The sequence below is a fragment of the Hoylesella nanceiensis DSM 19126 = JCM 15639 genome (assembly GCF_000379965.1).
In the GTDB taxonomy this organism is placed as follows: Bacteria; Bacteroidota; Bacteroidia; order Bacteroidales; family Bacteroidaceae; genus Prevotella; species Prevotella nanceiensis.
Map to the genome: position 1 here is coordinate 115343 of NZ_KB904327.1, position 57671 is coordinate 173013.

Below are 57671 nucleotides of genomic sequence, written 5' to 3' on the forward strand. Positions count from 1 at the left end.
TGAAAGCTAAGAACTCTGACGTTGGAACATCGACAACCATGATTTTCTCTGTGGTTGGTTTGGTTACATCTTTAGCAACTTTAGTGGTTAGTATATTGAGAAAATAAATAATAGAGCTAAGAAGCACGTTCGCTTCTTGGCTCTAACTTTTTAACATTATGAATTAACTCTCTTTTAATTGCATTTAGAATAAAAACGGAGATAGATAGAAATGGAACAACTAAAACACGAATGTGGAATCGCAATGGTGCGACTCTTAAAGCCTTTAGAGTATTATCAGCAAAAGTATGGAACATGGATGTATGGCTTAAATAAACTATACTTGCTGATGGAAAAGCAACATAATCGTGGACAAGAAGGGGCAGGTTTGGCTTGTGTTAAGCTTGATGGAGAGCCTGGAACCGAATATATGTTTAGAGAAAGAGCAGAAGGCTCTAATGCAATTACAGAAATTTTCGCAAATGTTCATGCAAACTTTAAGAACATAGATAATAGCTTGTTATCTGATGTTGCGTATGCAAAAGAGCATCTTCCCTTTGCAGGAGAAATGTATATGGGACACTTGCGTTATTCAACAACAGGTAAAAAAGGATTGAAGTATGTTCATCCTTTTATGAGAAGAAACAACTGGAGAGCTAAGAATCTATGTCTTTGTGGTAACTTCAACATGACAAACATTGATGAAGTGTTTGAATACCTAACTCTACAAGGACAGTTCCCACGCATCTATAGCGATAGTTATATTATGCTAGAGTTGCTTGGTCATCGATTAGATCGTGAGGTAGAACGTAATTTCATCGCTGCTAAAGCAATGGAAATGGAAAACAAAGAAATTACGTCTTACATCGAAGACAACATTAAGATTAGTAATGTTCTCAAGACATCGATGGACAATTTTGATGGAGGATATGTCGTTTGTGGTTTAACAGGTAGTGGAGAATCGTTTGCAATGCGTGATCCTTGGGGAATACGTCCAGCCTTTTACTATAAGGATGATGAGATTGTTGCAGTGGCAAGTGAACGCCCTGTGCTTCAAACAACATTCGACTTGGCAGTTGAAGATATTCAAGAATTAGAGCCAGGTACAGCCCTTATGGTAAAGAAAGATGGCAAATGCACCATCAAACGTATCTTGGAACAATGTGGAGATTCTAAATGTTCATTCGAAAGAATATACTTTAGCCGTGGTTCAGACAGAGATATTTATAACGAAAGAAAGAAGTTAGGTGAGCAATTAACAAAGCCCATCTTGAAAGCTATCGATGGTGATGTGGCTAAAACAGTATTCTCTTTCATTCCTAATACAGCTGAAGTGGCTTTCTTTGGGATGTTAGATGGATTTAAATATTATGTTGATGACCAGAAAATTAAACAAATAGAAGCTTTAGATCACAAGCCAACTCACGAAGAGTTATGTGCAATTATTCATAATTATGTACGCAGTGAAAAGGTCGCAATCAAAGATATTAAACTTCGAACCTTTATTGCAGAGGGTAATTCTCGTAATGATTTGGCTTCGCACGTCTATGACATTACTTATGGAAGTATAAAAGCTTACGAAGATAATCTTGTGGTGATAGATGATAGTATCGTTCGAGGAACAACGCTAAAGAAAAGTATTTTCCGAATATTAGACCGCTTGCATCCAAAGAAAATCGTAATAGTAAGTAGCGCACCTCAAATCCGTTATCCTGATTATTACGGTATAGATATGCCTTGTTTAGAGGAGTTTTGTGTGTTCCAAGCAACTATAGAATTGTTGGAAGAGCGTGGAATGACGGACTTGATAGAAACCGTTTACAATGATTGTGTAAACGAGTTGCGCAAGAGTAAAGAAGAAATGCAGAATTGTGTTCGTGCTATTTACGAGCCATTTACTGTTGAAGAAATCAATAATAAAATTGTAGAAATGCTTCGTCCTGAAGGAGTTACTACTCCAATAGATATCGTATTCCAGTCTATTGAAGGGCTTCGAGCTGCAATTCCAAATCATAAAGGAGATTGGTATTTCACTGGTTATTATCCAACTCCTGGTGGCACAAAGCTTTGTAATCAAGCTTTTGTGAATTTTGTAAATAATAAGTATAAGACTAATAACAACAAACAATCATAGAAAGTAATGAAAAATGTGACGTTATTGTTGAGTGATGGAACTCAATTTCATGGTAAGAGTTTTGGCTATGAAGCGCCTATTGCAGGAGAAGTAGTATTTAACACTGCAATGATGGGATATCCCGAAAGTCTTACCGACCCTTCTTATGCAGGTCAATTAATGGTTCTTACATATCCATTAGTTGGCAACTATGGTGTTCCACCGTTTACTTTTGAGGAGAATGGCTTGCCTACTTTCATGGAAAGTGACAAGATTCATGCTTCTGCAATAATTGTTTCTGATTATTGCGAAGAGTATTCTCACTGGAATGCTAAAGAGAGTTTAGCTGCTTGGTTGCAAAGAGAAAAGGTTCCAGGGATAACAGGAATTGACACAAGAGAGTTGACCAAAGTTTTAAGAAGTCATGGAGTGATGATGGGAAAGATTATCTTTGACGATGAACCCAATAATATTCCAGAAGCAGATTATGAAGGAGTTAACTTCGTAGACCGTGTTAGTTGCAAGGAAGTAATACGTTACAATGTTGGTGCAGGCAAAAAAGTTGTTTTAGTAGACTGTGGTGTTAAAGCCAATATTATTCGTTGCTTAATCAATAGAGGTGTAGAAGTTATAAGAGTTCCTTGGGACTACGACTATACAAGTATGCAGTTTGATGGTCTGTTTTTGGGTAATGGTCCTGGCGATCCAGATACATGTGAGAAAACAGTTGACATCTTAAAGCGTTTCATGAGCACAACAACTAAGCCAATATGTGGTATCTGTATGGGTAATCAATTATTGGCAAAGGCAGGTGGAGCCACAATTTATAAGTTGAAATACGGACATCGTTCGCACAACCAACCAGTTAGAATGGTAGGCACAGATAAATGTTTTATCACCAGTCAAAACCATGGTTATGCTGTAGATTCAAAGACATTAGGAAGCGATTGGGAAGAACTATTTGTTAATATGAATGATGGTTCAAACGAAGGAATCCGTCATAAACATAATCCTTGGTTCTCTTCTCAGTTTCACCCCGAAGCATGTTCAGGTCCTGTTGATACTGAATTTATTTTCGATGACTTCGTGAATTCACTCTAATATTCTATTATAAGCTAATAAAACGATTTACAATGAAATACGACAATATAAAGAAAGTTCTTCTATTAGGTTCGGGAGCATTAAAGATTGGCGAAGCAGGTGAGTTTGATTATTCAGGTTCACAAGCTTTAAAAGCATTGCGAGAAGAGGGAATTGAAACAATTCTTATCAATCCAAATATTGCAACTGTTCAAACATCTGAAGGTGTTGCAGACCATATTTATTTCTTACCTGTTCAGCCATACTTCGTAGAACGAGTAATAGAAAAAGAGCGTCCAGATGGTATTCTACTCTCTTTTGGTGGACAAACTGCCCTAAACTGTGGTGTAGAACTATTTAAATCAGGAGTATTAGAGAAGTACAATGTACAAGTTTTAGGAACTCCTGTACAAGCAATTATCGATACAGAAGACCGAGAAATATTCGTAAACAAGCTAAATGAAATTAATGTAAAGACCATTAAGAGCGAAGCTTGTGAAACTATAGAACACGCTCGTAAGGCAGCAAAAGAATTAGGCTATCCAGTTATTATTCGTGCAGCTTATGCTTTAGGAGGCCTTGGTAGTGGTTTCTGCGATAACGAAGAAGAACTCAATGCACTTGCAGAAAAAGCATTTTCGTTCTCTCCTCAAGTTCTAGTTGAAAAGAGTTTGAAAGGTTGGAAGGAAGTAGAATACGAAGTTGTACGTGACAGATACGACAATTGTATCACCGTTTGTAACATGGAAAACTTCGATCCACTTGGTATTCACACAGGAGAAAGTATCGTAGTTGCTCCTTCTCAAACCCTAACTAATAGCGAATATCATAAGCTAAGAGCTCTTTCTATAAAGATTATACGCCACATTGGCATTGTTGGAGAGTGTAACGTGCAGTATGCTTTCGACCCTGTTAGCGAAGATTATCGTGTAATTGAGGTGAATGCACGCTTGAGTCGTTCTTCTGCATTGGCTTCAAAAGCAACAGGATATCCACTTGCTTTCGTTGCTGCTAAATTAGGTATGGGTTATGGTTTGTTTGAGTTAAAGAACTCAGTAACCAAGACAACCAGCGCATTCTTTGAACCAGCTCTAGACTATGTAGTATGTAAAATACCACGTTGGGATTTAAGTAAGTTCCATGGAGTAGACAAAGAACTTGGCTCAAGTATGAAGTCTGTGGGCGAGGTAATGGCTATTGGCCGCAATTTCGAAGAAGCAATACAAAAGGGATTGCGTATGATTGGCCAAGGAATGCACGGCTTTGTTGAGAATAAAGAATTAGAAATCAAAGATATAGACAAGGCATTAAGAGAGCCAACAGATAAGCGAATTTTCATTATCTCAAAGGCTATGCACCGTGGTTACACCATCGATCAAATTCATGACCTTACAAAAATTGATCGTTGGTTCTTGTCTAAACTAAAGAATATCATTGATATTGATGAGCGTTTACGAGCTTGCACAAGTGTAAATGTAATTGACAAGGCTTTACTAAAAGAGGCTAAAGTTTATGGATTTACAGACTTCCAAATCGCAAGAGCCGTAGGACTTGAAAAAGAATTAGGGAGTATGCACAAAGCATCTCTTGCTGTAAGAAATCTCAGAAAGTCGTTTGGAATCTTGCCTGTTGTTAAGCAAATAGACACACTTGCAGCCGAATATCCAGCTCAAACCAACTATTTGTATCTTACATACGCAGGAGTTCAAAACGATATCGAATTTATTAACGATAAACGTTCGATAATTGTTTTAGGTTCAGGAGCATACAGAATTGGTAGTAGTGTTGAATTTGACTGGTGCGGAGTGCAAGCTCTTAACACCATTAGAAAAGAAGGTTATAGATCAATTATGATCAACTATAACCCTGAAACTGTTTCTACCGACTATGACATGTGCGACCGATTATACTTTGATGAATTGACTTTCGAACGTGTAATGGACATCATCGACTTAGAAGCACCACATGGAGTGGTTGTATCTACAGGTGGACAGATTCCTAACAACTTAGCAATTAAGCTCGACGAACAACACGTTCCAATTTTAGGAACAGCAGCTCATGATATTGATAATGCTGAAGACAGAGCTAAGTTCTCATCAATGTTAACACAAAATGGAATTAATCAGCCTGAATGGAGTGCTCTTACAACAATGGAAGATATCGACCAGTTTGTGAATAGAGTAGGATTCCCAGTGTTGGTTCGTCCTTCTTACGTGCTTTCAGGTGCTGCAATGAATGTATGTTCAAATAGAGATGAATTAGAAAAGTTCTTGAAACTTGCTGCAAACGTGTCGGAAGACCACCCTGTTGTGGTAAGTAAATTTATTGAATATGCTAAAGAAATAGAGATGGATGGTGTGGCTCGAAATGGTGAAGTGTTAGCTTATGCAATTTCAGAGCATATCGAATTTGCTGGAGTGCACTCAGGTGACGCAACAATTCAATTCCCACCACAAAAACTTTATGTTGAAACAATGAGACGAATTAAACGTATTAGTCGTCAAATTGCAGAAGCATTGCACATTAATGGTCCTTTCAACATTCAGTTTATGGCACGAGATAACGATATCCTTGTTATTGAGTGTAATCTAAGAGCATCTCGTTCATTCCCATTTGTAAGTAAGGTTTTGAAGATGAATCTTATTGATTTAGCAACAAAGGTGATGTTAGGATTACCAGTAGAGAAGCCAAATAAGAACCTATTTGATATCGACTACGTTGGAATAAAGGCATCTCAATTCTCATTTAACAGACTTCAAAAGGCAGACCCAGTGCTCGGTGTAGACATGGCTTCAACTGGAGAAGTTGGCTGTTTGGGTGATGATACCAACCAAGCACTTATGAAGAGTATGCTAAGTGTGGGTATGCGTATTCCTAAGAAAACAATTCTTATGTCGAACGGAGGAGCAAAACAAAAGGCAGAAATGCTTGATGCAGCTCGTATGCTTGTTCAAAAAGGATATGAAATTTATGCTACTTCGGGAACAAGTAAGTATCTTCTAGAAAATGGTGTTAACAATACACGAGTTTATTGGCCATCAGAAGAGGGACAAGCACCACAAGTTTTAGACCTTCTTCGTGAGAAACAAATAGACATGGTGATCAATATGCCAAAAGACTTAACGGTTCATGAGCTAACAAATGGTTATGCTATTCGTCGTGCGGCGATAGACCTTAACATTCCGCTTATCACTAACTCTCGTTTGGCAAGTGCATTTATTCACGCTTTCTGCACTCTTTCTTTATCGGATATAGATATTAAGAGTTGGGAAGAATATAAGTAAGTAAATTCTTCGCTTTAAGATTTATAATAGCAATTTGCTTCGAAGCACATCTATTTCAGTAATGAGATAGATGTGCTTTTATTTTATTGTAGAAGATAGTTTGAAGTATTTGAAGAGGGTATGTATGCTCTTTTTCTATATACCATCAATAATCTATCCTAAAGACTTGTTCTTATGTGATTGAAAAAGCTATGCTATTGTATTCTAAAAGTAATCTTTTTATATAGTAGAAGTAATCCTTTTATAAGATAATAACAATGCTTTTGTGATGTGGAGATAAAAAGAATAATAGCAGATGAAAAGGAGAGAATAGGGTATGTTGAATAAATGTCGAGCTTTATAACTTTGTATATCCGATAGATAGTACACTTATCTTGATGTCTTTTATTTTTCCTAATTCTCGTCCGCAAGCTGCAACTGTTGAACCAGTGGTGACGATATCGTCTACAATAAGAATGTGTTTTCCTTCGAGTTGGTCTGTGTTTTGAAGAATAAAAGCGTCTTCAACATTCATCATTCTTTCAAGTCTGTCGTTTTTTGTTTGACTGCTTGCAAACTTCTTGCGTGCTATTACATTGGTTCTTACAGGTATTGAGATTACTTTAGAAATACCTTTGGCAATCATCTCACTTTGATTATAACCACGCTTTTTCAATCTTTCTTTCGTTAGTGGAATAGGAATGATATACGAAATACCTTCAAAGAATTCTTTTTCTTGGAACTCGTGTGCAACAAATCGTCCCAGTTCTTCTCCTAAGTCGGGGTGATTGAAATATTTTAAGAGCTGAATGGGTCTACTGACTTTAGAGCCTGTTTCATAGTGAAACAATGCTGCTGCTCGCTCAATAGGAAATCGTGCCCAAAATGTTTTAGCCATATTGTTATCGTAAGGATTAAGAATATGGTTGGTTCTGGGTAGAGTTAAATTACAAACCTCGCATATAAATGTATCGTTGTGATTTACTCTATTATCGCAGATGACACATGTCTTGGGCGCAATGAGATTAAAAAGGCAACTTATTAGGTGTAGCATATAAATAAAAAGAAGGGATATCTATCTTTCAATAGTTATCCCTTCTTACTCTAATTAAAATTATGTTTACTTATCTTTCGATATAAGTATTATTCATTGATTGCTGCAACTCCTGGAAGAATCTTGCCTTCGATAGCTTCAAGCATAGCACCACCACCTGTTGAAACGTAAGAAACTTTATCTGCAAGTCCGAACTTATTAACAGCAGCAACAGAGTCTCCACCACCAACTAGAGAGAAAGCACCGTTCTCTTGTGTTGCTTGTGCAACGTATTTAGCGATTTCGCCTGTTCCGTGTGCAAAGTTTTCAAATTCGAATACACCTACAGGACCATTCCAAAGGATAGTCTTAGAGTTAAGAATAATTTCTTTCCAGTGTACTAAAGACTCTTCAGAAGCGTCCATTCCTTCCCATCCTGCAGGAATATTAAAGATGTCTACAACCTTGCGATTAGCATCGTTTGAGAAGCTATCAGCAGCAACTGTAGCTGTAGAAAGTGAAAGGTTAACACCTTTTTCTTTAGCAGCCTTCATTACATTAAGTGCTTCTGGCATCAAATCATCTTCGTGAAGAGATTCACCAATGTTACCACCTTGTGCCTTAATGAATGTGTAACCCATTCCACCACCAATGATAAGGTTGTCTACTTTGTCTAACAGGTTCTTGATAACTGCAAGCTTAGAGCTTACTTTAGAACCACCAATAATAGCAGTGAAAGGATGTTGTGCGTTCTTTAAAACGTTGTCAATTGCTGTTACTTCTTTTTCCATTAGGAAACCTAACATCTTTGAATCTTTATCAAAGTAGTCTGCAATTACAGCAGTAGAAGCGTGTCTTCTGTGAGCAGTTCCGAAGGCATCATTAACATAAACGTCTGCATATGAAGCAAGAGTCTTAGCAAACTCCTTTTGACGTTCTTTCATTTCCTTCTTTGCTTCGTCGTATTTTGGGTCCTCTTTATCAATGCCTACAGGCTTACCTTCTTCCTCTGGATAGAAGCGAAGGTTCTCTAATAATAAAGCTTCTCCACACTTCAAGTCTGCAGCTTCTTGTGCAGCTTTACCACAATCGTTAGCAAATTTAACTTCAACACCAAGTGCATCAGAAACGTTTTTCACAATTTGGCTAAGAGAAAGTTCTGCTTTTACCTTTCCTTTTGGCTTGCCCATGTGGCTCATCATGATAAGGGCACCACCGTCATTTAATACCTTTTTAAGTGTAGGAAGTGCACCACGAATTCTTGTTTCATCTGTAACATGTCCTTCTTTATCAAGAGGTACGTTGAAATCTACACGCACAATTGCTTTTTTACCAGCAAAGTTGAAATCATTGATCTTCATTGTTTATATTTTTTATTTATTTGATAATACTAAAATTGAATACGCAAATATAGCAAAAAAAACTGAGAAAGAGGTCCTTTCACATATTATTTTGCTGTTTTTTGTCTTCTGTTGGCGTAAAAGAAAAATATCTTCTGTATTATAACTCTGTTCCTATTTATTTTGAAGATGAATTTTCAGAATAAATAGTAGTGTCTTTAATGCCAGCTTCTTGCAATGCTTCTTTGCGTTCAATACATGTTCCGCATACGCCACAATGGAGTTCTTCACCCTTATAACAGCTCCAAGTTTCTGCAAAATCGATGTTTAATTCCTTACCAATTTTTGCAATATCTCCTTTCGTAATGTGAGTGTAAGGTGCTTCAATAGAGACATTAACAAATGTACCTGCTTGTGCAGCTTGATCCATTGCTTTAATAAATTCATTTCTACAATCAGGATAAATGGTGTGATCTCCACCATGGTTGGCAATGAATACCTTTTTTAACCCGTTGCTTTCAGCTATTCCTATGGCAATAGAAAGCATAATACCATTTCTAAAAGGTACAACCGTTGATTTCATATTGTCGCTTGCGTAGTGACCTTCAGGTATCTTTTCGGCACCTTCTAACAAGCTGCTTTTAAAATACTGATGCATGAAATCTAAATCGATAGTAATGTGTTGAATACCTAAACGCTCGCAATGCATCTTTGCAAAGGGTATCTCTTTGTTGTTATGATTACTGCCATAGTTAAACGAAATACCCAAAGCTATCTCGTCTTTCTTATCATAGAGTAGAGTGATGGAATCCATTCCACCACTTACTATAATAATCGAATCCTTCATATTGATATATAAGTAAGTTATCCAAATAATATTCTTAAAGCCTCTTCTACTTTCTTTACAGGGTGAAGTTGTATGGAATATTTCTTCACATCGAACCCTTGTAGGTTGTTTTGAGGTATAATCATGTGGGTAAAGCCAAGTTTTTCAGCTTCAGAAATGCGTTGCTCTATTCTACTAACAGTACGCACTTCACCGCTAAGTCCAACTTCTCCAGCCATACACCAACCCACATCTATAGGTGTATCTACATTACTTGACAACACTGCAACTATGACACTAAGGTCCATTGCCAAATCGGTTACACGCAAACCACCAGCAATATTGAGGAAAACGTCTTTCTGCATGAGTTTAAATCCTACTCGCTTTTCGAGTACAGCCAATAGCATATTGAGTCTACGTTGCTCAAAACCTGTTGCAGAACGCTGTGGAGTTCCATAAGCAGCAGTAGACACTAACGCTTGAGTTTCAAGCATTAAAGGTCGTGCTCCCTCTATTGCACAACTGATTGCGACGCCAGATAAGCCACTAAGGTCTTGCGATAAAAGTAGCTCTGATGGGTTTTCTACTTGGCGAAGTCCTGTATCTCGCATTTCATAAATGCCCAATTCAGAAGTACTTCCGAATCTATTTTTAGTAGCTCTAAGTATTCTATATACGTGATGTTGGTCGCCTTCGAACATAATAACCGTATCAACTATATGCTCAAGTACCTTTGGACCAGCGAAAGTTCCTTCTTTATTGATGTGTCCAATGAGAAGAACTGGTGTGTTTGTTGTCTTTGCAAAGCGTAGAAGTTGTGACGAACATTCTCTCACTTGTGTGATACTTCCTGGGCTACTTTCTACTTGTTCTGTAGAAATAGTTTGGATAGAGTCTATAATGATCAATTCAGGTTGAATGTCAATGATCTGCTCAAAGATAGTCTCTAATGACGTTTCACATAATATAATAAGGTTATCATGGTCGATAGAAGTATCCTTTAAGCCTTTAGATAAACGTTCGGCACGCATCTTTAGTTGATATGCACTCTCTTCACCGCTTACATATAACACTTTAAGATGCGACAAAGATAAAAGTGTTTGCATTGTGAGCGTACTCTTTCCAATACCTGGCTCTCCGCCAAGTAGGGTGATCGAACCTCTAACAAGTCCACCTCCAAGAACACGATTTAGCTCTCCGTCGTTCATATTAATGCGTGGAGCTTCGGTTCCCGATATTTCATTTAAGCGCAAAGGCTTATTGTCTTGATTTGCAAGATGATGTGGGTTACTTGCTATTGTGGTTCTACTTGTGGTTTTCTTGCTATTACTTCCGAGTCTAAACTCTTTGAAAGTGTTCCATTCTCCACATGAAGGACACTTGCCAATCCACTTTGCTGAGTCGAAACCACAATTCGAACAAACATAAGCAATTTTATCTTTTGCCATCTAATTGTTTCTTATATTTTGTTGTTGTCAATTGTCTTTGTTTTGCACTAGATATGCTATATAAATAATGTTACATACGAAGTGCTAGACAAAAGTAGTAATAATTTCTTAGTTAGGAAAATAATTATTACTTTTGCAATACTGTGTTATAGTATGAAATGAATACAATTATATGAAAAATATTACCATCTTATTGTTTGCTTTTGTTGTTTTCTTAGGAGGATGTGCAAACAATAGCTCACGAGAACAAGAAAAACAAGAGAAAGAAAAGCAAAGAAAATTAGACTCTTTGGCGCTAAAGATAGCTGTAACTCCAACGTTAGACTGTCTACCTTTATTCATAGCGAAAGAGAGAGAGATGTTCTCTTCAAAAGAACTTGATGTTCGTTTGAAGAGATTTAAGGCAGATATGGATTGTGATACTGCTTTTGTTTCTGGGTCAGTTGATGGTATGTTCTCGGATCTTGCACGCACAATGCGTATCGAAAGCAAAGGTTTACCCGTTGAATATTTATCTGTAACCAATAAATCGTGGAAGTTAATTGCCAATAGAATTGCTCGTTTAAAGCACACTTATCAATTTAATGATAAGATGATTGCAATAACTCGTTATTCTGCAATCGACTATTTAACAACCAAAGTGTTCGAGAGTGTGAAGTTAAAAGACCCCTTCTACCGAATTCAAGTGAATGATGTTGCGATACGATTAAAGATGTTAACCAATAATGAATTGGATGCTGCATGGCTCCCAGAGCCACAAGCTGCGGTGGCATTGCATAGCAAGAACAATCAATTAAGCGATAGTAGAGACCTTAAAGTTTCGTTAGGTGTTTTGGCATTTAGAAAGAAATGCTTCTCAAATGAGCATAAAAAACAACAAATAAAGGCTTTAGCAGAGATTTATAATGCTGCTTGCGATTCGATAAATAAGAATGGATTATCTGCTTATTCTGCAATTATAAAGAAGTATTGTAACCAATCTGAAGACGTAGCAGCAAGCATAAAATACGACAAATATCAACACATTACTCCTGTAAGTAATGAGTCTAAAGCTCTAATGCAAAAGTATTTAGGTAACAATTGATAGGATATATAAATAAGAACTTATTATTGTGATACAATCGAAAACATTAAATGAGGTAAAACACCTTATTATTAAAGATAAAAATATTAGTAAAGCAATTGCTCTTCTTCATCAATATCTTTCAAAGAATGAGTGTTTCTCTCAGTTGGAGAGAGTCGAAGAAATAAAGAAAGAATATAATTTGATGAAGGAATACATGCTAAAAGGCTATGTAGACCAGCAACGCAACCAACTTTATTCCTCTCTTTTACAAAGGTTATACGTCATCACCATGAATGCATCTATTGATGTATTCAAAGATAAAAATCTAACTCCTGTAACTAAAGAACCCTCTTTAGGTGAGGATATTTTTACTTTTGAAGAGATAGAAAAGACGCTAACACAGTTTGTACAAGATGTTACAATGCTGTCGTTAGAGTTAGATTCGAACAAAGAAACCAAACAAAAGCAAATTTATTCAGACCATTATAACTATCTATCACGATTGTTTAATGTCATTGTTGTATCTCATCAATGGAGCGAATCTTTTGCCCTTTCATTCCAAAGTCTATTGCTTTCTCCGACGATAGAGACATCTGATGTTCAGCAAATCGTATCTGCAATAACGTTAGGAGCTATGCAAGTGTTTGATATCAATAAGTTCAAAACGCTTGTAACGCTATATTTAAATGCAGAAGATGAAGAGGTTAAGCAACGTGCATTGGTTGGATTTGCTTTTACTTTGCCATCGTTAGAAGACGAATTATACCCCGAAGTGAAAGAGATTGTAGATGAGGTAATTGCTAAAAAAGGTGCTAAGGAACTGTATGAATTGCAACTTCAAGTGTTCTATTGTAAGAATACTGATGCAGATAATGAAGAACTTCAGAAGAATATTCTACCCAATATCATGGAAAATGAGCATTTTTCTTTGAACTCTTCAGATATCATCGACTTGGAAAAAGATAACCTTAAAGACATCTTGGGGCAACATTCTAGCGAACAAGACATTGAAAAGTTAGAAGCAAGTATAGATAAAATGAAAGATATGCAGAAGGCAGGTGCCGATATTTATTTTGGTGGTTTTGCTCGAATGAAAAGCTTTTCTTTCTTTTATAGATTAAGTAATTGGTTCACTCCCTTTAGCTTTAATCACCCAGAGGTAGCGTCTTTGGTAGATAAAATAGGAGAGAGTAAGTTTATAAAAGAATTGATGAACAACGGACCTTTCTGCAATTCGGATAAATATTCCTTTGCTTTGTCTTTGTCGCAGGTCATCACTTCCTTACCAGCAAACATGAAAGAGATGTTTGAAAACAGCGGAATGTTGCCCGATAATATGATTGTAGGTGATTTAAATTCACCTTCTTACATTCGTCGAACCTATCTGCAAGATTTGTATAGGTTTTTCCGTTTGTCTACATTTAAAAATGTATTCTTCAACCCCTTCAATTATAGTCGCACAGAAAAGCAATCCTTTTTCTTTGTAAACTCATTGCTTTTAGACACTAATTTGAATGCTTTTGCACCTGAATTAGTGCGCTTTTTGATGAAGAAGAAAATGTATAACGAAATACCCGACATTCTTTCTGCTTATGAAAACGGAACGGATAGGGGATTAAAGCACCTTGCAGCGTTGTATTATTTGCAAAAAGGAAGTTATATTTCGGCCAAAGTTTACTACGAAATGCTCTATACTGAAGATACAAACGATCTAAAAGCGTTGCAAGGATTAGCACAAAGTGAACTGTATCTTGAACACCATAAAAAGGCGATTGAATATTATTCGATATTACTTCAACATGCTCCCGAAAAGTTCTCTTATCAGTTTAATAAGGCAATAGCTCTTCTTAATGAAGGCGAACTCAATGAAGGTATGAATATACTCTTTAAGTTAGATCTTGAAAAAGCTGATAACTTGGATATTAAGCGTGCAATTGCTTGGGGTTATTTGTTGCAGAAACGTGCAGAAGATTCGATCAAAATGTATCGTAGTTTGTTTGAATCTAACAACCAAATGGTTTCGGATTATTTAAACATGTCTTATGCTTTATGGGCAAATAGCGAAGTGGAAGAATCGGTGAAGATGTTTAAGCAATATATCGAATCGTTGAAGTTGGAAAAAGAAGAGGCTCGCATAAAATTGCAAAAAGATTTTGCTAACGATAGAATATTCTTTAAAACCTATCTTTATAGCGACGCCGAATGTAATATTATGCTTGATTTAATCTTCGAAGAATCTGCAAATTAATGACTTTACACTCATTCAATAATAATGAAACATCTCCATTTGGGGATGTTTTTTTATGCCGTAAAGGATACAAACAACGCTAAAAAAATACATAAAAGCAGTGCTATAACAAAATATTGAAGTATCTTTGTAATTTAAAAATATAGTAATAGAACAATGAATTTAACTAGCATTGTAGGTAAAGCTTTTAAAAGTCGTCAGAAAGAATTGCTCCTTCATCAGCAAGGTGCAGTGGCTTTACAGCATAATGTGTTGCGAAATATACTTCAACAAGGACAAAATACAGAGTATGGAAGACGTCATAATCTTTCAAATGTAAATACTTATCAACAATTTGCTCAATCAGTTCCTCTAAATACTTACGAAGATTTAAAAGGCGATATTGATAGAATGCGTCAGGGAGAGAAAGATATTCTTTGGTCTGGAACAGTGCAATGGTATGCTAAATCATCGGGAACAACCAACGATAAAAGTAAGTTTATTCCTGTTTCAAAGGCAGGTTTAAAGAATATTCATTATAAAGGTGGTTCAGATAGCGTTTCTCTTTATTTAGAAAACGTGCCTAACAGCAGAATGTTTGATGGTAAAGGACTTATTCTTGGCGGTAGTCATAGTCCTAATTACAATGTAAAAAATAGCTTAGTTGGTGACTTAAGTGCTATCTTAATTGAGAATATTAATCCTTTAGTTAATTTTGTTCGTGTTCCAAAGAAACAAACAGCATTGCTAAGTGATTTTGAGGTGAAACGTAAATTGATTGCTCTTGAAACATTAGGAAAGAATATTACGAATATTTCGGGAGTACCTTCGTGGATGCTTTCTGTATTGGTAGAAGTACTAGAGCAGTCGAAGAAAACCACAATCGACGAGGTTTGGCCAAATATAGAGGTATTTTTTCATGGTGGAATTGCCTTTACTCCTTATCGGAAGCAATACGAACAGATTATTAAAAGTCCCAATATGCATTATATGGAAACATACAATGCAAGTGAAGGATTCTTCGGAATACAAAACGATTTGAGCGATTCTTCAATGCTCTTAATGTGCGACTATGATGTGTTCTATGAGTTTATACCAATGAGTGAGTTCTATAATGAACGCCCAACTGTGGTTCCTTTAGAAGGAGTAGAGGTGGGAGTGAATTATGCAATGGTTATAACAACATCGTGTGGTCTATGGCGTTACATCATAGGTGATACTATTTCATTTACATCAATCAATCCTTATAAATTCAAAATCACTGGTAGAACAAAATCGTTTATCAATGCTTTTGGAGAGGAATTGATTATTGATAATGCAGAAAAGGGCTTGGCTTATGCTTGTAAGGCAACAAATGCAGAGGTAAAAGAATATACGGCTGCTCCTGTTTATATGGATGAAAATGCTCATTGTAGACATCAGTGGTTGATAGAATTTAGTAGATTCCCTGATGATATTTCATGTTTTACACAGCTTTTGGATAAACACTTACAAGAGATCAATAGCGATTATGAGGCGAAACGCTTTAATGATATAACCCTACAACACCTTGAAGTGGTGGTAGCACGTGAGAACTTGTTTCACGATTGGCTTAAGAGTAAAGGCAAGTTAGGTGGTCAACATAAAGTGCCTCGCTTGAGTAATGAACGTAAAATAATGGAAGAGTTATTGCAATATAATTACAATAGCGAAGTAAAAGATTAATACTTTTCTGTAATTATTTGAATAATAATATATTAAATAAATATATATTGATGGATAAGAAGAGTGATAATAGGATAACAAGGCGGTCGCTTTATGGTTTAATGGCTGTGCTTTGTTGTGTCATTTACTCATGTGCTAAGATGGGACAGCCTGACGGTGGGTGGTATGATGAAACCCCTCCACGAGTTATTAAGGCTATTCCTGAAGATAAAGGAACAAACGTAAATGAAAAAAGAATTACTATATTCTTTGATGAATTCATAAAATTAGATAACCCAAGTGAGAAAGTTGTTATCTCACCTCCACAATTAGAGGCTCCTGATATCAAGGGAGTTGGAAAGCGTATTGATATAAAATTACGTGATTCTCTAAAACAAAATACTACTTATACCATCGACTTTAGTGATGCAATATCAGACAATACCGAAGGAAATCCATTGGGAAACTATACTTATAGCTTCTCTACTGGAGATAAAATCGATACTCTTGAGGTGAGCGGTTGTGTGTTAGACGCTGAAAATTTGGAGCCAATAAAAGGTATTTTAGTTGGTTTATACTCTGATACAACCAATGTTGCGTTTACCAAGAAAGCGATGTTGCGTGTGTCGAGAACCGATAGTAGAGGTCGTTTTGTCATCAAAGGTGTTGCAAGTGGAACCTATCGTATTTATGCTTTGCAAGATGCTGATGCCAATTATTATTTCAATCAAAAAAGCGAACGCATTGCCTTTACAAGCGAACTCATAACTCCTTCGTTTCAAGGAGATATTCGTCAAGATACCATTTGGGCAGATTCGCTTCGTATAAAGAATATTATTCAAAAGCCTTATACTCGCTTTTTGCCTGATAACATTGTGCTAAAAGCCTTTACAGAGCAAAATACTGATCGTTATTTCTTAAAAAGTGAGCGTAAAGAACCAGAGGCTTTCTCATTGTTTTTCAGTTCTGGAAGTAAGGATTTACCACAAATTAGAGGCTTAAACTTTAATAGTAAAGATGCTTTCTTAATCGAAACATCTGCTAAAAGAGATTCGCTTACTTATTGGATAAAGGATACTGCCTTGGTAAATAATGATAGTTTGGAAGTGGAAATAAAGTTCTTGGCAACAGATAGTACTGGAGCTTTGAAAGAGAAGTTAGATACTTTACCGCTTGTTCCACGCCTTTCTTATGTTAAACGCTTGAAACTTCAAGAACAAGCACACGAAACTTGGAAGAAGAAACAAGAGAAGTTGAAGAAGAAAGGGGAGCCTTTCGATTCGATTACGCCTAAAGAAAAGCTTCGAATAGAAATTAACCCATCGGGTCAAATGGCTCCTGATAGGAATATTCTATTATCGTTTAAAAATCCAATAGTAAAACTTGATACATCTAAAGTGCATCTATTTGTAAAGCATGATAGTCTTTGGTATCAGGCAAAATATAGGTTGTCGCCTCAGATTATTACTCCTCCTGATTCTACTTATGCTGCTATTGCATCTCCTGCAAATCGCTTTTATGAGTTGAAAGCAGAGTGGAAGCCTGGTGCAGAGTATAGTCTTGAGTTAGATTCTATGGCTTTTGTAGACCTTTATGGATCGGTTTCAGGAAAAGAAAAACAAGGATTTAGAATCAAAGCATTAGACGAATATTCTACTATCTTATTCACTTTAAGTGGAGTAGATAATGAGAATGTTGTATTGCAGTTATTGAATAACTCTGATAAGGTGGTGAAACAAATTGAAACTAGCAAGTCTACTGCCGAGATGTTCTATGTTGAACCAAGTACATATTATGTGAGAGCGTTTATTGATAGAAACAAAAATGGACTTTGGGATACTGGCGATTATGCACGAAATGAGCAGCCCGAAGAGGTTTATTACTATCCTGAAAAGGTAGAATGTAAGGCCAAATGGGACGTAACTGTATCTTGGAATCTGAAAGGTAAGCCACTGAATGCTCAGAAACCAGGTGAAATTACCAAACAAAAGGCTGACAATAAAAAAACAATTCGACATAGAAATCAAGAAAGAGCACGTGAAAAGGGACTAGAATATTTGCCTAATTCATTGTAGTTTTATACTTTTGCTGAGGAAAGAAAAGATGAAAAGATTTAGTTCATTTATAGCTATTGCAATATTGTTTCTTTGTGTTTATCTGCCCGCTCATGCACAATGTAGTTTTAAAAACACAGCATTTAAAAGCGGAGAGTTCCTTAGTTACAATATGTATTATAACTGGCAGTTCGTTTGGGTGAAGGCTGGAACAGCCTCAATGTCATTAGTTCAGAGCAATTATAAAGGTACTCCTGCTTATAGAGCTGCGCTATTGACAAGCGGAAACGAACGAGCTGATCGCTATTTTGTTCTTCGTGATACCATTCTTTGCTATAGTTCATTAGGCTTAGAGCCTTTATATTTTAGAAAAGGATCACGACATGACAAGCAATATACAGTAGACGAGGTGTTCTATTCGTATGCAAATAATAAGCCAACACTTAAACAGCACCGTCAAAGAAGAGATGGAGAGCATGAGTGGAAGACTACAACTTTCAATGAATGTGTATATGATATGTTGAACATTGTGTTGAGAGCACGTTCTTTTAATCCTGAAGGTTGGAAGTCGGGAAATACTATTTCATTCACAATTGCAGACGGACGACATATCCAAAAGGCTCTTCTTAGATACAATGGAAAGAAAGTTATCAAAGCAGATAACGGTAAAAAGTATCGCTGTTTAGAGCTTTCTTACTTAGAACAAGAAGAAAAGAAGAATAAAGAGATTATTCGTTTCTTTGTAACCGACGATTCAAATCACGTTCCAATACGTCTAGATATGTTCCTAAAGTTTGGAAGTGCTAAGGCATTTTTAGTGGGAATGAAAGGTATAAAGAATGCTATCGCATCAGAAGTACAATAAAAATTCAAAATAACGAAATAACAATATAAAATAAACGAACATGAAACAAACAATTCTAGTAACTGGTGGTACTGGCTTTATTGGTTCACATACAACTGTAGAACTACAACAAGCTGGTTATGATGTTGTTATTGTTGATAATCTATCTAACTCAAAAGTAGAGGTTCTCGACGGTATAGAAAAGATTACTGGTATTCGTCCTGCATTTGAAGAGATCGACTTAAAGGACTATGCTGCAGTTGAAAATATTTTTAAGAAGTATCCTAATATTGAGGGAATTATTCACTTTGCTGCAAGTAAGGCAGTGGGAGAGAGTGTTGAAAAGCCCCTTATGTATTATCGTAATAATATCGATTCGCTTATTAACTTACTTGAATTGATGCCTAAATACAATGTAAAAGGAATTATCTTCAGTTCTTCTTGTACAGTATATGGACAGCCATCAAAAGAACATTTGCCTGTAACTGAGGAAGCACCAATACAAAAAGCGATGTCTCCTTATGGCAATACAAAGCAAATAAACGAAGAGATTATATATGATTACATCCATAGTGGCGCCAATATTAAGAGTATTATTCTACGCTATTTCAATCCTATTGGAGCGCACCCATCAGCACATATCGGTGAACTTCCAAACGGAGTGCCAATGAACCTTATTCCTTTTGTAACTCAAACAGCTATCGGAATCAGAAAAGAATTGAAGGTATTTGGTAATGATTATGATACAGAAGATGGAACATGTATTAGAGATTTTATTTATGTTGTAGACCTTGCAAAGGCTCATGTTAAAGCTATGGAACGTGTGTTAGAGCAAGACAGCGATGCAATAGAATACTTCAATATCGGTACAGGTAAAGGTATTTCAGTTCTTGAAGTACTAAATACTTTTGAAGAAGTAACAGGAGTGAAAGTAAATTACAGCTTTGCACCACGTCGAGAAGGCGATATTGAGAAGGTTTGGGGTAATGTAGACCATGCTAATAAAGTGTTAGGTTGGAAGGCAGATACACCACTTAGAGAAGTATTGGCATCGGCTTGGAAGTGGCAATTAAAGCTTCGTGAAGACGGAATATCATAATATTTGGTTATAGAAAGACATCTTCTTAGAGGTAATATCACTGCTTTTAAATTGTTAAATGCTATTAAACTTATGGCAAATAATGATTTAGAGTGGTAGTATATAGTTTTTTCTATGTACCTTTGTACCCGCTGTCACGTGTTGACAGCATTAATACAAACATATTAAATAAATAAAATTAAATGGCAACAAAAATCAGATTACAGCGCGGTGGTCGTAAAAGCTATGCTTTTTACAGCATTATTATCGCCGATGCAAGAGCTCCACGTGATGGAAAATTTACTGAAAAGATTGGTACTTACAACCCTAACACCAATCCTGCAACTATCGATTTGAACTTCGAACGTGCATTATATTGGGTAGAAGCTGGTGCACAACCAACTGATACAGCACGTAACATCCTTAGCAACGAAGGTGTTTACTTAATGAAACACTTACGTGGTGGTGTTAAGAAGGGTGCTTTCGATGAAGCAACTTGTCAAGTTAAGTTCGAAGCTTGGAAGCAAAATAAGGAAAGCAACACACAAACAATTCGTGATGCAGAAGCTAAAGCTAAGAAAGAATTAGTTGCAAAGAACCTAGAAGCAGAAAAGAAAATCAATGAAGCTATCGCTAAAAAGGTAGCTGATAAGAAAACTGCTGCTGAGGCTGCAAATGTAGTTGAAGAACCTGTTGTAGAAGAAATAGCAACAGAAGAAGCAGCTGCAGAATAAGAGAAAGATAAAATTTCTTGATTAAATACGAAGACTTTAAGGATTATAATTTGATTATTTCCTTAAAGTCTTTTTTCGTTTTAGATAATATCTTTATTTTAAGTAGTTCTGAAATAAGGATCTTATTTATTTCTTTTCCCTTAAAATTTTGTTTAGTTCAGTATATATTTCTTCTTCCTTCTCATAAGGAATGATATTGAAATAGCTGTTTCCGTTAAGCATTACAGATAGGTTCGATTTTTGTTTGTCATAGAAAATATAAACAGGAATATGAAGAACTTCAGCAAAAGCAAGCTCATATCCCACGCCTAATGATGGGCAAGTACACTCTGCAATCACCAAGTCACTATTCTTCAACCAATCAGTATCTTGCTTATAAATCTTATAATCATTAGTCTTTCCTTGTGCTTTTAAGCTAATATCTGCCATTCCAATATCTTCGGTTAGAACGATATCTGTTTTGTTGATGTATGCAATAATTCTTTGATAAAGGTTTGCATCAACTCTTCCACCACTTATTGAGCCTGCAAAATAAATTCGTTTATCCATCTTGTTTTATTATAAATGATCATCACAAATATAGTATAAAGGAATGAAATAAGCACAGGTGAATCATAATACTTATGGTATCACAGTATAAGAGAATAGCTTTTACCTTCTAATCTCATTGCTTTTATCGCCTAATAGTTGTGCTTTTATATCATAATAACAATGTAAAATAATAGGGGACAGATTGTGAGTGTAAAGATACGATGATTTATTTATAATATAGGTGGAAAAGTCTTGATAGAAAGTGGGACTTAGATTCTATGAGAATTGGTAAATGCTAAGGACTTAAAGTGATGATAGGAGAGGAGGAAAAGAAAAGAGTTCTCTGCTATTTAGTTGTTGCAGAGAACTCTTTTGTAGCTTTATGTTATACGAATTAGAATTGCTTTCTTGTTCGTTTTACTTTTTTAGTGGGTAGCTTTCCACCAACTAGTAGTTCTTTTAGTTGTCTTTGCAGAATATTCTTTCGACTCACTTGGGTCACTAATGGTAATTCCCGAGAACGAAGTGATATTGATATATTCCGAATTAAGCTGCCCCATAGCGGTGTATATTCTGCTAGTTGAAGCATAATAAGGAGTAACTTGGCTCATAACATTATTGAAACGATTCTTTAAATTCGTGTCAGAGCAAAGGCGGTCTACATAACTCTTCATGTCATAAAATATCGTTCCGCTATATCCATCTAGCTTTTGTATGTGAGTAGTGTCGGTAACATTGAAAGTAAATTGTTGGTTTATCTCTTTCATAATATTAGCCATCTCTTCAGTCTTTTCGCAGTTTGTCACACCAATAGCACCGCAATTGTATTGTGGAGCCTGATAGTTTGAGTAGAAATCGTGGAAGATATTTGTAATGGTTTGGTAATTGGGGTTGAGCGAAGATAATTCTTTCCACATCTTATGATAAGGCATTCCGTATGCCATAATTTCGCTAGTGCAACCAATGAGGTATGATGTTGCATTGCGCAACTCGTATGCAGTTTCTATATTCGACATGTAACAATCGTCGAACATGATATATTGCATCTTTATACCCGTTGCTTTTATGCTGTTAGCAAGTGTGCTTATGTTAGTTTGGTATTCTGGAGTAGTTCCGCCAAAGAAACGAGTTCTCGAGCGAGTTGTTGGTTCTGCAGGAAGCCAACCCACACCATGTGAGCCAATAATCATTGAATATTTTGAAGCAGGAGCAGATCTAACAACATCTTTTAGTATTGCTGTTAATCCTTGTTCGGTTGTATATGAAGTACTGTTTTGTGGAGTATATTGTTTTAATATATTCTTTATAAATAGTCCATTGTGATACTTTAGTTCATACATTGTGCCGTATTTGGGGGCTAAAGAATCGATAAAAATCACTAAACGACTATTTTTCAATCCTCCTTCTTCAGCGATAGCACTCTTAATGTCTTCAATATTTTGAATAAAGTTGTCGTGTAAGCTGTTTGCAGTATTGGTGGCACTTGCTGTCCAGGGCATATAAACAAAAATTGTTTTGCCTTCTTTCTTCACCATTTCATCTTCTGTATTGTCGTTGCAAGCAACCAAAGATAAGGCAAGAAAGATTGCAAATATACCTTTATATGTATTTTTAATTATGTTCATAAATAAAGTTTATTAGTGTTGTTATCCGAAATACTTAGTATCAATAAACGACAGAGCATATTAAAATGCCTGTCGTTTACTGGTTTGATGAGAGTTTTATAGGTTCTTGATGTCGTTGCTATACACAGACAGCAAACATCATCTTTATTCTTATTTTTGTTTTAGTTCTGCAATAGATTGCTTAAGAGCCGCAATCTTTTCTTCAGAGTCTTTTGCTTTTTTCTGTTCTAGTTCAACTACAGCAGCAGGAGCATTAGCTACGAACTTTTCGTTAGATAGCTTCTTTTGAATGCCTGCAAGGAATCCTTCTAAATGCTTAAGTTGAGCTTCTTGTTTTGCAAGTTCAGCCTTATGGTCAACCATGTCGCCAACAGGAATAGCAAATTCGTCTGTTCCAATCATAAATAATGCACAATTAGCAGCCTTCTCTTGAACTTCAACAATATTGTTGAGGTTAGCCATTTTCTTAATAACAGAATTGTAGTTAGCATATCTGTTTTGAGAAATGGTGTGTAACTCTAGCTCTACTTTAGGAGAGATGTTCTTTTGATTACGTACCGCTCTAATGTTGGTTACAATGAGTTTAACGTTTTCAATCTCGTCAATTAGATGGCTATCTTCTGTAGAGAATGCGTCAAGAGTAAGCTTTTCGCACATAATTGATTGTCCTTCTTCTCTTGTGTAGATGTGCTGCCATAGCTCTTCTGTAATGAAAGGCATAAATGGATGTAACATCTTTAGAAGTGTTTCGAAGAACTGTAGGGTTGCTTCAAAAGTCTTCTTGTCGATAGGAGAGCCGTAACTTGGCTTAATCATTTCAAGGTACCAGCTTGAGAACTCGTCCCAGAATAGTTTATAAACAACCATTAAGGCTTCAGATATTCTATATTTAGAGAAGAGATCGTTAAGCTCTTGGTTTGCTTGACGAAGCTTAGCCTCGAACCATTTCACTGCAATTGCATTGGTTGCAGGTTGTTCTTCTTTAGAAGTAGACCAGCCTTTGATGAGTCGGAACGCATTCCATATCTTGTTATTGAAATTTCTTCCTTGTTCACAAAGAGTCTCATCGAAAAGAATATCGTTACCAGCTGGAGCAGATAACATCATTCCCATGCGCACACCATCAGCACCATATTGTTCAATAAGATCAAGAGGATCGGGTGAGTTGCCAAGACTCTTACTCATCTTTCTACCCAACTTGTCTCGAACAATACCTGTAAAGTAAACGCTCTTAAATGGCATTTCGTGCTTATATTCATATCCAGCCATGATCATTCTGGCAACCCAGAAGAAGATAATGTCTGGTCCTGTAACAAGAACACTTGTTGGATAATAGTATTTTATTTCTGCATTATCAGGGTCGTTGATACCATTAAATACTGAAATAGGCCATAACCAAGATGAGAACCAGGTATCAAGGCAGTCTTCGTCTTGTGAAAGTTGACTTTCAGTTAATGTGGTGTTGTATTTGCTTTCTATTTGTTTTAGTGCATCTTCAACAGACTCTGCTACAACAAATTGACGCTTTCCTTTTATCTCAAAGTAGTAAGCTGGTATGCGATGTCCCCACCAAAGCTGACGAGAGATACACCAGTCTTTGATGTTTTCGAGCCAATGGCGGTAAGTGTTCTTATATTTCTGTGGATAAAACTGAATGTCATCGTCCATAACAGGGGGCAATGCCATGTCTGCAAAGTGCTGCATTGAAAGGAACCATTGTGTAGATAATTTTGGTTCAATGGGCACATTTGTTCTTTCAGAGCAACCAACCTTATTAGTATAGTCCTCAATTTTCTCCATTAAACCCGCATCTGTTAGGTCTTGAGCGATTTGCTTTCTAACGTCCATTCTATCTTGTCCAACGTACATTCCTGCAGCTTTAGAGATGGTTCCGTTGTCATTAAAGATATCAATGGTATCGAGATGGTGTTTAATGCCTAAGTTATAGTCATTAATATCGTGTGCAGGTGTAACCTTCAAGCAACCTGTTCCGAATTCAATATCAACATAATCGTCTTCAATTACAGGTATTTCACGATTTACAAGAGGCACAATTACATGCTTACCTTTAAGCCATGTGTTCTTAGGGTCATTAGGATTGATACACATTGCGGTGTCACCCATAATTGTTTCAGGGCGAGTTGTAGCCACAATTGCATATTTACCAGGTTCTTCAACAACCATATATTTAAGGTAATATAGTTTAGATTTCTCTTCTTTGTATATCACCTCTTCGTCGCTTAGTGCAGTTTGTGCCTTTGGATCCCAATTCACCATGCGCACACCACGATAGATTAGACCTTTATTATACAAGTCACAGAAAACCTTAATGACACTCTTTGAGCGTTCATCATCCATGGTAAAGGCTGTTCTATCCCAATCACAACTTGCGCCAAGTTTACGCAATTGTTTTAGAATAATGCCTCCGTGCTCTTTAGTCCAATCCCAAGCGTGACCCAAGAACTCGTCTCTTGTGATGTCAGTCTTCTTTATTCCTTGTTGAGCAAGTCTGTTTACGACTTTAGCTTCAGTAGCAATAGAGGCGTGGTCTGTACCTGGAACCCAGCAAGCATTCTTGCCTTCCATTCTCGCTCTACGCACAAGAATGTCTTGAATAGTGTTGTTAAGCATATGACCCATATGCAAAACACCAGTAACATTGGGTGGAGGTATAACAACAGTGTAAGGTTCTCTGCTGTCAGGTTTACTTGAGAAAAGCTTATTATCAAGCCAATATTGATACCATTTCGATTCAACTTCTTTCGAATCGTATTTACTTGCTAATTCCATATATGTTGTTCTATGATTTCGTTCTAATATAAAAAACATTGCAAAATTACTATTTTTAAGTGGAAAATGATTACTTTTGTCTAAAATAATACTATAAGTATGCATACAAGAGAGGAAAAACTAGAAGCTTTTGGACGTTTGTTAGATGTTTTAGATGAACTTAGAGAGAAGTGTCCATGGGATAAAAAGCAGACAAATAGTACGTTACGCACCAATACAATCGAGGAAGTATACGAGCTATGTGATGCACTTTTGAACGACGATTCTCCTAACATCTGCAAAGAATTAGGCGATGTTTTACTGCATGTTTTATTCTATTCTGTTATTGCCAACGAAAAGAAACAATTTGATATTGCTGACGTTTGTAATAAAGAAGTAGAGAAATTAAAATTCCGTCATCCTCATATTTATGGAGAACCAGATCCTTCTAAGAGTGTAGAAAGTATTCTTCAAGCATGGGAACAGATAAAATTGAAAGAAAAAGATGGCAATAAAACTGTCTTATCTGGTGTCCCTTCTTCTCTTCCAAGTTTAATAAAAGCTTATAGAATACAAGACAAAGCAAGAAATGTAGGCTTTGATTGGGAGCAAAAAGAAGATGCTTGGGATAAGGTTTATGAAGAGTTAGAGGAGCTAAAGCTTGAGTTAAGCAAAGAAGATAAAGAGAAATCTACAAGCGAATTTGGTGACTTTTTCTTTAGTATGATTAATGTTGCAAGGCTGTATGGTATCAATCCAGATGATGCTTTAGAGCAAAGTAATCGCAAGTTTATACGCCGTTTTAATTATATTGAGCAAAATGCCAAAGTGAAAGGAGTTGCTTTAAAAGATATGACTCTATCTGATATGGATGCACTTTGGAATGAAGCGAAATTTAAAGAGAGAAATGGTGAATTAAAATAACAAGACATTATATAATTAATAGACATGAAACAGTTGAAGTTTATACCCCTAGTTGGAATCTTACTATTTTCGTTTTTTGCAGTATTTTCTTGCAAAGAAAAGGCTAAAAACTTGTCTTTAAACGAAACAGACTCAATCGATAATGGTCTAGAAGCCGATTCAACACTCTACGGAATATGTGGAGAAGGAACAGGAATGCATAACTTGCAGCTTATAACCGACTCGGGAGACTCTATCGACTGTATGTTGATGGACGATTGTGAGCAAGCTAATATAGGCTTAAGAGGCGGATTGTTAGTTGGTGACAGAATGGCCGTTATCGGTCGAAATGTAGACGGAGAGTTTCAAGCTACAGAGGTATTGAACCTAACAACGTTGTTAGGACGATGGAATAGCATAGACAAAGACTTTGAAATAGAAGAGGGAGGAGCTATTCAAACCTATCAACCTGTAGAAAAGAATGATTGGAAAGTTTGGAAAATATTTAACGGAAAGCTTCTTTTAGGACGTGATTCTTTCCAAGTAAATACACTTGGTCCCGATTCACTTGTCTTGGAAAATAAGGATGGAATCTTTGTATATAAACGCAAAGAGAATAAAAAACGATAATTAGTTTGGAAACATTTAATGTCCATATCTTAGGCTGTGGAAGTGCATTACCAACGCTTCTACATAGTGCTTCTTGTCAAGTTGTAGAGATAAGAGGAAAGTTTTTTATGGTTGATTGTGGCGAATGTGCTCAAATACAACTCAGAAAATCGCATGTCAATTTTATGAAAATTGGCGCCATTCTCATTTCTCATTTGCATGGAGACCATTGCTTTGGACTTATAGGATTAATCTCAACATTCGGTATGTTGGGACGAACAGCACCTTTATATATATACGCTCCCAAAGAGTATGAAAACCTTTTTAAAGCCCAAATGAATTTCTTTTGCAAAGGATTAACCTTTGACGTGGTCTTTAATGGGGTAGATACAACAGCAAATGCCGTGATATATGATGATAGAAGTCTTACAATTGAGTCGATACCTTTAGATCATCGAATCAGTTGTTGTGGTTTTCTTTTTAAAGAAAAGCAGACCATGGCACATATAAAACGAGATATGATAGATTTTTATAACATTCCTCATTATAAGATAAATGCTATCAAACAGGGAGAAGATTGGGTTACTGAAGATGGAGAAGTAGTTCCAAATGCTCGCTTAACCTTTCCTGCTGATCCTGCAAGGTCGTATGCTTACTGCAGTGATACAAAGTATTTACCCGAATTGCACAAGATGATTAAGGATGTAACTTTGCTTTATCACGAAAGTACTTATGCCAATGAGCATGCCGATTATGGAGAAAAATATTTCCATAGTACAGCAGAACAGGCTGCAATGGTGGCAAGAGATGCTAATGCCAAACAGCTTCTTTTAGGTCATTATAGCTCACGTTATACCAACGAAACAATCCTTTTAGATGAGGCAAAGAAAGTGTTTCCCAACTCAATCTTGTCTAATGAGGGTATGATTGTAAGTATTAAATAATTTAAAAATTTTACGATAAAGTAAAGTTCTATTTCTAATTATTGAAGAAATAATGTACTTTTGTGAAAAGTATGATAAGGCTTTGAGAAATATAATTATTTCTATTGTGCTTATTGTCGATGTAAATTAGAATATAAATAGCAACTTAAAAATTCTAGAGATATGATGAAAAAGATATGCTTATTATTGTTTTTAGTTCTCGGGGCCATGCCAATGACTTCTAGAGCAGCTATATCTTTTAATGTAGAGTCTCTCGAACAAGATAACACTGCACCATCTATTGCAATGGTAGAGAATACATTGCATGTTGTAGGAGCAAACGGACAGACGCTTCAAATATATAATGTTGCAGGTCTATGTGTAATGAATTTTAGGGTAGAAGGAATGGATAAACGTTTTGATTTACCACTTCCTAAAGGCGTTTACATCGTTAAAATCGGAAAATTTGTTCGTAAAATATCTGTAAGATAGATATCCCTTTTCTAGCGTTGAAATCATTAGTACATTTTTTTTTGTGTGTTTATGTTGCTGTTGCTCTTGTTGGTTGTAACAGTAATACTCAAGATAAGGTTCTTTTAAGTATTGAGAATGACTTTAAAGAACTATCTTCTTCTAAATATAAGATCAGTAAATTACGAGTTAAAAGCTCAATTAAAGAATTGGCAAATGCCGATAGAGATACACTTGCTGCCGATTATTTAACCCGTAAGTATTATAAAAATAACAACGAATATCTTTGGATTTCCAAAGAAGGAATAACCCCATCTTCAGCTTTACTCATCGATTCTTTAGAAGCATTAGCATCTATTGGCTTCTCACCTCGTAAGTTTATTAGTAAAGAAATTAAGAAAGATATCGAGAAAATTCAGACTCTTTCGATAGAAGAAGGAGAGAGTATCAGTAAGATTTTAGCTCGAATTGAATATCGTTTAACAAAGGCTCTCTTTAGATATGCTATTGGAGAGCGATTTGGTTACGTTACTCCAAGCTACATCTTGAATCGACTTGATACTGCAGAAACAAAGAATGGAGCAAGGCGTTATCAACGACTTTATGACATACATACCGAAACTGTTGATACAAACTTTGTGCACCAACTTGTTTCTTCTGTTGCAAGCGATTCGCTACAACAATTCTTACATCATCTAAAAAGCGAGCGTCCACTTTATAGAAACTTTCAATCTCTTTTGAAAAATGCTTCTGCAAAAAGTTCAAAAATGAAGGTTTTAGTAAATATGGAACGCAGTAGATGGCGACAAAATGATTTTCCAGAATTGCATAAGAAATATGTATTGGTAAATGTTCCTTCATTTTATTTGAAGGCAGTTGACGAAGATAGCATTCTTACAATGCGTGTTGCGTGTGGAGCTTTGTCAACAAAAACACCGCTATTAAATAGTTCAATAGAGCGAATGGACGTTAATCCGCAATGGGTTATGCCACTAAGTATCGTTAAGAAGCAGGTTATTTCTCAATTAGGAAATAGATATTATTTCGATTCGCATCGCTATTTTATTCGCAGTGCAACAACGGGAAAAGAGATAGATGTTGCACAAGTAACTCCAGAAATGCTGTTAAGTGGAGCCTATAAGGTGGTGCAACGAGGTGGTAAAGGAAATGCATTGGGTCGTATTGTATTTCGATTCCCCAATAATTTCTCAGTTTATCTTCATGATACATCATCGAGAGAGGCTTTTAGTAGATTTGATAGAGATGTGTCGCATGGCTGTATTCGTGTAGAAAAGCCTTTAGAATTGGCGATATTCCTTTTGCAAGATAAAGAAGAAACACTGATTGATAAGCTAAGATATTCAACAACTGTTGATATTCAAATGCAATCAACAGGCAACGAGAAAGACAACTCTGCGACCAAGATAGACAGAAAACGACTCATCAACTCAAAGTCGTTAAAGCCTTCTGTTCCTTTATTTATAACCTATTACACACTTTATCCAGATGAAAATGGAGTGATGCAAGATTATCCTGACGTATACGGTTATGATAAAGCAATTGCTAGTTATCTTTTAAACTATATCGACTAAGGTTGTAATTGCATTCTTTTTGCTATATAAAAGCAATGTTTTTGCAAGGTAAGAGTAGTGCTTTTACCACTTAATTGTAATGCTTTTGCAATCAATATGTAAAGAACAATAAAAACGAGGAGATAGTTCTCAAATATTATTAGGATTTCAATTATGCAACGATATTTTATTTCTTTCGCTTACGATGGCACCAATTATCATGGTTGGCAGATACAACCTAATGGCAATACTGTGCAAGAAGAACTACAAAAAGCACTTTCCTTGATCTTGCGTTGTGATATAAATGTGGTGGGAGCAGGGCGTACAGACACTGGTGTTCATGCACGTTCGATGATAGCTCACTTTGATATTTCTACCGAATTTGCCTTTGATGCAGAAATGTTAAGCGGTAAACTAAATCGTTTATTGCCCCCTGATATCGTTGTATTTTCAATCAACCCCGTTGCAGAAGACATGCACGCACGCTTTAGTGCAACGTGGAGAACCTATCATTATTATGTACATAAAGGCAAAGACCCATTTGTAAGAAACTATTCTTATAGCTATTATCGAGATTTAGACTTTGCTTTAATGAACGAAGCGGCAAGTTATCTCCTTGAAATAGAAGACTTTGAAGCTTTTTGTAAGAGTCATTCTGATGCTAAAACAACATTGTGTAATGTTACAGAAGCACAGTGGATTCAAGATGATGCGACTCATTGGCACTTTGTAATTAAGGCCAATCGTTTCTTAAGAAATATGGTTCGAGCAGTTGTTGGTACCTTGGTTGAAGTGGGACAACATAAGATTACGGTCGAAGAATTTAAGAATATTGTTGATCAAAGAAAACGAGCTGGGGTAGGAGAGAGTATGCCTGCTCATGCATTATTTTTAGAAAAGGTAGAATATTAATATGTGGTTATTAGGTGCATTCATATCTGCTGCATTCTTAGGAGTGTATGATGTGTTTAAAAAGAAGGCATTAAGCGATAATGCTGTTATTCCTGTTCTGTTGTTAAACACTATCTTCTCTTCGCTTATTTTTATTCCTTTCATTCTGCTTTCTGCCTTTACCAACGTGTTAGACGATAGTCTTTTCTACGTTCCCACTATTGGCTTTGAGCAACATAAGTATGTTTTTCTTAAAAGTATCATCGTTCTTTCGTCTTGGGTGTTTGGCTATTTCTCTATGAAACACCTGCCCCTTACTATAGTTGGACCTATTAATGCCACACGACCAGTGTTGGTTTTGCTTGGAGCAATATTTGTTTATGGAGAGCATTTGAATCTTTATCAATGGATAGGAGTGAGCTTAGCCATCTGTTCTTTTATCTTTTTAAGTAGAACAGGACATAAAGAAGGAATCAATTTTAAGCATGACAAATGGATATATTTCCTTGTTTTAGCTGCTATATTGGGAGCTATTAGTGGATTATACGATAAGTATCTCATGGCACCAGTTAGCTCAGGAGGATTGGGTTTCGATAAAATGGTGGTGCAAAGTTGGTTCAATATTTACCAAATGATGTGGATGTCGTTGGTGTTTTTATTTCTTTGGTATCCTTTTAGGCACAAGGTTGCACCCTTTAAGTGGAACTATTATATAATAGGAATAAGCATCTTTCTTTGTCTTGCCGACTTTGTTTATTTCTATTCGTTAAGTCTTGAGGGTGCAATGATATCGATAATGTCGATGGTTCGTAGAGGAAGTGTTATCGTAAGTTTTGCCTTTGGTGCGTTTATTCTACGAGAAAAGAATCTAAAAGGAAAACTCTTCGACTTACTATTTATCATCATCGGAATGATATTTTTGTATCTTGGAACGAAATAAGACATACACTTTCATTTTATAAATAACTTGCTTTATGTTTATAAACATATTGTATATTTTGTATGTGACAAATTATTTTTGTAATTTTGCCTATAGATTGAATTTCATTTAACAAACAATATAATTATGCTTACATTAAAACTCATCACAGAGGAGACTGAACGCGTAATAAAAGGCTTAGAGAAAAAGCACTTTGAAAGTGCTCGTGAAGCCATAGAAAACGTTATCGGTATAGATAAAAAGAGAAAAGAAGCTCAACAAAAGCTTGATAAGAATAAACAAGAAGCAAATACTATATCGAAGCAAGTGGGCCTTCTTATGAAAGAAGGAAAGAAAGAAGAAGCAGAAGAAATAAAGTCTAAAGTTGCTAGTCTTAAAGTTCTTGACAAGCAATTGCAAGAAGAAATGGAATCTGCCGAAAACGAATTGACAGAGCTTTTATGCTCTATTCCAAACATTGCAAATGAAGATGTACCCGAAGGATGTGATGCTTCAGACAATGTTGTTGTTGTAGAAGGCGGAGAAAAACCTAACCTTCCTGAAGATGCATTATGTCATTGGGATCTTGCAAAGAAATATAATTTAATTGATTTTGACCTTGGAGTAAAGGTAACTGGTGCAGGTTTTCCTTTCTATATTGGTAAGATGGCACGCCTACAACGTGCTCTTGAGGCTTTCTTTCTTGAAGAAGCACGAAAGAGTGGTTATCTAGAAGTGCAACCACCATACGTAGTTAATCAAGCAAGTGGATACGGAACAGGTCAGTTGCCCGATAAAGAAGGTCAAATGTATCATGCTCAATTAGATAATTTATATCTTATTCCAACAGCTGAAGTACCTGTAACTAATATCTTTAGAGATGTTATTCTAGACGAAAAGGATTTACCTATTAAGCGTTGTGCTTATTCTGCTTGCTTTAGAAGAGAGGCTGGTTCGTATGGAAAAGATGTACGTGGACTAAACCGTTTACATCAATTTGATAAGGTAGAGATTGTTCGTATTGACAAACCAGAACACTCTTATGATTCATTAAAAGAAATGTTGGCTCACGTTGAAGGACTATGTAAGAAGCTAGAGCTGCCTTACCGCATCTTAAAACTATGTGGTGGAGATATGAGTTTCACTTCTGCTATCTGCTTCGACTTTGAAGTTTGGAGTGCAGCACAACAACGTTGGCTTGAAGTTTCATCAGTATCTAATTTTGAAAGCTATCAGGCTAATCGCTTAAAGTGTCGCTATCGTCATGCTGAAGATAAGAAGATCGAACTTTGCCACACTCTAAATGGTTCTGCACTTGCACTTCCTCGTATTGTTGCAGCAATCTTAGAGAACAACCAAACATCTGAAGGTATCAGAGTTCCAAAGGTTCTTGTGCCTTATTGTGGATTTGAAATGATTGATGATAATAACTTCTAAAGAGTTTAGAAACTAGATAAAAGAGAGTAGATGTTCTATTGAATATCTACTCTTTTTGTTTATATGTGCTAGTGAAGGAGGTGCTTTAGATAATAAAACCATAATGTTTTATTTTTAATACTATTCTTTCTCATTCCTAATAATGTAGAAATATTCGATAATGGCATCTCTATTATGACTTCACAACATTGGTATCATTCCTCATGATACGTCTCTTCTGTTTAGATACGGGCTGAAATAAAGTGGGAGAGAATGGCAAAAAAATATCCGTTATCCCTTTTTTGAGATAACGGATATATTATATTCTGCTTTAAATAGCGATAAGTTCTATTTCGGTTCTACTCATATTGTTGTGTTTGAAATGATGAGTAGTGCTGTAAACATCATTATTTTATACCTCTCTTGTTAAGAGCATTGGTATATTTTGCGGCATTTTGAAGATGCTCTTCGTATGTTTCTGCAAAGTTATGAGTTCCACTAAAGTCCTCTTTTGCGCACATATAAATATAGTTATGATGTACAAGATTAAGTACTGCATCGATACCTTCAATCGAAGGAATACGTATTGGACCTGGAGGAAGTCCTGTATTTCTATAAGTATTGTAAGGACTTTCAATTGCAAGGTGATTGTTATAAATTCGCTTTAACTCGAATTTCTTCCATGCAAACTTAATAGTTGGGTCAGCTTGTAGAGGCATTCCGTTAGGATATTGCGCAGTGCGCATAGTTAAACGCTTATAGTACATTCCTGCAACCATAGGCTTTTCTTTTGTATTTGCAGTTTCTTCCTCAACAATACTTGCAAGAATGATCACTTCATTAGGAGTGAGATTTAGTTTCTTTGCCTTTTGTTTTCTGGTCTCATTCCAAAATGTTTTACTTTCAGAATCCATTCTTTCTAAGAACTTTTCAGCCGAAACATTCCAGTAAACATCGTATGTGTTAGGGATGAAAATACAAGCGATGGTTGTTGTGTCGTATCCAAATTTACGGCATAATGCCTCATTCTTTAGAGCATTGATAATCTCTGTGCTATCTATCATCAAATGTTTAGAAAGTTCAGCAGAAAGCTTTTCTACTGTTCTAACAGATGGAATAACAAGAGAAACAGGTGATTGTTGACCATTTTTGATGTCTCTAAAGATTTTAAAAATCATGCTACTAGGTTTGATTTGGTAGCGTCCTGTTCGAATGTTTTTATCGTACGATGAGTGTCTGATAAGAGTTTTAAGACCTGCCATACCATGTTCTGTAGCTATTGGCTTAAGCTTTTGGTAAACAGAGTCTACGTTATCATCCTTGTCAATATAAACATATTCTACTTTATCTTTTGCACTAAAGGCAGAGAAAAAGTAATAATATGTAAGTCCAATAAGTACCAATGCGCATGCAATAGCAGCCCATCTAAATTTTTTACTCTTTTTGTTTTCCATTTTTATGTAAAATAAATTGCTGCAAAGGTAACAAAAAGATTAGAAATAAAGGTTTGATTTTATGTTTTTTACTACCTTTGCATCGTTTTCAGAAGAATACAATTTAATAACGAATATATGAAATACGATACTTATATTTTTGACCTTGATGGAACTCTTTTGAGCACATTAGAGGATTTAAAGAATAGTTGTAACTTTGCCTTATCATCATTTGGGTTTCCTGAAAGGACGTTAGAAGAGGTGCGACAATTTGTTGGAAATGGTGTTGAATTATTGATGAAACGTGCAGTTCCTAATAATACTGATAACGAATTGTTTACAAAAGTGTTTGAAACTTTTAAGGAACACTATCTTATTCACAATTTAGATACTACAAAGCCTTATGATGGTATCCTTGAAATGCTCGATGAATTGAATCGTGCAGGTAAGAATATAGCGGTGGTAAGTAATAAGTTTTATGAAGCAACTGTTGAGCTTTGCCGTCATTTCTTTGGTGATAGAGTGAGGGTTACAATAGGCGAACGTGCTGATATTAGAAAGAAACCTGCTCCTGATACGGTTGATGAAGCATTTAAGCTACTTGGGGTTTCACGAGAGAATGCAGTATATATAGGTGATAGTGATGTTGATTTAGCAACCGCAAGAAACTCTAATTTGCCTTGTATCTCTGTTCTTTGGGGATTTAGAGATAAAGATTTTTTGATTGAACATGGTGGAAATACATTTGTAACAGAACCATCTCAAATTCTTGATATTTGATAAATTGCCAACGATATGAATTATTTAGATATTACATTTAAATTGGTGTTAGGTTTACTTGCATTAATAACTGTCATCAATTTAACCGGTAAAGGCAACCTAGCTCCAACCACAGCGATGGAACAAATACAGAATTATGTATTGGGTGGAATCATCGGTGGTGTGATATATAGTAAGGATTTGCATGTTTTTCAATTTGGAATTGTATTAACAATATGGTTTTTATTAGTGTTTGGTTTACGACGCTTTAAATCGAAAAACCATTTTCTACAACGCATATTAGATGGTACTCCACGAGTATTAATTGTGAATGGAAATGTAGATGTTGCTGCATGTAACGCAGCAAAGATTACTGCTCAAGAGCTAACTTTTAAGCTAAGAATGCATAATGTATTTAATATTACACATGTAAAGCGAGCTGTGTTAGAGCAAAATGGGCAGTTGTTGGTGGTGCTTTCGGGTGAAGAAAATCCACGATACCCACTTATTACCGATGGAACTATTCAGAAAAACATTCTTGCTGCCATTGATAAAGATGAGGATTGGCTAATGGAAAAATTGACAGAACAAGGTTATTCAAGTTCTTCGGAGATATTCCTTGCAGATTATTTAAGTGGAAATGTGGTGATAACTCCTTATCGTTCAGCAGAGAAAGGATAAGCATCTTAGATGATTTTTGAAAGCGAATGTCGGATTATAGACAATAGAAATAGAGTGGTTTAAATGAAAAACCATTCTATTTTTGTTTTATCTCAACGAAAATGCATTATAATATGTAATGAGTTTGTTATTTTTTCGATATACTAAAAGGATTTTATTATCTTTGCATATCTAGTAAAGTCTTTCTAAAAGGAATTGCAAGAACAATAGAGAAATGCTTGTAATGACTTGTAAGATCAGCCTAGAAAAAGAAGGAAGAAAATAAATATCTCAACATTTAAATGCTATTAAAATAGAGTATGCTTATAAATTATAAAGGAATAAATATATATCAAGACGATAAGTTGGTTCTTGGTAATGTAGACTTTCATATAGAACAGAGCGAATTTGTTTATCTTATAGGTAAGGTTGGCTCTGGAAAAAGTTCATTATTAAAGACTATTTATTGTGAACTAGATATCGATTCTGATGATGAAGAGGCGGTTGCTGATGTCTTAGGACGTGATTTAAAGAAGATAAAAAGAAAAGAAATAGCAGGTTTAAGAAGAGACTTTGGTATTATTTTCCAAGACTTTCAATTACTTCACGACTTGACTGTTTATCGTAATTTGCACTTTGTTTTAAAAGCAACAGGCTGGAAAAACAAGAAAGAAATAGACGAACGCATTGATGAAGTGTTGACTGATGTGGGCTTGTTAGATAAGAAAAACAAGATGCCTCATGAGCTTTCTGGAGGTGAACAACAACGTATTGCTATTGCAAGAGCATTGCTTAATAAACCTAAAGTGATTATTGCAGACGAGCCAACAGGTAACCTTGACACAGGCACTGCATTGGATATTGTGGCTCTGTTGAAAGAGATTACAAAGAAAGGAACGGCAGTCATCATGTCAACTCACAACATGTTGATCCTTCAAAAATACCCAGGTATCGTGTATCGATGCGAAGATGGAGTACTAGCAGATGTAACTTCTGAATATACAAAAGAAGGAACTAAGGAAGAATAATTCGATTTATAGGTAGATATTAAAACGTATTTAGAATGAAGGTAATGAAGTTTGGTGGTACCTCTGTTGGTTCACCAGAACGTATAAGAGAAGTTTGTAGCATTATAACAGCAAGTGGTGAACCCACATTTGTTGTTCTTTCTGCAATGTCTGGCACTACTAATTCATTGGTAGAGATTGCCGATTATCTTTATAAAAAGAACCCAGAAGGGGCGAATGAGGTAATTAATCATCTTGAAAAGAAATATGATAAGGTTGTAGATGAATTATATTCAACCGATAAGACAAAAAGAGATATAAAAGAATTTTTAGGTAAAGAGTTCGTATTCCTTCGTTCTTTTACAAAAGAATTATTTACAAGTTTCGAAGAAAAGACTATTGTTGCTCAAGGAGAAATAATGAGTACCACAATGGTTGAGGCCTATTTGCAAGAGCAAGGAATTAAAGCTATATTGCTACCTGCCCTTGATTTCATGAGAACAGACAAGAACTCAGAACCTAATCTACATGAGATTACTGGCTTGTTGTCTAAGATCATGGAAGAAAATACAGGTTATCAGATATATCTAACACAAGGATTTATTTGCCGAAATGCTTATGGTGAGATTGATAATCTTCAACGTGGAGGATCGGATTACACTGCATCTTTAATTGGAGCAGCTATTAACTCAGAGGAAGTTCAGATATGGACAGACATCGACGGCTTGCATAATAACGACCCACGAGTAGTTGAAAAGACTGAAGCTGTTCGTCAATTACATTTTGAAGAAGCTGCAGAATTAGCTTATTTTGGTGCTAAAATCTTGCATCCAACATGTATTCAGCCTGCTAAATACGCTAATATTCCTGTTCGATTGAAATATACAATGGACCCAGATGCAGAGGGAACAATTATCAATGGTATAAAGACACAGGGAAAAATAAAGGCTATTGCAGCGAAAGATAACATCACAGCCATCAAGATTAAATCGAGTAGAATGCTCTTTTCTGCAGGCTTTTTGCGCAAAGTATTTGAGATATTCGAAAGCTATCACACTCCAATCGATATGATTGCAACAAGCGAAGTGAGTGTATCTATGAGCATAGAAGACAAATCTCACTTAGCAGATATCTTGTCAGAGCTAAAGAAATACGGTACAGTTACTACCGAAAGCGAGATGAGTATTGTTTGTGTTGTTGGTGACTTAGATTGGAACAATACAGGATTTGTGGCAAAAGTTACTGCGGCTTTGAAAGATATTCCTGTGAGAATGATATCTTATGGAGGATCAAACTATAATGTTTCATTCCTCATTAAGCAAAGTGATAAGAAAGAAGCATTGCAAAGTTTGAGTACAGCTCTATTTTATTCATAATACAAAAACATATAATTAGTTTCGTCTTCTCTTTATTGATATTAGATGATGGATGTAACACAGTTAGTAGATATCGATATTTTTACACTTGTTTTGTGTGGCGTTATTTTAGTAATAACGTTGATATCGATTTTTCTTAATCCTCTATTTAGGCTTAAAACGAAAGCCTTTTCCTCTGAAGAAAAACAAGAGTCAGAGAGCGAAGAGATAGACAATCCTATTTCAATTGTATTGCCTATTCGTGAGAATAATACAGAGTTAAGAGCTTTAATCCCAGCAATACTATCACAAGAATATACTTCTGAATTTCAATTAATTATCGTAATTGATAAAGGTGATCATGAAACAAAGGATATTCTTGAACAATATGAAAATGATAAGCGTCTTTATGTCACTTTTGTTCCTACTACATCACGTTATATGAGTAGACAAAAGATGGCTATAACGCTTGGAGTTAAGGCTGCAAAATATCAGCATGTCTTGCTTATTGGTGCTAATACTCTAATAGAAAAGAATAGTTGGCTTCAGGCAATAGGGTATAGCTTTAAAAAAGACAGCAATCTTTTTGTAGTGCCAGGAACCTACGAAGAGTCTACAAATTCATTCTATCAGTTTGCTCATCTTCATACTCTTTCTTATTTGTTGAATGGTTATTTGAAAGGACGCTTCGACAGAATCAATAGCAATATTGTTGGATTTAAGAAAGATGAGTTTATTGAACAAGATGGTTTTAGAGGGGGACTAGAGCATGTAAGAGGTGAATATGAGTTCATTGTAAATAAGTATAGCCAGCAAGGTGACTGCGTTCTTCAGTTTAATTGTGATGAGTGGACTTGTGAAAAGGCGCCTTCTAAGGCAGACTGGATGGATAAAGAGCTGACTTATATGCATACGAAAAGGTATTTAAAGCAATCTCGTAAATATAAATTTGTTTACTTCTTAGATACCTTCTTTTACCATTTTAACTATGTTCTTCAACTCTTATTAGGCGCTTGGAGCATTTATTCTCAAAATTGGTTCTTACTCATTTGCGTTGCATTTTGTTGGCTCTTGACTTTTATCGTGAGAGGAATAATTGCGAAACGAGCAATGAATTTCTTTAGAGTAGATATTCCTTTTATACTGTTAGGCTGGTTAGAATTACGAAATCAATATCACAAATTGTGGTACACCATCAAGTATAAACGTTCTGATAAGACTGAATTTACGAGTCATAAAATATGAGAATTCACCTTTATGCATCTGCACTTTTAGAGAAAGATGATTATAAAAGTAAATTTATAAACATTCTTCAGCACTATCTTTCTTTATCTCCTGATGTTGTTTTAACAGCAGAGAATCCAGATATTGTGCATGTTTTTGATGGTAAAGATAAGCGTAATATAACTTATTCTGCCAAGCTTTATAATATGGAAATACCCGTATTATTATCGCCTTTAAATTCCTTTTTGCCATGGAATAACCATCGTAAAAAGGCGAAGAAAGGTGTATTGAAGCCTAAAAAGTATCCTATTGTAAAGTTTGTTACAGCCTTTCATGCGTCAGGACAATTAGAATATAACCAGTTAACAACTCTTGCAGATGGAAAGAATACTCGATTAATTGAAAATTCTGTTATTACAAACAGTATCACCGACGAGCTTATGGCTCAGCAATTTGTTGAGTATTATAAAGAAATATTGGTTATTCACGACCAATTCATAAAAGAGAAGATCAACCAAAAGGTAAGTAAACTTATCACATCAGACGTAGATGTAAATGGAAGCATGAAGAAGTTATGTTCTATGTTTTTATATATAGAATATCTTTATCGCCGACACAATATTCCATTTAGTATTCTTCAAGAACTTTCTACCATAATGTTCGAGGCAGAATACAATGAAGATAAGTTTGCAGAATATTTAGAAACACTGAAGATAACGAACTTTGTTGCGTCGTTAGAATCTGTCCTTTTTTCTCGTTCTTTATTGACAGAAGGATTTATGCCCATTGCTTTTAAAGAGGGAAAGCTGGCAGATAAAATAGAAAATTTAATAACAAACTACAGTAAATAGAAACGTTATGAAATATAAGAATATAGTAAAGAACTTGAGATACTTAGAACTTTTATCTCATTCTTTCCCCACAATAGCCGAAGCAAGTACCGAAATCATTAACTTGCAGGCAATATTAAACCTTCCAAAGGGTACAGAACACTTCCTTGCAGACATTCATGGAGAGCACGAAGCGTTTCAACATATATTGAAAAATGCCTCAGGAAATATTAAAAGAAAGGTGAATGAACTTTTCGGAAACACCCTTAGAGATAGCGAAAAGAAAGATCTTTGCACGCTTATTTATTACCCTGAAGAGAAATTAGAGTTAGTAAAGCTTGAAGAAAAGGACCTTAAAGACTGGTATCATATCACTCTTCACCGTCTAGTTGCTGTGTGTAGAGAGGTCTCGAGCAAGTATACACGCTCTAAAGTGCGCAAGTCGTTACCCAAAGACTTTAGCTATATCATTCAAGAGTTGTTGCATGAACGCACAGAAGATGCCGATAAAGCAGCTTATGTCAATGTAATTATCGATACAATCATTACAACAGGTAGAGCAGATGACTTTATTGTGGCTTTGGCTAATGTCATTCAGCGATTGATTATCGACCAATTGCACTTGTTAGGTGATATCTATGATAGAGGACCTGGAGCACATATTATTATGGACACCCTTGTAAATTATCACCGATGGGATATTCAATGGGGGAATCATGATATGTTATGGATGGGTGCTTGTGCAGGAAATAAAGCGTGTATCTGTAATGTTATTCGTTTATCGTTACGCTATGCCAACTTAATTACATTGGAAGAGGGATATGGAATCAATTTAGTTCCGTTAGCAACCTTTGCAATGGAAACTTATGGAGATGATCCTTGTCTTGAATTTATTCCAAAGTTATCAGGTGGAGCGAAAGATATTGATGAGAAAACTCATCGTTTAGCTGCAATGATGCACAAAGCAATTGCCATTATTCAGTTTAAAGAAGAAGCAGCTATCATTGAAAGACATTCAGAGTGGAAGATGAGTGATAGAGCATTATTTAATAATATCGACTATAAGAAGGGTGAGATAACAATCGATGGAGTGGCTTATCCATTGAAGAGTAACATGTTTCCAACAATAGATCCCAAGCATCCTAATAAGCTAACAGAGGAAGAAGAGCTATTAATGAATAAGTTGGTGCATTCTTTCCTCATCAGTGAAAAGCTTCAAAAGCATATTCGTTTGTTGCTTCAACATGGTAGTATGTATGCTGTTTACAACAATAATTTATTGTTCCATGCATCACTTCCCTTGAATGATGATGGCTCTTTAAAAGAGGTAGAGGTACTTCCTGGTCAGTATTATAAAGGAAAAGAGCTGATGGAAACAATTGAAATGCTTGTTCGTACAGCCTTCCAAGCTGATGCAGATGCAGAAGAAAAGACCAATGCTACCGACTATTTCTTATATTTATGGTGTGGACCTAATAGTCCATTATTCGATAAATCTAAGATGGCAACATTCGAAAGATATTTCATTGAAGATAAAAAAACACATAAAGAAGAGAAGGGAAACTATTTCAAATTGCGTGAATCGGAAGAGATTATCGACCAAATCTTGGCAGAGTTTGACGTAGAAGGTGAGAATGCTCACATCATAAATGGTCATGTTCCTGTTCATGTTGCCAATGGAGAGAATCCTATTAAGGCAAATGGTAAGTTGATGGTGATAGATGGAGGCTTCTCACAAGCATATCATAAAGAAACGGGTATTGCTGGTTATACCTTGGTTTATCATAGTAGAAGTTTTGCCCTTGTTCAACACGAGCCATTCTCTAGTGCGCAAGATGCAATTGAAAGAGGACTTGACATTAAGAGTACTACACAGATTGTAGAAACTATTTCGCATCGAATATTAGTGGCAGACACCGATAAAGGCAAAGAATTGAATAAGCAAATTGCTGATTTAAAAGAACTTCTCTATGCATATAGTCATGGATTATTGAAAGAGAAAGATAGCAATAAGATATAAAATCATTTATTAAAGTGATAGCATCTTTTATAAGTTCCTTATTAGTAATGCTGAAATAACGCTTACTAATAAGGATTTTTTATATCCTATAGAAAGGCAAATAGTCTTACTTTCCCTTTTTGCAAGATAAAATATTTTTGACTATAACTAAGAATTAAGAGTATGTATGATGAGAAAAGTTGCTTAGAAGGTTTCTTTTTTAGGTAAAATAGAAATAGGAGAGTAACAACTCTCCTATATGAATGTAGGCGGACGGCTTGAAGTTATCGCGCGCTACTGTCGACTTCCTACAATGCAAAGGTACATAGTAAAATTGAAATTTAATATATTGTATTCCCTTTTATTTCACTTAATTCAATTGTTTCGTGCTAACTGATAAATGATAATAAATCTTTTATAAGTTATTTATTATCAGTTTGTTATGATATTCATATCTTCTTGTTCTGAATAATATTGACTTTCCGTGGTATTTGTATATGTTTTGCCATGCAATAGCATTGCTTTTACAACCTAATATCATTGCTTTTGTTGAGGATAAAAGTAATGAGACGAAAGAGAAGAGAGTGCTCTTGAGAAAAGGAGAGAAAGAATGTGAAGGTTGTAGGACAAAAGATAGGTATTTTATAAGAAAGTATTTGTATAGAATAGAGCTGCCCCTTGTTTATAGAAATAAACGAATAGGATAGAAATAGAAAACGAAAAGAATAGTAAAGAGTCGGTATTTGATGAGAATGATTTATAAAAAATAAGTCAACTCCATTTATTTTTGAGTTGACTTATTCAATTTTTCAATTCTTTTTCTTGGTTCTGGATAATCAGGGCATAACTTAAGTGCCTTCTCGTAATTCTTTATTGCCGCTTCAAAAAAGTGTTCTTTTTCACATTCCCTGCCCATCATTGTATATTCAACTGCAAGCTCTTTTAAAAAACGATTGTGCTGATTTAGCTCGTCTTTTATACGTTTATTCTCTCTTTTAAGTTTGCTTATTTCGCTCAACTTATATTGAATAAATCGCTTTTGAAGAGGCTTTTCGATATCATAACGTTGGTGAATGGCAATGAAAAAGTGCGAAAGAGCCTCTTTCATATCTCCTTTATTAAAAGCAAGAATCGCTTGTTGGTATTCTCTATCTGCCTTACTTTCTTCCAACACCTGCTTAATCAAATCTTGATTGTTGTATCTTTGAGCAAATTGGACAATCTCAGAGCGAATAAAGACGTCTTCCTTTCTGATAGGGTATTTTAGACTTATGCCTTCGAGCGAGGTACATCTGCTTAGGGCAACGTATGTTTGTCCACCTGCAAAGACACCACCTGTTAAGTCGATATTTACATTGTTGAATGTAAGTCCCTGACTTTTATGAATGGTAATTGCCCATGCCAGTTTTAAAGGGTATTGTTGGTAAATGCCAATTTCTTGCTCTTCTATCTTTTGTTCTTTTTCGTTGTACGAATAAATAATATTACTCCAAATCTCTTGTTCTACATTTACTTCTTCACCTTTTTCGGTGCGAACAACAATAATGGTAGGCTCTTCCTTACTGAATGATACGATAGTTCCAAGAGTTCCATTTACCCATCGTTTTTCTTTGTCATTCTTAATAAATAGCACCTGAGCACCAACCTTTAGATAAAGTTCTATCGGAGTGGGGAGATTACTTTCAGGAAAGTCACCCTCAATATGTCCATATAGAGTGATAGGTTTACCAGGTAGGCGAGAGAGTTCTTGCTCATTGATATGGTCTACGGTGTCTCTTTTGCCTGAAAGGGTTATGGCAAGTTTATTCTTATCATTGGCAATAACCTTTCCTACTTGTTGATTTAAAGTAGACAGCTGGTCGATTGATACGCTTGTTGTTCTGATGCTATCGAGAATATTAATGAAAGTGGGATCGGTTTGGCGGTAAACCTTTTGCAATTCAATAGACACCAATTTCATTTCTTTAAAGACAAGAGCATCGAAAAAGAAAGTAGATGGATAATATGGTTTTAAGAGTTGACGTTCATCTTCTTTTAAAACAGGTTCTAGTTGGTACATATCTCCAACTAAAAGTAATTGCTTTCCTCCAAATGGTTGATAGATATTGCGAGAATAAACACGTAAAACCTTATCGATGAAGTCGATAATATCAGCTCTAACCATTGAAATTTCATCGATAATAATCAATTCAACTTCTCTTAAAATCTTTCGTTTCTCACCGTTATATTTGAGTGTGTCTTTTAGCTTCCGTTGCGTATAACGAGTGTCATTGGGGAGGAGTGGGTGGAAAGGAAGTTTGAAGAAACTATGTAAAGTGCTTCCACCTGCATTAATTGCAGCTATGCCTGTTGGAGCAAGAACAATATATTTCTTTTTTGTTGTTTGAGCAATATAACGCAGAAAGGTGCTCTTTCCTGTGCCTGCCTTTCCTGTTAAGAATAGTGTTTGATGCGTGTTTTGAATAATCCTGATAGCATCTTGCATCTCAGGATTATTCAAATCGACATTCAATTTATTTTTCTTAGAGTTGTTCAAAATTTACAACTTGTTCTTTATTCTTTTTGTTTTGTTTATCGCTACGTTGGTTTTGGTCTTTCTCGTTGGTAGGTGTTGATTCGTGTTTTGCTCCTTCGTTAGGAACTATTCGAATGTTACCATCTTCGTCGAGAATGATTTCTTCGTGAGAGATACTTGCACTATCTGTTTCTGTTGTATCTCTTCTTGAAGATGAATAGTAGCTTTGGCAATTATACATACTGCTTGTAATATCGTCGCCTTTAGGCTTACCAAACTGTCCATGATATTTCTTAAAGGCGCTATCGCCAAACACTGATTGTAAGAAATAACCACATATTGGTAGCGCTGTACGTGCTCCTTGTCCTAAAGCACCTGTTCTAAAGTGGATACTTCTATATTCTCCACCAACCCAAGCACCGCAAACAAGTTTAGGACTAACACACATAAACCATGCATCTGAGTGGTTGTTTGAAGTTCCTGTCTTTCCTCCAAAGTCGGTATCTCTATAGTTTCCTACATAAGCCCATAAGCTTTGAGATGTTCCACCTGGTTCTCTCATACCGCCCATTAATAGTTGTTGCATAAAGAAGGCGCTCTTATAAGAGATTACTTGTGTGTCACTTGTAGGAGCAGCATATACCTCATGGCCGTCTTTATCTAGGATTCTTGTAACCAATATTGGGTCGTGATGCTTTCCATCGTCCGCAATTACGCTATAAGCATTGGTCAGTTCAAGTAGGTTGATATCGCTAGAGCCAAGTGCAAGAGATGGAGTAGGGTCTAAAGGACTTTTGATACCCATCTTTTGAGCAGTTTCGATAACACGTTGAATACCCATTTCTTGTCCCAAACGGACAGCAACAGAGTTGATACTTCTTGCAAAAGCACCCTTTAAAGGAATAGAGTCTCCGCTAAAACGTCCATTTGCATTAGATGGAGTCCAAGTTACTTCTTCGCCTTTTTTCTTATCAAATACCTTCATAGAGATAAACTCGTCTCTTCGTTTGTCACAAGGAGTTAGACCTTGATTCATTGCTTCTGTATAAACAAAGAGTTTGAAAGTAGAACCAGGTTGACGCATTGCTGTCACCTTGTCGTATTTCCATGAGTTGAAATCGATATCTCCAACCCATGCTTTTACTTCACCTGTTTGAGGCTCCATTGCTACGAATGCACAGTGCATGAAGTGTACCATGTAGCGAATAGAGTCCATTGTAGATATTTCTTTCTCAATAGTTCCCTTATCATAGTCGAATAACTTAACCGTATGAGGCTTGTTGAGATAATATGAAATGGAATCGGGATTGTTGGGGAACTTAGCCAATAAGTATTTATAGTATGGCTGTTTTTGGGCGATGTTCTCGATGAAATTAGGAATCTTGTTACCATTCTCGTCAATCCATGGATCGTTATTTCCCCAGTGGTTGTTGAAGTTTCGTTGCACTTGTCGCATTTGCTTGCGTGCAGCATCTTCTGCATATTTCTGCATACGAGAATCGATTGTGGTATAGATTTTTAAACCACTACTATATAGATCGATTCCGTTTTCATCACACCAAGCCTTTAGATGGTCGGCAACGGCTTCTCTAAAGTATTGTGCTTGTCCATCATAGTTTTTCTCAACCTTTACATCTAGTTTGATAGGAATTTGAGTTAATGAATCGTATTCAGCCTTTGTAATGTCGTTATGCTGGTGCATTCTCCATAAAACTGTATTTCTTCTCTTTAAACTATTCTCTGGATTAGTGATAGGGTTGTATGATGTTGTGGCTTTCAACATACCAACCAATACTGCAGATTGCTCAATGGTGAGATCTTTTGGGGTTGTGTTGAAGTAGGTTTTACTTGCAGTTTTTATACCATAAGAGTTAGCTCCGAAGTCTACAGTGTTTGCATACATCGTAAGAATTTCTTCTTTATCGTATACCATTTCAAGCTTAGTGGCAATGATCCACTCTTTACTTTTCATGATAAGCATACGAATTCCAGGGATACCTCCTAATAAACCAGTAGAATAGTTGGTACGGACACGGAACATATTTTTAGCCAACTGCTGTGTGATTGTTGATGCACCACGAGCGTCATGGCGGAAAATTGCATCTTTTGCAGCTGCAAATAATCCTGGAATATCAATACCAAAGTGATGATAGAAACGCTCATCTTCTGTGTCAATAAGTGTTTTCCAGAAGATAGGATTAACATCGCTATATTTCACAGGGGTTCTATTCTCATTGAAGTATTTACCAATGAGAACACCATCTGCGCTATAAATTTCTGATGCTTCGGATGTAGTTGGCTTTTTGATTTCACTGAATCCAGGTGATTTACCAAATAACCATAAGAAGTTTATGTCTACAGCAATGAGATAAATAGCTATGAATACGAAAAAAGAGGCAATACCTGATAGTGCTTTGATGTACCATGCTCTACCTACAAAAAGCTTCTTGTACCATGTGAAAAAGGCTTTTGTCTTTTGCACTAATAAACTAAATATCTTTTTTATTTTATCAATCATCTCTCTAATTATTTGTTATTACAAAAATACAAAATACATTGTAACTATAAAACACTGTCTATGTATTTTATAATTTCTTTAGTATTGAAAGGCGAGAACCATTTAATGTCTTGATCTCTTTTGAACCAAGTCATCTGTTTTCGCATGTATTGTCTTGTATTGGATTGGATTCTACGAATGGCTTCTGCGTAATCTATTTGGTTATCTAAATACTCAAAAAATTCTTTATAACCAACTGTGTTTAATGATGTTAGATGTTTAAAGGGATAAACACTTTTTACTTCTTCTAATAAGCCATTTTCTGTCATGGTTAATACACGAGCATTAATACGCTCATACATCTCTTCTCTTGGAAGTGTTAGACCAATTTTGATGATTTCGAAGGGACGTTCTTTAACAGAATTCTTTCTGAAAGAAGTGTAAGTTTTACCTGTTTGTAAGCATACTTCAAGTGCATGTATAACTCGACGATAATTCTTCTTGTCTACAATGTCATAATGAACAGGGTCTAGTTCTTTTAACTCTGCAAGTAAAGGCTCTAGTCCTTCTTGTTCAAAGCGATTCTTTAGTAGTTCCCTTATCTCATTATTAATAGTAGGAATATCATCTATTCCTTTACATACAGCATCGATGTACATCATACTTCCACCTGAAAGGAGAAGTGCGTCGTGTGTTTTAAATTCGTTATTGATTATTTTAAGTGCCTCTTCTTCATAAATGGCGGCACTATAATAGTCGTGTATACTATTGGAACCAACAAAATAATGTTGAACATCTTGTTGTTCTTCACTTGTTGGAGCTGCTGTACCTATAGGCAATTCTCTAAAAATCTGTCGAGAATCGGCATTGATAATAGGCGAATTAAGATGCTTTGCTAATTCTAAGCTACATTGTGTTTTGCCAACAGATGTTGGTCCCAATAGAACAAAAAGCTTATGCTTTTTCATACGATGATTCCACGTTGAGAAGACTCTACGAAATCAATAATGTATTGAATCTCTTTAGTAATCTGAAGATTTTTCTTGATTTCAAGAATTCCTTCTTCTTTAATTCCTTTTGAATATAACAAGCGATAAGCATCGTGAATGAGTGTAATTAGCTCATTGCTAAAGCCTCTTCTGCGTAAACCAACAATGTTAATTCCTGCATAGCGTGTAGGTTCTTTGCCTGCAATAATAAATGGAGGAATGTCTTTAGAGAAACGGCAACCACCTTGTATCATTACATAACCTCCAATCTTGCAAAACTGATGGCATAAAACTGAAGCGCTGATGATGGCATTATCTTCTACAATAACTTCTCCTGCGAACTTTGTTGAGTTACCAACAATGATGTTTGAGCCGATAATACAGTCGTGAGCGATGTGCATACTCTCCATAAGTAGGTTGTTGCTTCCTACTTTTGTGGTTCCTGTTGAAGCGGTTCCACGAGATATTGTTACGTTTTCACGAATACTATTGTTATCGCCTACTTCGCAAAGAGTATCTTCCCCAGCATATTTAAGGTCTTGAGGTTTGGTTGAAATGCTTGCTCCAGGGAAGAATTCATTGTTGCTTCCAATTCTTGCACCTCTGCTTATTGTGACGCTATTTTGTAGGTTATTGTTATCGCCAATAACGGTATTGTCGTCAATGAAGCAAAAAGGACCAATTATATTATTATCTCCAATCTTTGCATTGGGATGTACATAAGCTAAGGGACTGATGTTATTCATATTAAAAAGAACTTATTGAGTTATTTGTTTTTTATAATGCTTGCTGTGAAAGTTGCTTCTGATACAACTTTGTCTCCAACAAACATATAACCTTTCATTGAACTGATTCCATGACGAACAGGGTGGAGTAGTTCTACTTTAAATAATAAGGTATCTCCTGGAACGACCTTTTGACGGAACTTAACATCGTTGATGCTTAAGAAATATGTAGACCATCTTTCTGGTTCTTCTACTTGGTTTAATACAAGAAGACCTCCACATTGTGCCATAGCTTCAATTTGAAGAACGCCTGGCATTACTGGTTCTGTAGGGAAGTGTCCTACAAAGAAAGGTTCGTTACTTGTGACATTCTTAACTCCAACAATACTTGTTGCACCCATTGCGATAATCTTATCAATGAGTTGCATTGGATAACGGTGAGGAAGAAGTTCTCTAATTCGGTTGTTATCCATTATTGGTTCTTCGTTGGGATCATAGATAGGAGCTTGCACTTCATGCTTTCTTATCTCTTTTCTGATAAGACGTGCAAACTTATTATTGATAGTATGACCAGGACGTGTTGCAACAATTCGACCTTTAAGAGGTTTTCCAATTAAAGCAACGTCACCGATAATATCAAGTAGTTTGTGTCGAGTACATTCATTATCCCATTGTAAAGGTTTGTTTTGAATGTAGCCAATCTTGTTAGCATCCATTCTTTGAACCTTCAATACGTCTGCAAGCTTATCTAATTGTTCTTGCTCTAACAAACGTTCATATATGACAATAGCATTATCAAGGTCGCCTCCTTTGATTAAGTTTGCATCTAAAAGTGGGATAATATCTCTTACAAACACGAATGTTCGTGCTGGAGCAATTTCCTTTTCATAATTTGCTATATTGTCTAAAGTGGCGAATTGACTGCTAATAAACTTAGAATCAAAAGAGCACATTGCAGTAATACTGAACTCTTCATCAGGTAAAATGGTTATGCAACTACCTGTTTCTTCGTCTTTTACTTCAATCTTATGTCTGATGATATAATAATCTTTAGGAGCATTTTGCTCTACCAATCCTATGCTTTTAATTCTTTCTACATAGATAGTTGCAGAGCCATCAAGGATTGGAAACTCGGGTCCATTCACCTGAATTAAACAGTTGTCAACTCCAAGAGCATATAATGCAGATAGTCCATGTTCAATAGTTGACACACGAACATCTCCAACAGCAACCACTGTTCCTCTAGTTGTATCTACAACTTTTTCTGCAACAGCATCGATAATAGGTTGGCCTTCAAGGTCAATTCGTTGAATTTTATAACCTGTATTCTCTGGAGCTGGATTGAAAGTAACAGTAAGATTAAGACCTGTGTGTAAGCCTTTTCCACAAAGAGAGAAGCTTCCTTTGAGAGTCTTTTGTTTTGTTGTTTCCATTATATTTATTCTTTTATTTTATTGTTGTTTGTTTTTCAACTCTTCAACCTCTTTCTTTAAAGCATTGAGTTGCGAATAAATCTCGGGTAAGCGTTGGAATATCGCTTGTGATTTGAAGTATGCTCTTTGTGGCATAGGAGGTGTTCCGATGAGTTGTTGATTATCTGCTAGACTTCCTGGAACGCCTGATTGAGCTCCTAAAAAGACTTTATTACCAATCTTTATGTGTCCTGCAACTCCAACTTGACCACCGAACATACACCATTCTCCAACAGATGTGCTACCAGCAATACCTACTTGAGCAGACATTACGGTGTTCTTTCCTATATCAGTGTTATGAGCTATCTGTACTAAGTTATCGAGTTTTACTCCTTTGCGAATATAAGTACTTCCCATAGTAGAACGGTCTACACATGAATTGGCACCGATTTCGACGTCGTCTTCAATGGTAACTATTCCTATTTGGGGGATTTTATCATATCCATTTTCAGAAGGGGCGAAACCAAATCCGTCTGCACCTATAACGCTTCCTGAATGTATAATGATATTATTTCCTAATTTACATTCTTGGTATATTGTTACATTTGGATAGATAATACAGTTGTTTCCAATAGAAGTATTATCCAAGATAACAGCGTGGGGATACACTTGTGTGTTGTCTCCAATGGTTACTCCTTCGCCAATAAAAGCAAAAGGACCGATATATACATCTTTTCCAATCGTTGCAGAAGATGCTATTGAAGCTGTAGAATCAATACCTTTCTTTTGAGGTTTTGATGCACTATATATCTGAAGTAGTTTTGCAACTGCCTCATAAGCATTCTTTACTCTAATCAAAGTGGTTGATATTGGCTTGTCTAAGACTACATATTCGTCTAAAAGAACAATGCTTGATTGAGTAGTATATATATAATGTACATATTTTGGATTTGATATAAACGAGATAGCACCTTGCTTTCCTTCCTCTATTTTTGCAAAGGAATTAATGGTTGCATTCTCATTTCCTTCAATTCTTCCATTGATAACTTGAGCAATTTGCTTTGCTGTAAATTCCATTTCCTTATTTTTGCGTATATTTAGATTTGCAAATATAGCAAAAAAAACTTAGATCCGTTGATGGCATAAGTAATATTTGCAAATTTTTTTAGATAGGAGTTCTACATTAAATAATTCAGAAGCTTGAGTAATATCTTTATAACTTCCGTCCTTATATAATATATCTATTTGGTCATCATTCATGCTATACATATCTTTTTGAATGGTGCTGTAATTGATGAAATAATGACTTTCTTCCTTGCTTAGTTGATATTTCTCTCTTATTTTCTTTTCGATATCTTCCAACTGCATACTATCAATAGGTTCATCGTAAACCTTAACTTTGAAAGTTTCTCTGTTAATGAGGTCTTTAGATAATATCGAGAGAACCTTATCTGAATGTCCTTGCCATACTTTTATTGCACTCCAAATATCAGAATCATCTAGTTGTTTATACCAGAAAATAGTTTCTTCTTTTTTATTATTAATCCAATCTTTGTCGATGTTGTTGCTAATAAAATAATGTAGGGCAGGAGATGCGAAGAGATTCTCACCATTTAGTTGGAGCGTTTTTGCTCGTTTTAGGATATTGATTAATATTTTCTCGCAGGCAACAGCCGTCTTATGTAAGTACACTTGCCAATACATCAAACGGCGTGAGGTTAAATAATTCTCTATAGAATAGATACCTTTTGCCTGAACCATCAATCTATCCTCACGAACATCTAGCATCTTTATAATTCTATCAGAAGCTATTTTTCCTTCTGCAACGCCTGTAAAGAAACTATCTCTACATAGATAATCAAGTCTATCCATATCTAGTTGGCTACTTATAAGTTGATGAAGAAAAGCTTTAGGGTATTTATCTTCAAAGATATTTATAGCCAAAGTTAGTCTGCCTCCCAAGTCCTTATTCATCTCTTTCATTAAGAAAAGCGAGATTTCTTCGTGTGAGATGCCTTGTATAAGCGTGTTTTCAAGGACATGAGAGAATGGCCCATGACCGATATCATGTAATAAGATGGCTGCTTGAACTGCTTCGGCTTCACTGTCAAAGATGAATACTCCCTTCTGAGACAGTGACAATATAGCCTCGCTCATCAAATGAAAAGCGCCTAAAGAATGTTGAAAGCGAGTGTGTTGAGCACCTGGATAAACCATTGATGCTAAGCCTAATTGCTTTATTCTAGATAGTCGCTGTATCGTTGGATGATTAACAATATCCATTAATAAACCACCAGGTATTTTTATAAAGCCAAATACCGGGTCGTTAATAATTTTTGTTTCAGACATCTTATAATACCTTCTTTAGCTCTTCCGCCATTTCTTCGTGCAATTCTTTTGCCTTTTGTCCTGCAACAGTTGCAAAATCTTCATCTGCTGATGCGAAGATAATTCCACGAGAACTATTCACAAGTAGTCCACATTCTTTAGTGATGCCATATTTGCAAACCTCTTGTAAACTACCTCCTTGAGCACCTACACCAGGAACAAGTAGGAAGTTATCAGGTGCAAGTTCTCTTATCTTTGAGAACATAGAGCCTTGAGTAGCTCCCACAACAAACATCAAGTTTTCTTTGTTTCCCCATTCTTGAGTCTTGCTTAAGATGTGTTGGAATACTTGCTTTCCGTTTTTATCTTCTATGAATTGGAAATCGTGTGAGCCCTTATTGCTTGTAAGTGCAAGAACGATAGTCCATTTGTTTTCATAATCTAAGAAAGGTTGAACACTGTCTTCTCCCATATATGGCGCAACAGTTATAGCGTCAACATCATACTCTTCGAAGAAAGTTTTAGCATACATCTTAGCTGTATTACCAATATCCCCACGCTTTGCGTCAGCGATAATAAATACTTCAGGGTAGTTCTCCTTTATATATCTAACGATTTTATCAAAAGTGATAAGTCCTTTTATACCCAAACATTCAAAGAAAGCGATATTGGGTTTGTAAGCAACAGAGTAGGGAGCTGTTGTATCAACAATTTGTTTTAGGAATTCAAAGATAGGGTCTTCTAATTCAAGAAGATGCTTAGGAATCTTGTTTATATCTGGATCTAATCCAACACAAAGGAAACTTTTCTTTGTAAAAATCTGATTGATAAGTTCTTTTCTATTCATGATTCTTTTATTATAATATGGTATATGAAAAATGGTGGAGTGACAATACACTCACACCATCAATTTATTATAATTCTGCTTCTTTTAATTTTTCTGTATTTTCAGCAACAATTAAAGCGTCAATCATTGCTTGGATATCTCCACCAATAAACCCTTGAAGGTCGTGAGTTGTATATCCAATGCGATGGTCGGTAACTCTTCCTTGCGGATAGTTGTATGTTCTAATCTTAGCAGATCTATCACCTGTCGATACTAGCGACTTTCTTCTACTTGCGATATCGTCAACATATTTCTGATGTTCTCTGTCATATATAAATGTACGAAGACGTGATAATGCTCGTTCTTTATTCTTTGGTTGGTCTCTAGTCTCAGTACATTCGATAAGAATTTCTTCAACTTCTCCTGTGTTAGGATTCTTCCAAGGATAACGAAGACGAACACCCGATTCCACTTTGTTCACATTCTGTCCACCAGCACCAGAACTACGGAAGGTATCCCACTTGATATCTCCTTCGTTAATGTTTACCTCAAACTTGTCAGCTTCAGGTAGAACTGCAACTGTTGCTGCAGAAGTATGCATTCTTCCTTGTGTTTCTGTTGCAGGAACTCGTTGTACACGATGCACTCCCGATTCGTATTTTAATATACCATATACGTTTGCTCCAGTTACAGAGAAGGCAATTTCTTTAAATCCGCCCATTGTTCCTTCCGACTCATTTGTTATAGAAATACCCCAACCCATAGAGTCACAATATTTCTTATACATTTGAAATAGGTCGCCAGCAAATAGAGCTGCCTCGTCACCTCCAGTGCCAGCTCTAATCTCTACCTCAACATTTTTTGCGTCTTCAGGATCTTTTGGAACAAGAGCGATTTTAATTTCTTCTTCTAATTTAGGAAGAAGAGGCTCGTTTGCTTGTAATTCTTCACGAGCAATCTCACGCATATCCTGATCAGTTTCATTTGCCAAAATATCCTTTGCCTCTTTAATAACATTAAGACATGCAACATATTTCTTTCTTGCTTCCATTATATCGCCTAAGTCTTTATATTCTTTTGTTAGGCGAACATATCTATTTTGGTCGGCAATTACTGCAGGGTCTGTTATAAGAGTTGAAACTTCTTCAAATCTACTTTCTAATCCTTCTAATTTGCTAAGTAAGCTATTTTCTGCCATAATTAATAATTAAAAACACCGAACTCTGATTTAATTGTGAGCGAAGGTTTGTTATCTTCTTCAACATGTCCAATAACTTGTGCGTCGATGTTAAATGATTTACTTATTTGTATAATATCTTCTGCATCTTCAGGGCTTACATATATTTCCATTCTATGGCCCATATTGAAGACTTGGTACATTTCTTTCCAATCAGTGTTGCTTTCCTCTTTTATTATTCTAAATAGCGGGGGGACAGCAAACATATTATTTTTTATAATTCTACAATTATCATTGATGAAATGAAGAACCTTGGTCTGTGCTCCACCTGTGCAGTGAATCATTCCGTGTATCTTATTTCTTTTTGCATCTAAGATCTTTCTAATAACAGGAGCATAAGTACGAGTAGGAGACAAAACCAATTGTCCTGCGTCAATTCCTAAACCTTCTATTTGCTCTGTTAGAGTCTTAGTACCGCTATAAACCAATTCTTGTGGAATTGAGTTGTCGAAGCTTTCAGGGTATTTAGTTGCTAAATATTTAGAGAAAACATCGTGGCGAGCGCTTGTTAAGCCGTTACTACCCATACCCCCATTATAAGATTTCTCATAAGTAGCTTGACCTGAAGATGATAATCCAACGATAACATCACCTGGTTGTATCTTGCTATTGTCGATAACATCAGACTTTTTCATTCTGCAAGCAACTGTAGAGTCTACAATGATAGTTCTAACAAGGTCGCCAACGTCTGCTGTTTCTCCTCCTGTTGGGTAGATTCCTACACCCATTTCACGCATATCTGCAAGAAGTTCATCTGTTCCATTGATAATTGCAGAAATTACTTCACCAGGGATAAGCATCTTGTTGCGTCCGATAGTACTTGATACAAGTATATTGTCAACGGCACCAACGCATAAAAGGTCGTCTGTATTCATCACGATTGCATCTTGTGCAATACCTTTCCATACATTGATGTCGCCTGTTTCTTTCCAATACATATAAGCTAAAGAACTCTTTGTTCCTGCGCCATCGGCATGCATAATATTACAGTATTCATCGTCTCCTCCGAGAATATCGGGGATTATTTTGCAAAAAGCTTTTGGAAAAATGCCTTTATCTATGTTCTTTATAGCGTTGTGTACATCTTCTTTTGCTGCAGACACACCACGTAAGTTATAGCGATTATCCATGTCTTATTTGTTATTTATCTTATATGTTTATATAATATTGAAATGTCATTCTTATTTTCCGTGCCAATATTCCCAGCTAACAAAAGCTTGAAGTAGAAGCATTTCCAACCCATTTTTTACGGTAGCACCTTGCGATGCGCCCTTTTTCATAAATGTTGTTTCGTTTGGATTATATATTAAGTCGTATAATAAATGAGAACTATCCATAGCCTCATAGGGAAGTTCGGGAAAAGAATCAGAGTTGGGGTACATTCCAAGTGGAGTGCAATTTACAATCACCTTATATTCTTTAATGATGTCTTCAGTAACTTCGCTGTAGGTGATAGCATTTATTTGAGGTGTTCTACTTACAAAAAGGACTTCTAGTCCTAATGATTTTAAACCAAATGCAATGGCTTTTGCAGATCCACCTGTTCCCAAAATAAGAGCCTTTTTGTGTATTCGCTCTAGTAAAGGTTCAATACTTTGGGTAAAGCCAACAACGTCGCTATTAAATCCTTTCAGTATGGTTTTACTTCCTTGGTGCGTTATTTTAACTACATTCACAGCTCCTATTGTAGTTGCTTCAGGAGTTACTTCATCAAGATAGGGGATAATTTGCTCTTTGTAAGGAATGGTAACGTTCAAACCTTTCAAGTCTGGATTCGACGCAATGATTTCAAATATATCTTCGATGTTTGATATTTCATAGTTGACATACACCGCATCAATATTCTCATTTTTAAACTTTTCATTGAAATAATTCAACGAAAACGAATGTCCGAGCTTTAATCCTATTAATCCATACTGTTCCATACCCGTTGTATTATTTAGTTGCTAAATACATTGTACAAACGCCAAAGGTTAAGCGTTCAAACTTAACTTCGGTAAAACCAATGTTCTGCAATATCTCTTGCATCTTCTCTCCTTGGGGGAAAGCCTCAATAGATGCGGTTAGATATTCATACGCATTTCGGTCTTTTGATATTAATCTTCCACATAGAGGAAGTATTGTATGAGAGTACACCTTAAATATCTGCTTCATAGGGAAGGAGATAGGAGAGGTTAACTCGATGACACAAAGATGGCCACCGGGTTTTAATACTCTGTGCATTTCTTTTAAACCTTGTTCTAAGTTTGAGAAGTTTCTTATTCCAAAGGCTGCAGTTACAGCGTCAAAAGAATAATCCGCAAAACTCAAATTCATACAATCTTCTCTAGCAAAAGATATTATTTTATTTAGTTTTGCTTGTAAAACTTTTCGTTTACCTATTTCCATCATTCCCTCAGAGATATCTACTCCGATGAGAGTTGTAGGCTGAAGAGTTTGTGCTGCCTGTATTGCAAAGTCGCCAGTACCTGTTGCAATG

At 35.9% G+C, this 57671-nt stretch carries 46 protein-coding genes (2 of these 46 running past the window's edge); 26 read left to right on the forward strand and 20 right to left on the reverse strand.

Annotated features, from left to right (window positions below):
* The 4 genes from A3GM_RS0100525 to carB all read left to right on the forward strand — a co-directional run.
* Window positions 1-107 carry the final stretch of a polysaccharide biosynthesis/export family protein gene (locus tag A3GM_RS0100525; protein WP_025829764.1) on the forward strand. The gene continues 688 nt to the left of window position 1, outside the view, so 107 of the gene's 795 nt are visible here — the last part of the coding sequence; its start codon lies beyond the left edge, outside the window; its stop codon occupies window positions 105-107.
* Between the two features lie 104 nt (window positions 108-211).
* Window positions 212-2113, forward strand: coding sequence for an amidophosphoribosyltransferase (locus A3GM_RS0100530; RefSeq protein WP_018361434.1), 1902 nt, complete (start codon window positions 212-214; stop codon window positions 2111-2113).
* A 6-nt stretch (window positions 2114-2119) separates the two neighbouring features.
* A complete protein-coding gene (carA, locus tag A3GM_RS0100535) occupies window positions 2120-3193 on the forward strand; it encodes a glutamine-hydrolyzing carbamoyl-phosphate synthase small subunit (protein WP_018361435.1) in 1074 nt (357 codons plus the stop codon).
* A 32-nt stretch (window positions 3194-3225) separates the two neighbouring features.
* Window positions 3226-6456 (forward strand): carbamoyl-phosphate synthase (glutamine-hydrolyzing) large subunit, encoded by a 3231-nt coding sequence (gene carB, locus A3GM_RS0100540; protein WP_018361436.1) that lies wholly within the window; start codon window positions 3226-3228, stop codon window positions 6454-6456.
* A gap of 337 nt (window positions 6457-6793) precedes the next feature.
* On the opposite strand, the gene A3GM_RS0100545 is transcribed toward carB, so the two are convergent.
* From A3GM_RS0100545 to radA, 4 genes are all read right to left on the reverse strand, one after another.
* On the reverse strand, window positions 6794-7333 hold the full coding sequence (locus A3GM_RS0100545; RefSeq protein WP_018361437.1) for a ComF family protein: 540 nt from the start codon (window positions 7331-7333) through the stop codon (window positions 6794-6796).
* 245 nt (window positions 7334-7578) lie between these two features.
* Window positions 7579-8829: a phosphoglycerate kinase gene (locus A3GM_RS0100550; RefSeq protein WP_018361438.1), complete on the reverse strand. Its 1251-nt coding sequence runs from the start codon at window positions 8827-8829 to the stop codon at window positions 7579-7581.
* 157 nt (window positions 8830-8986) lie between these two features.
* On the reverse strand, window positions 8987-9655 hold the full coding sequence (gene queC, locus A3GM_RS0100555) for a 7-cyano-7-deazaguanine synthase QueC (RefSeq protein ID WP_018361439.1): 669 nt from the start codon (window positions 9653-9655) through the stop codon (window positions 8987-8989).
* 17 nt (window positions 9656-9672) lie between these two features.
* A complete protein-coding gene (gene radA / locus A3GM_RS0100560) occupies window positions 9673-11082 on the reverse strand; it encodes a DNA repair protein RadA (protein ID WP_018361440.1) in 1410 nt (469 codons plus the stop codon).
* 172 nt (window positions 11083-11254) lie between these two features.
* Between radA and A3GM_RS0100565 the strand changes: the two genes are divergently transcribed.
* The 7 genes from A3GM_RS0100565 (at window position 11255) to A3GM_RS0100595 (ending at window position 20768) form a co-directional block, all read left to right on the forward strand.
* Complete coding sequence (locus A3GM_RS0100565; protein ID WP_018361441.1) at window positions 11255-12166, forward strand: ABC transporter substrate-binding protein; 912 nt, start codon at window positions 11255-11257, stop codon at window positions 12164-12166.
* 28 nt (window positions 12167-12194) lie between these two features.
* Window positions 12195-14396, forward strand: coding sequence for a tetratricopeptide repeat protein (locus A3GM_RS0100570; protein ID WP_018361442.1), 2202 nt, complete (start codon window positions 12195-12197; stop codon window positions 14394-14396).
* A gap of 156 nt (window positions 14397-14552) precedes the next feature.
* On the forward strand, window positions 14553-16079 hold the full coding sequence (locus A3GM_RS0100575) for a GH3 auxin-responsive promoter family protein (RefSeq protein WP_018361443.1): 1527 nt from the start codon (window positions 14553-14555) through the stop codon (window positions 16077-16079).
* Window positions 16080-16180: 101 nt separating this feature from the next.
* Window positions 16181-18133, forward strand: coding sequence for an Ig-like domain-containing protein (locus tag A3GM_RS0100580; protein ID WP_018361444.1), 1953 nt, complete (start codon window positions 16181-16183; stop codon window positions 18131-18133).
* Window positions 18134-18161: 28 nt separating this feature from the next.
* Entirely contained in the window at window positions 18162-18977 is an 816-nt protein-coding gene (locus A3GM_RS0100585; RefSeq protein ID WP_018361445.1) for a DUF3108 domain-containing protein, read from the forward strand.
* Window positions 18978-19017: 40 nt separating this feature from the next.
* Window positions 19018-20055: a UDP-glucose 4-epimerase GalE gene (galE, locus tag A3GM_RS0100590; RefSeq protein WP_018361446.1), complete on the forward strand. Its 1038-nt coding sequence runs from the start codon at window positions 19018-19020 to the stop codon at window positions 20053-20055.
* A gap of 182 nt (window positions 20056-20237) precedes the next feature.
* Window positions 20238-20768: a 30S ribosomal protein S16 gene (locus A3GM_RS0100595; RefSeq protein WP_018361447.1), complete on the forward strand. Its 531-nt coding sequence runs from the start codon at window positions 20238-20240 to the stop codon at window positions 20766-20768.
* A 126-nt stretch (window positions 20769-20894) separates the two neighbouring features.
* Here A3GM_RS0100595 and A3GM_RS0100600 read toward each other — a convergent pair whose 3' ends face one another.
* The 3 genes from A3GM_RS0100600 to A3GM_RS0100610 all read right to left on the reverse strand — a co-directional run bounded on the left by A3GM_RS0100600 (window position 20895) and on the right by A3GM_RS0100610 (window position 25714).
* A complete protein-coding gene (locus tag A3GM_RS0100600; protein WP_018361448.1) occupies window positions 20895-21317 on the reverse strand; it encodes a nucleoside 2-deoxyribosyltransferase in 423 nt (140 codons plus the stop codon).
* Between the two features lie 407 nt (window positions 21318-21724).
* Window positions 21725-22924: a clostripain-related cysteine peptidase gene (locus A3GM_RS0100605; RefSeq protein ID WP_018361449.1), complete on the reverse strand. Its 1200-nt coding sequence runs from the start codon at window positions 22922-22924 to the stop codon at window positions 21725-21727.
* Window positions 22925-23074: 150 nt separating this feature from the next.
* Entirely contained in the window at window positions 23075-25714 is a 2640-nt protein-coding gene (locus A3GM_RS0100610) for a valine--tRNA ligase (RefSeq protein WP_025829761.1), read from the reverse strand.
* A 99-nt stretch (window positions 25715-25813) separates the two neighbouring features.
* Between A3GM_RS0100610 and mazG the strand changes: the two genes are divergently transcribed.
* The 8 genes from mazG to serS all read left to right on the forward strand — a co-directional run bounded on the left by mazG (window position 25814) and on the right by serS (window position 33417).
* Entirely contained in the window at window positions 25814-26617 is an 804-nt protein-coding gene (mazG, locus tag A3GM_RS0100615) for a nucleoside triphosphate pyrophosphohydrolase (RefSeq protein ID WP_018361451.1), read from the forward strand.
* Between the two features lie 24 nt (window positions 26618-26641).
* Window positions 26642-27226: a lipocalin-like domain-containing protein gene (locus A3GM_RS0100620; protein ID WP_018361452.1), complete on the forward strand. Its 585-nt coding sequence runs from the start codon at window positions 26642-26644 to the stop codon at window positions 27224-27226.
* Window positions 27227-27231: 5 nt separating this feature from the next.
* The gene (locus A3GM_RS0100625; RefSeq protein ID WP_018361453.1) at window positions 27232-28149 is read left to right on the forward strand and encodes a ribonuclease Z; all 918 of its coding nucleotides are present in this window, start codon (window positions 27232-27234) and stop codon (window positions 28147-28149) included.
* A 207-nt stretch (window positions 28150-28356) separates the two neighbouring features.
* Window positions 28357-28620, forward strand: coding sequence for a T9SS type A sorting domain-containing protein (locus A3GM_RS0100630; RefSeq protein WP_018361454.1), 264 nt, complete (start codon window positions 28357-28359; stop codon window positions 28618-28620).
* A 17-nt stretch (window positions 28621-28637) separates the two neighbouring features.
* On the forward strand, window positions 28638-30191 hold the full coding sequence (locus tag A3GM_RS0100635; protein WP_240430778.1) for a L,D-transpeptidase family protein: 1554 nt from the start codon (window positions 28638-28640) through the stop codon (window positions 30189-30191).
* 153 nt (window positions 30192-30344) lie between these two features.
* Window positions 30345-31082 (forward strand): tRNA pseudouridine(38-40) synthase TruA, encoded by a 738-nt coding sequence (gene truA, locus A3GM_RS0100640; protein WP_018361456.1) that lies wholly within the window; start codon window positions 30345-30347, stop codon window positions 31080-31082.
* A 1-nt stretch (window position 31083) separates the two neighbouring features.
* Window positions 31084-32001 (forward strand): DMT family transporter, encoded by a 918-nt coding sequence (locus A3GM_RS0100645; RefSeq protein ID WP_018361457.1) that lies wholly within the window; start codon window positions 31084-31086, stop codon window positions 31999-32001.
* A 126-nt stretch (window positions 32002-32127) separates the two neighbouring features.
* Window positions 32128-33417, forward strand: coding sequence for a serine--tRNA ligase (serS, locus tag A3GM_RS0100650; protein WP_018361458.1), 1290 nt, complete (start codon window positions 32128-32130; stop codon window positions 33415-33417).
* Window positions 33418-33803: 386 nt separating this feature from the next.
* Here serS and mltG read toward each other — a convergent pair whose 3' ends face one another.
* Window positions 33804-34850, reverse strand: coding sequence for an endolytic transglycosylase MltG (gene mltG / locus A3GM_RS0100655; protein ID WP_018361459.1), 1047 nt, complete (start codon window positions 34848-34850; stop codon window positions 33804-33806).
* 117 nt (window positions 34851-34967) lie between these two features.
* On the opposite strand from mltG, the gene A3GM_RS0100660 reads away from it, so the two are divergent.
* The 7 genes from A3GM_RS0100660 (at window position 34968) to A3GM_RS0100690 (ending at window position 42684) form a co-directional block, all read left to right on the forward strand.
* Window positions 34968-35609: an HAD family hydrolase gene (locus A3GM_RS0100660; protein ID WP_018361460.1), complete on the forward strand. Its 642-nt coding sequence runs from the start codon at window positions 34968-34970 to the stop codon at window positions 35607-35609.
* A gap of 15 nt (window positions 35610-35624) precedes the next feature.
* The gene (locus A3GM_RS0100665) at window positions 35625-36269 is read left to right on the forward strand and encodes a DUF421 domain-containing protein (protein ID WP_018361461.1); all 645 of its coding nucleotides are present in this window, start codon (window positions 35625-35627) and stop codon (window positions 36267-36269) included.
* Between the two features lie 299 nt (window positions 36270-36568).
* The gene (locus A3GM_RS0100670; RefSeq protein WP_018361462.1) at window positions 36569-37276 is read left to right on the forward strand and encodes a cell division ATP-binding protein FtsE; all 708 of its coding nucleotides are present in this window, start codon (window positions 36569-36571) and stop codon (window positions 37274-37276) included.
* Between the two features lie 35 nt (window positions 37277-37311).
* The gene (locus A3GM_RS0100675) at window positions 37312-38631 is read left to right on the forward strand and encodes an aspartate kinase (RefSeq protein WP_018361463.1); all 1320 of its coding nucleotides are present in this window, start codon (window positions 37312-37314) and stop codon (window positions 38629-38631) included.
* A gap of 45 nt (window positions 38632-38676) precedes the next feature.
* The gene (locus A3GM_RS0100680; protein ID WP_018361464.1) at window positions 38677-39855 is read left to right on the forward strand and encodes a glycosyltransferase; all 1179 of its coding nucleotides are present in this window, start codon (window positions 38677-38679) and stop codon (window positions 39853-39855) included.
* Window positions 39852-40685, forward strand: a complete 834-nt coding sequence (locus A3GM_RS0100685) for a hypothetical protein (protein ID WP_018361465.1) — start codon at window positions 39852-39854, stop codon at window positions 40683-40685. Before A3GM_RS0100680 ends, A3GM_RS0100685 begins: the two co-directional genes overlap by 4 nt.
* Window positions 40686-40692: 7 nt before the next feature.
* Complete coding sequence (locus A3GM_RS0100690; protein WP_018361466.1) at window positions 40693-42684, forward strand: fructose-bisphosphatase class III; 1992 nt, start codon at window positions 40693-40695, stop codon at window positions 42682-42684.
* Between the two features lie 760 nt (window positions 42685-43444).
* Here A3GM_RS0100690 and A3GM_RS0100700 read toward each other — a convergent pair.
* From A3GM_RS0100700 to ubiE, 12 genes are all read right to left on the reverse strand, one after another.
* Window positions 43445-45148 (reverse strand): AAA family ATPase, encoded by a 1704-nt coding sequence (locus A3GM_RS0100700; protein WP_044124363.1) that lies wholly within the window; start codon window positions 45146-45148, stop codon window positions 43445-43447.
* A gap of 37 nt (window positions 45149-45185) precedes the next feature.
* Complete coding sequence (locus A3GM_RS0100705) at window positions 45186-47696, reverse strand: transglycosylase domain-containing protein (protein WP_018361469.1); 2511 nt, start codon at window positions 47694-47696, stop codon at window positions 45186-45188.
* A gap of 44 nt (window positions 47697-47740) precedes the next feature.
* Complete coding sequence (gene miaA / locus A3GM_RS0100710) at window positions 47741-48643, reverse strand: tRNA (adenosine(37)-N6)-dimethylallyltransferase MiaA (protein ID WP_018361470.1); 903 nt, start codon at window positions 48641-48643, stop codon at window positions 47741-47743.
* Window positions 48640-49410 carry an acyl-ACP--UDP-N-acetylglucosamine O-acyltransferase gene (gene lpxA, locus A3GM_RS0100715; protein WP_018361471.1) on the reverse strand — a complete coding sequence of 257 codons (771 nt, stop codon included), beginning with the start codon at window positions 49408-49410 and terminating at the stop codon, window positions 48640-48642. The genes miaA and lpxA overlap by 4 nt, the downstream gene beginning before the upstream one ends.
* A gap of 20 nt (window positions 49411-49430) precedes the next feature.
* A complete protein-coding gene (locus A3GM_RS0100720) occupies window positions 49431-50822 on the reverse strand; it encodes a bifunctional UDP-3-O-[3-hydroxymyristoyl] N-acetylglucosamine deacetylase/3-hydroxyacyl-ACP dehydratase (protein ID WP_018361472.1) in 1392 nt (463 codons plus the stop codon).
* A gap of 18 nt (window positions 50823-50840) precedes the next feature.
* Window positions 50841-51878: a UDP-3-O-(3-hydroxymyristoyl)glucosamine N-acyltransferase gene (gene lpxD, locus A3GM_RS0100725; protein WP_018361473.1), complete on the reverse strand. Its 1038-nt coding sequence runs from the start codon at window positions 51876-51878 to the stop codon at window positions 50841-50843.
* 48 nt (window positions 51879-51926) lie between these two features.
* Window positions 51927-53150, reverse strand: a complete 1224-nt coding sequence (locus A3GM_RS0100730; RefSeq protein ID WP_018361474.1) for an HD domain-containing protein — start codon at window positions 53148-53150, stop codon at window positions 51927-51929.
* A 1-nt stretch (window position 53151) separates the two neighbouring features.
* On the reverse strand, window positions 53152-53976 hold the full coding sequence (pyrF, locus tag A3GM_RS0100735) for an orotidine-5'-phosphate decarboxylase (protein ID WP_018361475.1): 825 nt from the start codon (window positions 53974-53976) through the stop codon (window positions 53152-53154).
* A gap of 67 nt (window positions 53977-54043) precedes the next feature.
* Entirely contained in the window at window positions 54044-55153 is a 1110-nt protein-coding gene (prfA, locus tag A3GM_RS0100740) for a peptide chain release factor 1 (protein WP_018361476.1), read from the reverse strand.
* 2 nt (window positions 55154-55155) lie between these two features.
* Window positions 55156-56322 (reverse strand): AIR synthase-related protein, encoded by a 1167-nt coding sequence (locus tag A3GM_RS0100745; protein ID WP_018361477.1) that lies wholly within the window; start codon window positions 56320-56322, stop codon window positions 55156-55158.
* Window positions 56323-56373: 51 nt separating this feature from the next.
* Window positions 56374-57117 carry a shikimate dehydrogenase family protein gene (locus A3GM_RS0100750; RefSeq protein WP_018361478.1) on the reverse strand — a complete coding sequence of 248 codons (744 nt, stop codon included), beginning with the start codon at window positions 57115-57117 and terminating at the stop codon, window positions 56374-56376.
* Between the two features lie 10 nt (window positions 57118-57127).
* A protein-coding gene (ubiE, locus tag A3GM_RS0100755) for a bifunctional demethylmenaquinone methyltransferase/2-methoxy-6-polyprenyl-1,4-benzoquinol methylase UbiE (RefSeq protein ID WP_018361479.1) crosses the window boundary here: on the reverse strand, window positions 57128-57671 show its 3' portion. 191 nt of this gene lie beyond the right edge of the window; 544 of the gene's 735 nt are visible here — the last part of the coding sequence; its start codon lies off the right edge, out of view; the stop codon is at window positions 57128-57130.

Excerpts from the sequence above, each read along its gene's own strand:
- A3GM_RS0100530 (WP_018361434.1), top strand. The coding sequence starts at position 212 with ATGGAACAACTAAAACACGAATGTGGAATCGCAATGGTGCGACTCTTA.
- carA (WP_018361435.1), top strand. The coding sequence starts at position 2,120 with ATGAAAAATGTGACGTTATTGTTGAGTGATGGAACTCAATTTCATGGT.
- carB (WP_018361436.1), top strand. The coding sequence starts at position 3,226 with ATGAAATACGACAATATAAAGAAAGTTCTTCTATTAGGTTCGGGAGCA.
- A3GM_RS0100545 (WP_018361437.1), bottom strand. The coding sequence starts at position 7,333 with ATGGCTAAAACATTTTGGGCACGATTTCCTATTGAGCGAGCAGCAGCA.
- A3GM_RS0100550 (WP_018361438.1), bottom strand. The coding sequence starts at position 8,829 with ATGAAGATCAATGATTTCAACTTTGCTGGTAAAAAAGCAATTGTGCGT.
- queC (WP_018361439.1), bottom strand. The coding sequence starts at position 9,655 with ATGAAGGATTCGATTATTATAGTAAGTGGTGGAATGGATTCCATCACT.
- radA (WP_018361440.1), bottom strand. The coding sequence starts at position 11,082 with ATGGCAAAAGATAAAATTGCTTATGTTTGTTCGAATTGTGGTTTCGAC.
- A3GM_RS0100565 (WP_018361441.1), top strand. The coding sequence starts at position 11,255 with ATGAAAAATATTACCATCTTATTGTTTGCTTTTGTTGTTTTCTTAGGA.
- A3GM_RS0100575 (WP_018361443.1), top strand. The coding sequence starts at position 14,553 with ATGAATTTAACTAGCATTGTAGGTAAAGCTTTTAAAAGTCGTCAGAAA.
- A3GM_RS0100580 (WP_018361444.1), top strand. The coding sequence starts at position 16,181 with ATGGCTGTGCTTTGTTGTGTCATTTACTCATGTGCTAAGATGGGACAG.
- A3GM_RS0100585 (WP_018361445.1), top strand. The coding sequence starts at position 18,162 with ATGAAAAGATTTAGTTCATTTATAGCTATTGCAATATTGTTTCTTTGT.
- galE (WP_018361446.1), top strand. The coding sequence starts at position 19,018 with ATGAAACAAACAATTCTAGTAACTGGTGGTACTGGCTTTATTGGTTCA.
- A3GM_RS0100595 (WP_018361447.1), top strand. The coding sequence starts at position 20,238 with ATGGCAACAAAAATCAGATTACAGCGCGGTGGTCGTAAAAGCTATGCT.
- A3GM_RS0100600 (WP_018361448.1), bottom strand. The coding sequence starts at position 21,317 with ATGGATAAACGAATTTATTTTGCAGGCTCAATAAGTGGTGGAAGAGTT.
- A3GM_RS0100605 (WP_018361449.1), bottom strand. The coding sequence starts at position 22,924 with ATGAACATAATTAAAAATACATATAAAGGTATATTTGCAATCTTTCTT.
- A3GM_RS0100610 (WP_025829761.1), bottom strand. The coding sequence starts at position 25,714 with ATGGAATTAGCAAGTAAATACGATTCGAAAGAAGTTGAATCGAAATGG.
- mazG (WP_018361451.1), top strand. The coding sequence starts at position 25,814 with ATGCATACAAGAGAGGAAAAACTAGAAGCTTTTGGACGTTTGTTAGAT.
- A3GM_RS0100620 (WP_018361452.1), top strand. The coding sequence starts at position 26,642 with ATGAAACAGTTGAAGTTTATACCCCTAGTTGGAATCTTACTATTTTCG.
- A3GM_RS0100630 (WP_018361454.1), top strand. The coding sequence starts at position 28,357 with ATGCCAATGACTTCTAGAGCAGCTATATCTTTTAATGTAGAGTCTCTC.
- truA (WP_018361456.1), top strand. The coding sequence starts at position 30,345 with ATGCAACGATATTTTATTTCTTTCGCTTACGATGGCACCAATTATCAT.
- A3GM_RS0100645 (WP_018361457.1), top strand. The coding sequence starts at position 31,084 with ATGTGGTTATTAGGTGCATTCATATCTGCTGCATTCTTAGGAGTGTAT.
- serS (WP_018361458.1), top strand. The coding sequence starts at position 32,128 with ATGCTTACATTAAAACTCATCACAGAGGAGACTGAACGCGTAATAAAA.
- mltG (WP_018361459.1), bottom strand. The coding sequence starts at position 34,850 with ATGGAAAACAAAAAGAGTAAAAAATTTAGATGGGCTGCTATTGCATGC.
- A3GM_RS0100660 (WP_018361460.1), top strand. The coding sequence starts at position 34,968 with ATGAAATACGATACTTATATTTTTGACCTTGATGGAACTCTTTTGAGC.
- A3GM_RS0100665 (WP_018361461.1), top strand. The coding sequence starts at position 35,625 with ATGAATTATTTAGATATTACATTTAAATTGGTGTTAGGTTTACTTGCA.
- A3GM_RS0100670 (WP_018361462.1), top strand. The coding sequence starts at position 36,569 with ATGCTTATAAATTATAAAGGAATAAATATATATCAAGACGATAAGTTG.
- A3GM_RS0100675 (WP_018361463.1), top strand. The coding sequence starts at position 37,312 with ATGAAGGTAATGAAGTTTGGTGGTACCTCTGTTGGTTCACCAGAACGT.
- A3GM_RS0100680 (WP_018361464.1), top strand. The coding sequence starts at position 38,677 with ATGATGGATGTAACACAGTTAGTAGATATCGATATTTTTACACTTGTT.
- A3GM_RS0100685 (WP_018361465.1), top strand. The coding sequence starts at position 39,852 with ATGAGAATTCACCTTTATGCATCTGCACTTTTAGAGAAAGATGATTAT.
- A3GM_RS0100690 (WP_018361466.1), top strand. The coding sequence starts at position 40,693 with ATGAAATATAAGAATATAGTAAAGAACTTGAGATACTTAGAACTTTTA.
- A3GM_RS0100700 (WP_044124363.1), bottom strand. The coding sequence starts at position 45,148 with ATGCAAGATGCTATCAGGATTATTCAAAACACGCATCAAACACTATTC.
- A3GM_RS0100705 (WP_018361469.1), bottom strand. The coding sequence starts at position 47,696 with ATGATTGATAAAATAAAAAAGATATTTAGTTTATTAGTGCAAAAGACA.
- miaA (WP_018361470.1), bottom strand. The coding sequence starts at position 48,643 with ATGAAAAAGCATAAGCTTTTTGTTCTATTGGGACCAACATCTGTTGGC.
- lpxA (WP_018361471.1), bottom strand. The coding sequence starts at position 49,410 with ATGAATAACATCAGTCCCTTAGCTTATGTACATCCCAATGCAAAGATT.
- A3GM_RS0100720 (WP_018361472.1), bottom strand. The coding sequence starts at position 50,822 with ATGGAAACAACAAAACAAAAGACTCTCAAAGGAAGCTTCTCTCTTTGT.
- lpxD (WP_018361473.1), bottom strand. The coding sequence starts at position 51,878 with ATGGAATTTACAGCAAAGCAAATTGCTCAAGTTATCAATGGAAGAATT.
- A3GM_RS0100730 (WP_018361474.1), bottom strand. The coding sequence starts at position 53,150 with ATGTCTGAAACAAAAATTATTAACGACCCGGTATTTGGCTTTATAAAA.
- pyrF (WP_018361475.1), bottom strand. The coding sequence starts at position 53,976 with ATGAATAGAAAAGAACTTATCAATCAGATTTTTACAAAGAAAAGTTTC.
- prfA (WP_018361476.1), bottom strand. The coding sequence starts at position 55,153 with ATGGCAGAAAATAGCTTACTTAGCAAATTAGAAGGATTAGAAAGTAGA.
- A3GM_RS0100745 (WP_018361477.1), bottom strand. The coding sequence starts at position 56,322 with ATGGATAATCGCTATAACTTACGTGGTGTGTCTGCAGCAAAAGAAGAT.
- A3GM_RS0100750 (WP_018361478.1), bottom strand. The coding sequence starts at position 57,117 with ATGGAACAGTATGGATTAATAGGATTAAAGCTCGGACATTCGTTTTCG.